At 70.8% G+C, this 55,862-nt stretch carries 54 protein-coding genes (1 of these 54 running past the window's edge); 30 read left to right on the plus strand and 24 right to left on the minus strand.

Annotated features, from left to right (window positions below):
- Positions 1-97: 97 nt before the first annotated feature.
- Positions 98-1,618, plus strand: a complete 1,521-nt coding sequence (locus tag ACYVIH_RS11290) for an HNH endonuclease signature motif containing protein (protein WP_460869340.1) — start codon at positions 98-100, stop codon at positions 1,616-1,618.
- A gap of 114 nt (positions 1,619-1,732) precedes the next feature.
- A complete protein-coding gene (locus ACYVIH_RS11295) occupies positions 1,733-2,605 on the plus strand; it encodes an AraC family transcriptional regulator (protein ID WP_460869342.1) in 873 nt (290 codons plus the stop codon).
- On the opposite strand, the gene ACYVIH_RS11300 is transcribed toward ACYVIH_RS11295, so the two are convergent.
- Entirely contained in the window at positions 2,556-3,005 is a 450-nt protein-coding gene (locus ACYVIH_RS11300) for a hypothetical protein (protein WP_460869344.1), read from the minus strand. The two genes, ACYVIH_RS11295 and ACYVIH_RS11300, sit on opposite strands and share 50 nt — an antisense overlap.
- Positions 3,006-3,089: 84 nt before the next feature.
- Here ACYVIH_RS11300 and ACYVIH_RS11305 point away from each other — a divergent pair, with 84 nt between their 5' ends.
- Both ACYVIH_RS11305 and ACYVIH_RS11310 read left to right on the plus strand, forming a co-directional pair.
- A complete protein-coding gene (locus ACYVIH_RS11305; RefSeq protein ID WP_460869345.1) occupies positions 3,090-3,365 on the plus strand; it encodes a hypothetical protein in 276 nt (91 codons plus the stop codon).
- A 224-nt stretch (positions 3,366-3,589) separates the two neighbouring features.
- A complete protein-coding gene (locus ACYVIH_RS11310; protein ID WP_460869347.1) occupies positions 3,590-4,765 on the plus strand; it encodes a hypothetical protein in 1,176 nt (391 codons plus the stop codon).
- Between the two features lie 71 nt (positions 4,766-4,836).
- On the opposite strand, the gene ACYVIH_RS11315 is transcribed toward ACYVIH_RS11310, so the two are convergent.
- A complete protein-coding gene (locus ACYVIH_RS11315) occupies positions 4,837-5,595 on the minus strand; it encodes an SDR family NAD(P)-dependent oxidoreductase (protein ID WP_460869349.1) in 759 nt (252 codons plus the stop codon).
- Positions 5,596-5,615: 20 nt separating this feature from the next.
- Positions 5,616-6,791, minus strand: a complete 1,176-nt coding sequence (locus ACYVIH_RS11320) for an acyl-CoA dehydrogenase family protein (RefSeq protein ID WP_460869351.1) — start codon at positions 6,789-6,791, stop codon at positions 5,616-5,618.
- A 172-nt stretch (positions 6,792-6,963) separates the two neighbouring features.
- Here ACYVIH_RS11320 and ACYVIH_RS11325 point away from each other — a divergent pair, with 172 nt between their 5' ends.
- Positions 6,964-8,550 carry an AMP-binding protein gene (locus tag ACYVIH_RS11325; RefSeq protein WP_460869353.1) on the plus strand — a complete coding sequence of 529 codons (1,587 nt, stop codon included), beginning with the start codon at positions 6,964-6,966 and terminating at the stop codon, positions 8,548-8,550.
- A complete protein-coding gene (locus ACYVIH_RS11330) occupies positions 8,547-9,119 on the plus strand; it encodes a TetR family transcriptional regulator (protein WP_460869354.1) in 573 nt (190 codons plus the stop codon). The genes ACYVIH_RS11325 and ACYVIH_RS11330 overlap by 4 nt, the downstream gene beginning before the upstream one ends.
- Here the strand turns inward: ACYVIH_RS11330 and ACYVIH_RS11335 are convergent.
- The 8 genes from ACYVIH_RS11335 to ACYVIH_RS11370 form a co-directional block, all read right to left on the minus strand.
- Positions 9,116-10,033, minus strand: coding sequence for a polysaccharide deacetylase family protein (locus ACYVIH_RS11335; protein ID WP_460869710.1), 918 nt, complete (start codon positions 10,031-10,033; stop codon positions 9,116-9,118). The genes ACYVIH_RS11330 and ACYVIH_RS11335 overlap by 4 nt on opposite strands.
- A complete protein-coding gene (locus ACYVIH_RS11340) occupies positions 10,023-11,330 on the minus strand; it encodes a glycosyltransferase family 2 protein (RefSeq protein ID WP_460869356.1) in 1,308 nt (435 codons plus the stop codon). The genes ACYVIH_RS11335 and ACYVIH_RS11340 overlap by 11 nt, the downstream gene beginning before the upstream one ends.
- Before the next feature lie 13 nt (positions 11,331-11,343).
- Positions 11,344-12,300 (minus strand): NAD-dependent epimerase/dehydratase family protein, encoded by a 957-nt coding sequence (locus ACYVIH_RS11345; protein WP_460869358.1) that lies wholly within the window; start codon positions 12,298-12,300, stop codon positions 11,344-11,346.
- 36 nt (positions 12,301-12,336) lie between these two features.
- Positions 12,337-13,644, minus strand: a complete 1,308-nt coding sequence (locus ACYVIH_RS11350; protein WP_460869360.1) for a nucleotide sugar dehydrogenase — start codon at positions 13,642-13,644, stop codon at positions 12,337-12,339.
- A 409-nt stretch (positions 13,645-14,053) separates the two neighbouring features.
- Positions 14,054-14,791, minus strand: a complete 738-nt coding sequence (locus ACYVIH_RS11355) for a tyrosine-protein phosphatase (protein ID WP_460869362.1) — start codon at positions 14,789-14,791, stop codon at positions 14,054-14,056.
- Positions 14,788-16,377 carry an acyl-CoA synthetase gene (locus ACYVIH_RS11360; protein ID WP_460869363.1) on the minus strand — a complete coding sequence of 530 codons (1,590 nt, stop codon included), beginning with the start codon at positions 16,375-16,377 and terminating at the stop codon, positions 14,788-14,790. Before ACYVIH_RS11360 ends, ACYVIH_RS11355 begins: the two co-directional genes overlap by 4 nt.
- Positions 16,374-17,768, minus strand: coding sequence for a Na+/H+ antiporter NhaA (gene nhaA, locus ACYVIH_RS11365; RefSeq protein WP_460869366.1), 1,395 nt, complete (start codon positions 17,766-17,768; stop codon positions 16,374-16,376). The genes ACYVIH_RS11360 and nhaA overlap by 4 nt, the downstream gene beginning before the upstream one ends.
- A gap of 65 nt (positions 17,769-17,833) precedes the next feature.
- Positions 17,834-18,421, minus strand: a complete 588-nt coding sequence (locus ACYVIH_RS11370; RefSeq protein WP_460869367.1) for a TetR/AcrR family transcriptional regulator — start codon at positions 18,419-18,421, stop codon at positions 17,834-17,836.
- 71 nt (positions 18,422-18,492) lie between these two features.
- On the opposite strand from ACYVIH_RS11370, the gene ACYVIH_RS11375 reads away from it, so the two are divergent.
- Genes ACYVIH_RS11375 through ACYVIH_RS11400 form a run of 6 tightly spaced genes read left to right on the plus strand, consistent with a single transcriptional unit; the run spans position 18,493 to position 24,568 of the window.
- On the plus strand, positions 18,493-19,245 hold the full coding sequence (locus ACYVIH_RS11375; protein ID WP_460869369.1) for an SDR family oxidoreductase: 753 nt from the start codon (positions 18,493-18,495) through the stop codon (positions 19,243-19,245).
- A gap of 2 nt (positions 19,246-19,247) precedes the next feature.
- Positions 19,248-20,039, plus strand: coding sequence for an SDR family oxidoreductase (locus tag ACYVIH_RS11380; RefSeq protein WP_460869371.1), 792 nt, complete (start codon positions 19,248-19,250; stop codon positions 20,037-20,039).
- Positions 20,036-21,064 carry a phosphotransferase family protein gene (locus ACYVIH_RS11385; protein WP_460869374.1) on the plus strand — a complete coding sequence of 343 codons (1,029 nt, stop codon included), beginning with the start codon at positions 20,036-20,038 and terminating at the stop codon, positions 21,062-21,064. Before ACYVIH_RS11380 ends, ACYVIH_RS11385 begins: the two co-directional genes overlap by 4 nt.
- On the plus strand, positions 21,064-22,284 hold the full coding sequence (locus ACYVIH_RS11390; RefSeq protein WP_460869376.1) for an acyl-CoA dehydrogenase family protein: 1,221 nt from the start codon (positions 21,064-21,066) through the stop codon (positions 22,282-22,284). Before ACYVIH_RS11385 ends, ACYVIH_RS11390 begins: the two co-directional genes overlap by 1 nt.
- A complete protein-coding gene (locus ACYVIH_RS11395) occupies positions 22,281-23,471 on the plus strand; it encodes an acyl-CoA dehydrogenase family protein (RefSeq protein WP_460869378.1) in 1,191 nt (396 codons plus the stop codon). The genes ACYVIH_RS11390 and ACYVIH_RS11395 overlap by 4 nt, the downstream gene beginning before the upstream one ends.
- Positions 23,468-24,568 (plus strand): acyl-CoA dehydrogenase family protein, encoded by a 1,101-nt coding sequence (locus ACYVIH_RS11400; protein WP_460869380.1) that lies wholly within the window; start codon positions 23,468-23,470, stop codon positions 24,566-24,568. The genes ACYVIH_RS11395 and ACYVIH_RS11400 overlap by 4 nt, the downstream gene beginning before the upstream one ends.
- On the opposite strand, the gene ACYVIH_RS11405 is transcribed toward ACYVIH_RS11400, so the two are convergent.
- Positions 24,561-26,096: an alpha/beta fold hydrolase gene (locus ACYVIH_RS11405; RefSeq protein WP_460869382.1), complete on the minus strand. Its 1,536-nt coding sequence runs from the start codon at positions 26,094-26,096 to the stop codon at positions 24,561-24,563. The genes ACYVIH_RS11400 and ACYVIH_RS11405 overlap by 8 nt on opposite strands.
- A 137-nt stretch (positions 26,097-26,233) precedes the next feature.
- The gene (locus ACYVIH_RS11410; protein WP_460869384.1) at positions 26,234-26,629 is read right to left on the minus strand and encodes a pyridoxamine 5'-phosphate oxidase family protein; all 396 of its coding nucleotides are present in this window, start codon (positions 26,627-26,629) and stop codon (positions 26,234-26,236) included.
- A gap of 122 nt (positions 26,630-26,751) precedes the next feature.
- Between ACYVIH_RS11410 and ACYVIH_RS11415 the strand changes: the two genes are divergently transcribed.
- Both ACYVIH_RS11415 and ACYVIH_RS11420 read left to right on the plus strand, forming a co-directional pair.
- Positions 26,752-27,684 carry an alpha/beta hydrolase gene (locus ACYVIH_RS11415; RefSeq protein WP_460869386.1) on the plus strand — a complete coding sequence of 311 codons (933 nt, stop codon included), beginning with the start codon at positions 26,752-26,754 and terminating at the stop codon, positions 27,682-27,684.
- A 151-nt stretch (positions 27,685-27,835) separates the two neighbouring features.
- A complete protein-coding gene (locus tag ACYVIH_RS11420; RefSeq protein ID WP_460869388.1) occupies positions 27,836-28,732 on the plus strand; it encodes a DUF559 domain-containing protein in 897 nt (298 codons plus the stop codon).
- A gap of 56 nt (positions 28,733-28,788) precedes the next feature.
- On the opposite strand, the gene ACYVIH_RS11425 is transcribed toward ACYVIH_RS11420, so the two are convergent.
- A complete protein-coding gene (locus tag ACYVIH_RS11425) occupies positions 28,789-30,030 on the minus strand; it encodes a PucR family transcriptional regulator (RefSeq protein WP_460869390.1) in 1,242 nt (413 codons plus the stop codon).
- Between the two features lie 153 nt (positions 30,031-30,183).
- Here ACYVIH_RS11425 and ACYVIH_RS11430 point away from each other — a divergent pair, with 153 nt between their 5' ends.
- From ACYVIH_RS11430 to ACYVIH_RS11455, 6 genes are read left to right on the plus strand one after another with little or no spacing between them, the layout of a single operon-like run.
- Positions 30,184-30,954, plus strand: a complete 771-nt coding sequence (locus tag ACYVIH_RS11430; RefSeq protein WP_460869392.1) for an ABC transporter ATP-binding protein — start codon at positions 30,184-30,186, stop codon at positions 30,952-30,954.
- Positions 30,954-31,658, plus strand: a complete 705-nt coding sequence (locus ACYVIH_RS11435; RefSeq protein ID WP_460869394.1) for an ABC transporter ATP-binding protein — start codon at positions 30,954-30,956, stop codon at positions 31,656-31,658. Before ACYVIH_RS11430 ends, ACYVIH_RS11435 begins: the two co-directional genes overlap by 1 nt.
- A 24-nt stretch (positions 31,659-31,682) precedes the next feature.
- The gene (locus tag ACYVIH_RS11440; RefSeq protein ID WP_460869397.1) at positions 31,683-32,561 is read left to right on the plus strand and encodes a branched-chain amino acid ABC transporter permease; all 879 of its coding nucleotides are present in this window, start codon (positions 31,683-31,685) and stop codon (positions 32,559-32,561) included.
- 1 nt (position 32,562) lies between these two features.
- Positions 32,563-33,615, plus strand: a complete 1,053-nt coding sequence (locus ACYVIH_RS11445; protein ID WP_460869399.1) for a branched-chain amino acid ABC transporter permease — start codon at positions 32,563-32,565, stop codon at positions 33,613-33,615.
- Positions 33,616-33,651: 36 nt separating this feature from the next.
- Complete coding sequence (locus tag ACYVIH_RS11450; protein WP_460869401.1) at positions 33,652-34,998, plus strand: ABC transporter substrate-binding protein; 1,347 nt, start codon at positions 33,652-33,654, stop codon at positions 34,996-34,998.
- A 54-nt stretch (positions 34,999-35,052) separates the two neighbouring features.
- Positions 35,053-36,222: an acyl-CoA dehydrogenase family protein gene (locus ACYVIH_RS11455; protein ID WP_460869403.1), complete on the plus strand. Its 1,170-nt coding sequence runs from the start codon at positions 35,053-35,055 to the stop codon at positions 36,220-36,222.
- Between the two features lie 112 nt (positions 36,223-36,334).
- Here the strand turns inward: ACYVIH_RS11455 and typA are convergent, their stop codons facing one another.
- Positions 36,335-38,233: a translational GTPase TypA gene (typA, locus tag ACYVIH_RS11460; RefSeq protein ID WP_460869405.1), complete on the minus strand. Its 1,899-nt coding sequence runs from the start codon at positions 38,231-38,233 to the stop codon at positions 36,335-36,337.
- Between the two features lie 322 nt (positions 38,234-38,555).
- Entirely contained in the window at positions 38,556-39,089 is a 534-nt protein-coding gene (locus tag ACYVIH_RS11465) for a flavodoxin domain-containing protein (RefSeq protein ID WP_460869407.1), read from the minus strand.
- 101 nt (positions 39,090-39,190) lie between these two features.
- Here ACYVIH_RS11465 and ACYVIH_RS11470 point away from each other — a divergent pair, with 101 nt between their 5' ends.
- Both ACYVIH_RS11470 and ACYVIH_RS11475 read left to right on the plus strand, forming a co-directional pair.
- Complete coding sequence (locus ACYVIH_RS11470) at positions 39,191-40,030, plus strand: enoyl-CoA hydratase-related protein (protein WP_460869409.1); 840 nt, start codon at positions 39,191-39,193, stop codon at positions 40,028-40,030.
- A complete protein-coding gene (locus ACYVIH_RS11475; protein WP_460869411.1) occupies positions 40,027-40,812 on the plus strand; it encodes an SIR2 family NAD-dependent protein deacylase in 786 nt (261 codons plus the stop codon). Before ACYVIH_RS11470 ends, ACYVIH_RS11475 begins: the two co-directional genes overlap by 4 nt.
- On the opposite strand, the gene ACYVIH_RS11480 is transcribed toward ACYVIH_RS11475, so the two are convergent.
- Positions 40,809-41,573, minus strand: a complete 765-nt coding sequence (locus ACYVIH_RS11480) for an SDR family NAD(P)-dependent oxidoreductase (RefSeq protein ID WP_460869413.1) — start codon at positions 41,571-41,573, stop codon at positions 40,809-40,811. The two genes, ACYVIH_RS11475 and ACYVIH_RS11480, sit on opposite strands and share 4 nt — an antisense overlap.
- Before the next feature lie 47 nt (positions 41,574-41,620).
- Here ACYVIH_RS11480 and ACYVIH_RS11485 point away from each other — a divergent pair, with 47 nt between their 5' ends.
- The 4 genes from ACYVIH_RS11485 (at position 41,621) to ACYVIH_RS11500 (ending at position 46,684) form a co-directional block, all read left to right on the plus strand.
- A complete protein-coding gene (locus ACYVIH_RS11485) occupies positions 41,621-42,058 on the plus strand; it encodes a hypothetical protein (RefSeq protein ID WP_460869415.1) in 438 nt (145 codons plus the stop codon).
- Between the two features lie 58 nt (positions 42,059-42,116).
- Positions 42,117-44,783: an AMP-binding protein gene (locus tag ACYVIH_RS11490; RefSeq protein ID WP_460869417.1), complete on the plus strand. Its 2,667-nt coding sequence runs from the start codon at positions 42,117-42,119 to the stop codon at positions 44,781-44,783.
- 90 nt (positions 44,784-44,873) lie between these two features.
- Entirely contained in the window at positions 44,874-46,145 is a 1,272-nt protein-coding gene (mshA, locus tag ACYVIH_RS11495; protein WP_460869419.1) for a D-inositol-3-phosphate glycosyltransferase, read from the plus strand.
- Positions 46,142-46,684, plus strand: coding sequence for a type III secretion system chaperone family protein (locus tag ACYVIH_RS11500; RefSeq protein WP_460869420.1), 543 nt, complete (start codon positions 46,142-46,144; stop codon positions 46,682-46,684). Before mshA ends, ACYVIH_RS11500 begins: the two co-directional genes overlap by 4 nt.
- Here ACYVIH_RS11500 and ACYVIH_RS11505 read toward each other — a convergent pair.
- Both ACYVIH_RS11505 and ACYVIH_RS11510 read right to left on the minus strand, forming a co-directional pair.
- The gene (locus ACYVIH_RS11505; protein WP_460869422.1) at positions 46,666-47,343 is read right to left on the minus strand and encodes a response regulator; all 678 of its coding nucleotides are present in this window, start codon (positions 47,341-47,343) and stop codon (positions 46,666-46,668) included. The genes ACYVIH_RS11500 and ACYVIH_RS11505 overlap by 19 nt on opposite strands.
- Positions 47,340-48,515, minus strand: a complete 1,176-nt coding sequence (locus ACYVIH_RS11510) for a sensor histidine kinase (protein WP_460869424.1) — start codon at positions 48,513-48,515, stop codon at positions 47,340-47,342. Before ACYVIH_RS11510 ends, ACYVIH_RS11505 begins: the two co-directional genes overlap by 4 nt.
- 133 nt (positions 48,516-48,648) lie before the next feature.
- Between ACYVIH_RS11510 and phoU the strand changes: the two genes are divergently transcribed.
- Together phoU and ACYVIH_RS11520 are read left to right on the plus strand one after the other, a co-directional pair.
- Entirely contained in the window at positions 48,649-49,305 is a 657-nt protein-coding gene (phoU, locus tag ACYVIH_RS11515) for a phosphate signaling complex protein PhoU (RefSeq protein WP_460869426.1), read from the plus strand.
- Positions 49,306-49,361: 56 nt separating this feature from the next.
- Entirely contained in the window at positions 49,362-50,159 is a 798-nt protein-coding gene (locus tag ACYVIH_RS11520) for a maleylpyruvate isomerase family mycothiol-dependent enzyme (protein ID WP_460869428.1), read from the plus strand.
- Between the two features lie 143 nt (positions 50,160-50,302).
- Here ACYVIH_RS11520 and ACYVIH_RS11525 read toward each other — a convergent pair whose 3' ends face one another.
- From ACYVIH_RS11525 to ACYVIH_RS11535, 3 genes are read right to left on the minus strand one after another with little or no spacing between them, the layout of a single operon-like run.
- The gene (locus ACYVIH_RS11525; protein ID WP_460869431.1) at positions 50,303-51,061 is read right to left on the minus strand and encodes a phosphoglyceromutase; all 759 of its coding nucleotides are present in this window, start codon (positions 51,059-51,061) and stop codon (positions 50,303-50,305) included.
- 51 nt (positions 51,062-51,112) lie between these two features.
- The gene (locus tag ACYVIH_RS11530) at positions 51,113-51,592 is read right to left on the minus strand and encodes a hypothetical protein (RefSeq protein ID WP_460869433.1); all 480 of its coding nucleotides are present in this window, start codon (positions 51,590-51,592) and stop codon (positions 51,113-51,115) included.
- Between the two features lie 53 nt (positions 51,593-51,645).
- Positions 51,646-52,362, minus strand: coding sequence for a UbiA family prenyltransferase (locus ACYVIH_RS11535; RefSeq protein WP_460869435.1), 717 nt, complete (start codon positions 52,360-52,362; stop codon positions 51,646-51,648).
- 269 nt (positions 52,363-52,631) lie between these two features.
- On the opposite strand from ACYVIH_RS11535, the gene ACYVIH_RS11540 reads away from it, so the two are divergent.
- Both ACYVIH_RS11540 and ACYVIH_RS11545 read left to right on the plus strand, forming a co-directional pair.
- A complete protein-coding gene (locus ACYVIH_RS11540; RefSeq protein ID WP_460869437.1) occupies positions 52,632-53,117 on the plus strand; it encodes a CarD family transcriptional regulator in 486 nt (161 codons plus the stop codon).
- A gap of 70 nt (positions 53,118-53,187) precedes the next feature.
- Positions 53,188-53,808 carry a 2-C-methyl-D-erythritol 4-phosphate cytidylyltransferase gene (locus ACYVIH_RS11545; protein ID WP_460869439.1) on the plus strand — a complete coding sequence of 207 codons (621 nt, stop codon included), beginning with the start codon at positions 53,188-53,190 and terminating at the stop codon, positions 53,806-53,808.
- Here the strand turns inward: ACYVIH_RS11545 and ACYVIH_RS11550 are convergent.
- Both ACYVIH_RS11550 and ACYVIH_RS11555 read right to left on the minus strand, forming a co-directional pair.
- A complete protein-coding gene (locus tag ACYVIH_RS11550; RefSeq protein WP_460869442.1) occupies positions 53,805-55,295 on the minus strand; it encodes a hypothetical protein in 1,491 nt (496 codons plus the stop codon). The two genes, ACYVIH_RS11545 and ACYVIH_RS11550, sit on opposite strands and share 4 nt — an antisense overlap.
- A gap of 30 nt (positions 55,296-55,325) precedes the next feature.
- Positions 55,326-55,862 carry the 3' portion of an IspD/TarI family cytidylyltransferase gene (locus tag ACYVIH_RS11555; protein ID WP_460869443.1) on the minus strand. Its footprint extends 165 nt past the window's final position, so only the last 537 of its 702 coding nucleotides appear in the window; its start codon lies beyond the right edge, outside the window; its stop codon occupies positions 55,326-55,328.

Below are 55,862 nucleotides of genomic sequence, written 5' to 3' on the forward strand. Positions count from 1 at the left end.
CCCTCACCCGCTCAAGGAACTGATCGGCGGCTGAGCGCCAACTGCACTCAAGCAGAGATGCAGGACAGATGTTCGAACCGACTCGTGAGGGGGATGGATGGGTCCGACAGAGACAGCGAGCCCCAAGGCTCCACCCGATACCAGTGACGATCGCGCCATCGACCACGACCGCGCGTTGATCGAGGCCGCGGTGGCCGCCACTGTGATGCGGAACCGGTCCCAGGCGCAGATGCTCGACGCGATGGCCTGCTTCCACACCAGGCGCGTGGCGGAGGTGGAGGCACGAGCGTCGGCTGGCGGCTCCTCGTCGGAACTGCCGGGCTACTTCCGGCTGACACCGTTGCAGGCCACCAAGGCCGAGTTCGGGCCGCTCCTCGCGCTGTCCGACATGTGGATCGAGGTCGACATCGACCTGACCAACGACCTGAAGCACTGGCTGCCCCAGCTGTGGGGGCGATGCCTGAGCGGCCGGTTGGACATCAGCCGCGCGCAGGTGGTGCACGCCCAGCTCGGCAACCTCACCAGCGACGAGGACAAGGCCGCCTACTGCGAGCTGGTCCAGGACTGGCTGGACCGCAACGACGACCCGGACGCGCCGGTGTTCCCGATGAAGCGATACCAGGTGCAGCGCGCGGTGCGCCGGATCTGCCTGAAGTTCCCGCAGAAGAGCGAGGACGAGTCATACGCCGAGGCGTTCAAGAAGCGGCGGGTCAGCATCCGCGACGGCGAGCACGGCATGTCCACGCTCGTGGCCACGATGGCAGCGCACGAGGCAATGCTGGTGGACTACCGGCTCACGCTCATCGCGAAGAGGCGTCGTGAGGAGCCTGGTGAGACTCGCACCCTCGAGCAGCTCAGGGACGACACGCTCGTCGACCTGGCACTCGGCCGGATCGCCGTGTCGGCGTCGGACGCTCAGCTCGAGGATCCCGACGACGCGGGTCCCGCTGTCGGCGAAATGGTCAAGCAGCGCGACCTGGTCGGGCAGTGGGCTCGGCCCGTGATCTCCGTGATCGTGCCGCTGACCTCGCTCATCGAGGTCAGCGACGAGCCGGCCTTGCTCGGGGGCAGCCCGATCCCCGCCGACCTGGCCCGCCAGATCGCGGCCGACCCCAACGCGATGGTCTACCGCATGCTGGTGGATCCGGAGCGAGGGTTCCGGGAGCTGTCGGTCGACAGCTACACACCGACCGCCGCTATACGGCGGGAGGTGGCGGCCAGAGATCCCGAGTGTGTCTTCCCCGGCTGCACGCGGCCGGCGACGATCTGCGAGTGCGACCACCGGGAGCCGCATCCGGTCGGGCCCACGTGCACGAGCAACCTGCAGCCGCTGTGCGAGCACCACCACACCGTCAAGCACTCCGAAGGGTTCACCGTCGTGCGCAACGACGACGGGTCCTACACCTGGACCAGCAGGTTCGGTTCCGTCTTCCGCAAGCCGGCGCCGGACTACCCGGCGGTCGCGTGGCCCGTGCCGGACGAGCCGCCCGCCTGGTGGTTCGAGGAGGCCGACGAACCGTGCGTCGACGACGAGTGGCCCGACACCGTCCGGGAGCTCGTCGAGCAGCTGTCGCGCGAGACCCACGACCGGGAGCTCGCGGTAGCGGGTGCGCGGTAGGGCACTCGAGAAGACCCCCGTCGACCTCCTTGTGGTTGCCTGATCGGATCGGACCGCGATGATCGGGTGCGCGCCATGCGTCGTCGGTCAGGGTAGGCCGTGAAAGGGGGCCGCATGATCGGAGTGCTCAACCGGCTGGTCGAGCTCGTCGAGGAACGACTCACCGACGAGCTGGACGTCGGCGCGCTCGCGGGGAGCCTCGGCTCGACGGAGTACCACGTCCGCCGGATGTTCTCCTCGCTGGCCGGGATGCCACTGTCGGAGTACGTCCGGCGTCGGCGGATGACCGTCGCTGCGGCCGACGTGGTCGCCGGCGGCGGCGACCTTCTGAGCATCGCGGTGCGCTACGGCTACGGCTCCACCGAGGCGTTCGGCCGCGCCTTCCGGGCGGTCCACGGCATCGGACTCGGCGACGCGCGCCGGGACGGCGGCCCCCTTCGGACACAACCGCAGCTCAGGTTCCGCCTGACCGTCGAAGGGAGCACCCCGATGGACGCCCGCATCGTCGAACGGCCCGCATTCCGCCTCGTCGGCCACGCCACCCGCGTGCCGCTGATCCACGAAGGCATCAACCCGCACATCCAGGCGCACGTCACCTCGATCCCTGCCGAGGAGCATTTTCGGCTCAAGGAGCTCAGCAACACCGAGCCCGCCGGACTGCTTCAGGTGAGCGACGGCGTGGACCCGGACGCGACGGAGGGCAGCGAGCTCACCTACCTGCACGGCGTTGCGGTCAGCGACCACACTCCGGTGCCCGACGACCTCGACGCGATCGACGTCGCGGCCGGCACCTGGGCGGCGTTCCGGTCCTCGGGTGCCTACCCGGCCGCGCTGCAGGAGACCTGGGCCGCCACCGCGACCGATTGGTTCCCGTCCAACCCGTGGCAGCTGCGCCCCGGCCCCTCGGTCGTGGCGGTGATCGACCGGGCGGAGGACTTCAGTACGGCGACCTGCGAGCTCTGGCTGCCCGTCGAACGAGCGGTCTAGGGCGGGGCGTGTCGTCTGGCATGTGGTCCGCCGACGTGATGCCAACTGGGTCTGCCCGACGAGCCAGCATTCGCGACTGGACGTCCCGCTCCTGCTCGCTTGTCGCGGAGTCGTTGCCATCCATGCCCACTAGCCAGACGAGTCCTCGACCGTGCGCCAGGGCGACGGAGTCGCCGCCGCGGTCGCGGACCAGCGCGACGGCATACGTGAGCCGATCGCCCGCCTGCCTCTGGGCCCAGTCGATCACCTGGAGGACGTCGGCGCCGGTGACGTCGTACGTCGCTGTCGACCCGCGCGTCGAGTCGGCACCGCTGCCGTGCAGGTACACCCGGAACCTGGGGTCGGAGTCCTCCCAGGCGCTGTCCCGCTCGTCGACCTCGACGATCCGCACCGTGCTCATGCACCCATGCTCGCTGGGCTGCGGCTATGAGCCAACTCATTTCCGATCCCGTCTGCAGGTCGCCCCGAGGCGTAGGAAGGAGGTATGGGTGAGACCGCGACGCGGAAGATCAGAAGGGCGACGGCGCTCAGCGAGATGTCGATCCTGGAGGAGGAGGGCCAGCACGGATACCACCTCGTGGACTTCGGCGTCCTCCGGCTCGAACTCGAACCGTCCGACCACCCCTGGCAACACCTGCGGCTGGTGCTGCCCTCGCCGGACGCCCTGGCCGCACTGCAGGAGGCCGGCTGGCGAGTCGTCGGCAGCTGGACCGTCTTCACCTACCTGAAGCGGCCGACGTCGAAGACTCACCCCGGCTGACGGGTCGACCGTTTGCCACCTTGCCCCGGTTGGTCACCTTCCGCCCGTTTCGACACTTCGACGTTTCGTAAATTCTCGGACGACTCACCGCGCGCGGGGTTGTGGGGGCATTCGACCCATTCCTAGTGTCGGGACCTTGTTGGGGGCTGGCGACGCGGGGGCGCCGCCGAAATCAGAAGCCGGCTGGGGAGCCGGAGGTGGGGGTTGATCACATGGTGCGAACCATGTTGCGAAGCATGCCGGTGTGGCGGCTCGCGTTCGTCGTACTGATAGCCGTGTTCCTGGTCGGGATGTCGCTCCCGGCGCAGGCGAAGCCCGGCAACGGCCAGGGCAACGACCAGGGCATCGGCCAGGGCAACAGCCAGGGTGCGTCGGGCAAGTCCGACCAGGCGCCGGGCCAGGCCAAGAAGGCCGAGCCGGAGGGCGCTGTCGCGCCGCAGGAGTCCGCGGACGCTGCGCCCGGGAAGTCCGACCAGGCACCAGGCCAGCAGAAGAAGGCCGAGTCGCAGAGCCAGGGGTCGTCTCCGGGCAAGGGCAAGTCCGACCACTCCGAGGGCAACGCCTCGACGCAGGGCCCGCACGACGAACCGCAGCCGGCGAGCACCGCGGACAAGAATGACGGTGGGGCGAACGCCGGTGACTGTGCCGAGGGTCCGAAGCACGCGTACTGCTCGACCCGGGACGGGTCGGCCTCGAAGAACGGCAACGGCAACGGCAAGGCGAAGGGCAAGCCGTGCGCCGGCTGTGTCGGCAAGGCCGACAACAAGAACCCCAAGGGTCAGTACCCGAACGGCAGCGACCACAACGCCGGCTACGAGTGCGACCGCAACAATGGCATCGGCAAGTCCAACCCGGCACACACCGGCTGTACGACGGGCAACCCGTCGACGCCGCCGGTCGAGCCGCCCGCCCCGAATCCTGAGGAACCCGAGAAGCCGGAGAAGCCCGGCAAGCCGGAGAAGCCGACGCCCCCGGTGACGCCACCCGTGACGCCCCCAGGACAGCCGAGCACGCCCCCGGGTCCTCCGCCGGGCCCGCCGGGCACCCCCGGGAACCCGTGCCCGGAGGACATGCAGCGTGAGGACGGCCGCTGCGTCCCGCCGGTCGACGTGATCGAGGTCGAGCCGCCGGCGAACGAGGACGCCGACGAGGACGTGGTCGTCGCCGCACCGACCGGCTCCGGCAAGCCCCCGACGACGGAACCCGAGGTGCTCGGCGTCGAGGCAGAGCGGCAGTCGCCCGCCGTCGTCGCGGCGCCCGCCGAGGCGCAGGGACTGCCCTCGCGCGGCATCCTGCCCTGGACCGGTGCCGCCGGCGGCGTCGTCACCTCGGCGCTGGGCGGGATCACGCTGCTCGCCGCGGGGGTCCTGCTCCTCGCGGCGCGACGCCGCACCGTTTGACAGGCGAGGACCCCGGCTCCTCCGGACGTCATCGTCACAGGGGAGCCGGGGTTGCGCTCAGTGCGAGCGCGTCAGCGCGGAGCCATCCGCAGAGCGCCGTCCATCCGAATGACCTCGCCGTTGAGGTAGTCGTGGTCGATGATCGCCAGTGCCAGCTGGGCGTACTCGTCGGGGCGTGCCAGCCGCTGCGGGAACGGCACGCCCGCGGCGAGACCGGCCCGGAACTCCTCCGACACGGTGGCCAGCATCGGCGTCTCAACGAGGCCCGGGGCGATGGTGCAGACCCGGATGCCGTACTGCGCGAGGTCGCGCGCGGCGGGCAGGGTGAGGCCGACGACACCGCCCTTGGACGAGGCGTACGCCGCCTGGCCGACCTGACCGTCGTACGCCGCGATGCTGGCGGTGTTGACGATGACGCCGCGCTGGCCGTGCTCGAACGCGTCGGCCTTGGCGATCTCCTCCGAGGCCAGAGCAAGCACGTTGAACGTGCCGATCAGGTTGACCTGGACGATCTTGGCGTACAACGCGAGGTCGTGGACGCCCTTCTTCCCGAGGATCCGCATCGACGGACCGATGCCCGCGCAGTTGACGACCGTGCGCAGGGGTACGCCGGAGCCGGCCGCCTGCGCGACGCCCGCGCGGACCTGCTCCTCGTCGGTGACGTCGACCGCGACGTACTCGACGCCGTCCACCGCGGGAGCGTTCCCGACCGAGGTGGGCAGGTCGAACGCGAACACCTTCGCGCCCTGCTTGGCCAGGGCTTCGGCCGTCGCGGCGCCGAGGCCGGAGGCACCTCCGGTGACGATCGCGGCGGTGTTGTCGAGCTTCATCTGGTTGTGCTCCTGTGTCGTCAGTTGGTGCGGGCGACGGTGATCGCGCCCTTGTTCTCGCGGTCGAGGTGACGTCCGATCACCATCCGCTGGATCTGGTTGGTGCCCTCGAAGATCTGCATGACCTTGGCCTCGCGCATGTAGCGCTCGACCGGGAAGTCGCGGGTGTAGCCGTAGCCGCCGAGCACCTGCACGGCGTCGGTGGTGACCTTCATGGCGCTGTCGGTCGCGACCATCTTCGCGATGCTCGCCTCCTTGCTGAACGGCAGCCCCTGGTCCTTGCGCCGGGCGGCGGCCAGCACGGTGGCCCGGGCGGACTCGACGGCGGCGGCCATGTCGGCAAGTACGAACGCCAGGCCCTGGTGGTCGATGATTCGCTTGCCGAACGTCTCGCGCTCCTTGGCGTAGGCGATCGCGTGGTCCAGCGCCCCCTGCGCCAGCCCCGTCGCCACCGCGGCGATGCCGAGCCGGCCCGAGTCGAGTCCCTCGAGCGCGATCCGCAGCCCCTCGCCCTCCTCGCCGAGACGTCGCTCGACGGGGATCCGCACGTCGTCGAAGCGCATCGTGGCGGTGGCGGACCCGGTGAGGCCCATCTTCCGCTCCGGCGGGTCGGCGACCAGGCCCGGCGTGCCCGCCGGGACCAGGAACGTCGAGATCCCGCGGCTGCCCTCGCCGGTGCGGGCCATCACCTTGTAGAAGTCCGCCTGACCGCCGTGCGTGGTCCAGGCCTTCGCGCCGTTGATGACGTACTCGTCGCCCTCGCGGCGGGCGGTGGTCCGCATCGCCGCCGGGTCGGAGCCGGCGTGCGCCTCGGACAGGCAGTACGCGCCGAGCTGCTCGCCGCTCAGCATCTCCGGGAGCCAGCGCTGCTTCTGCTCCTCGGTGCCCTTGGAGAACAGCCCGAAGCAGGAGAGCGCGTGCACCGAGACGCCGACACCGACGCTGGACCATACCGCCCCGATCTCCTCGAGCACCTGGAGGTACACCTCGTAGGGCTGGCCACCGCCGCCGTACTCCTCCGGGTAGGGCAGCGAGAGCAGCCCCGCGCGGCCGAGGATCCGGAACACCTCCCGCGGGAAGGTCTCGGTCGCCTCCGCCTGGGCGACCGCCGGCGCGAGCTCCTTCTCCACGAGCTCGCGGGTGAGCGCGATCAGGTCCGCGGCCTCGGCCGTCGGCATGACGCGGGTGGCTGGCATGGGCTCTCCTCGGGCTGGGTTCTGGGGGTCTCGGGGTCTCGGGGTCTCGGGGTCTCGACAAGCTCGACCACCGGGTCCGACCACCGGGGGCCGAAATGATACTGATGCTGACACGAGAGTACTGTTGTGAGTACGATCACGCCACCAGCACCCCACACCCCGGGAGGGACCCATGACCCCGGACGAGCGCGTCTCCGAGCTCCTCGCGACCTTCGACCGCCCCGACCTCAGCCTCGCCGAGCTGCTGTGCGACCGGCACCCGGCCGACGCGACCGCGTTCACGATCATCCAGAGCGACCTCTCCTCGGTCGACCTGACCTACGGCGAGCTCGCGGAGCGGTCCCAGCGGTTCGCCGCCGGGCTCGCCGAGCTGGGGGTGCGTCCCGGCGACCGGGTCGCCACCCTGATGGGCAAGTCCCTCGACTACGTGGTGACCGTGCTCGGGCTGTGGCGCGCCGGTGCGGTGCACGTGCCCCTGTTCACGGCGTTCGCGCCGCCCGCCATCGCGCTCCGGCTCGAGGGGGCCGACGCGAAGGTCGTCGTCTGCGACCCGGCTCAGCGGGCCAAGCTCGATCCGGGCGAGGACATCCCCGCGGACGCCGGCTGGCAGGTGGTCACCCCGGACCAGGTCCCGGCCGCCGAGGCGAGCGCCGCGCCCGTCGTACGCGCGTCCGGGTCGACCGAGTTCGTGCGCCTGTTCACCTCCGGCACGACGGGCACCCCGAAGGGTGTCCCGATCCCGGTGCGGGCGATCGCCTCGTTCGTGACCTACCTCGACTACGGCCTGTACGTCACCGAGGACGACGTGTTCTGGAACGCCGCCGACCCCGGCTGGGCCTACGGCCTGTACTACGCGATCATCGCGCCGATGGCCGCCGGGCGCCGTTCGCTGCTCCTGCAGGCGGGCTTCTCCACCGAGCTGACCTGGCAGGTGCTCGAGAGGTTCGGCGTCACCAACCTCGCTGCGGCGCCGACGGTGTTCCGCTCGCTGCGCAGTGCCGGCGGTCCGGTCCCCGAGGGCCTGAAGGTACGCCGGATTACCTCGGCCGGCGAGCCGCTGAACCCGGAGATGGTGTCCTGGGCGACCCAGACGCTCGGTGTCGCGATCCACGACACCTACGGCCAGACCGAGCTCGGCATGTGTGTCGTGAACGGCTGGCACCCGGACGTGAAGGCGCCGGTCAAGGAGGGCTCGATGGGCCGCCCGCAGCCGGGCTGGTCGATGGCGATCCTGAAGAACCTCTCCGACGAGGTCGCCGAGCCCGGTGAGCTGGGCCGGGTCGCGGTCGACCTCGCGCACAGCCCCGGCATGTGGTTCACCGGTTACGTCGACGCCCCGGAGAAGACCGCGGAGCGGTTCAGCCCGGACGGCCGCTGGTACGTCACCGGTGACGCGGGATCCATGGACGAGGACGGCTACATCTTCTTCTCCGCCCGCGACGACGACGTGATCATCATGGCCGGCTACCGGATCGGCCCGTTCGAGGTCGAGTCGGTCCTCGTCGCCGATCCCTCGGTCGCGGAGGCGGCTGTCGTCGGGATGCCCGACGAGCTCCGTGGCGAGGTGATCGAGGCGTTCGTCGTACTCGCTCCCGGGGTGGAGGCCTCCGACGACCTCGCCGAGTCGCTCAAGCAGCGCGTCAAGAAGAAGCTCGCCGCGCACGCCTACCCGCGCACCGTCCACTTCGTCGAGGAGCTGCCGAAGACGCCGAGCGGCAAGATCCAGCGGTTCGTGCTGCGCGAGCGCGCGAACGCGTGACCGCGCGCCGTCGCACCGCCCGGCAGGTCGACCTGCTCGACCGGCTCGTCCGCCTGATGGCGAGCGAGGGCTTCTCGCAGTTCACCCTCGACGACCTCGCCGAGCGGCTGCGGTGCTCCAAGACAACGCTCTACGCGCTTGCCCCGACCAAGCAGGAGCTGGTGGTCGAGGTGGTCAAGCAGTACTTCCGGGCAGCGGTGCCGGCCGTGGAGGCGCAGGTCTCCGCGGTTGAGGGTCCGGCGGAGCGCGTCGAGGCCTACCTCGCCGCGGTGGCCGACTACCTCCAGCCGCTGTCGCGCGCGTTCATGGACGACCTGTCCTCGTTCGAGCCCGCGGCGGCGGTGTACCGGCAGAACACCGCCGCGGCCGCCGCCCGGATCAGGGAGCTGATCGCCGAGGGCGTCGAGGCCGGTGCGTTCCGCAAGGTGCACGCGGCGTTCGTCGGCGAGATCGTCGCCGTGGCGATGTTCGAGATCCAGCGCGGTGAGATGTTCGCGCGGCTGGAGATGAGCGACGCGGAGGCGTACGCCGAGCTCGCCTCGCTGGTGGTGCACGCGTTATCGACCTAGTCATCCCTCCAGCAGCGTGGCCCGAAGTCTCTCGGACAGCTTGCAGCGAAGGCATGGTTTCCCTCCGTCAGACTTCGCGGAATCCTGGTCGAGGAGCACAGCCTCAGAGCGTTCATCCTGTCTGCGACAGCCTGCAGGGCGTTCAGGCTGTTGATCGTCCCCAATCGCGCGCCATCGTGCATGGTGATGACCTTCCCGGCGCTCATCTCTTCGGTCACAACCTTGACGATCTCTCCGGTCGTCACGCCGGACTCTGTGTCCCGACTGTCGATGACGCGCCCGTCTGCGACGTCGCTGAACGGCATCACCAACTGAAGTCCCAGCTGCCGAGCTGCGCGTTTCGACGTGTCGGCGATCAGTCCATACGGCGGGCGGTAGTAGATAGGACGAGGGGCGCCAGCGGCAACTATCGCTTCGTTTGCCTCGGCCAGTTCCTCGTACGCTCTGTCGTGGGTGTCGGCCGACGATCCCGCTGCTGCACGGACGGTGAGCGCGGTGTGAGCGTAGGTGTGGTTCTGGACGCTGTGCCCCTCGCGGACTTCTCGCACGACCACCTCGGGCCGTTCCTGGACGCGCCGGCCGACCACGAAGAAGGTAGCCCGTAGATTCAACAACTTGAGACGATCAAGCAACAACGGCGTATTCACGAACGGGCCGTCATCGAAGGTGAGGTACACGTAGCCGCCCGAACAGTCACTGCTGACCGGACGCGGGTGTGGCAGCGGAGATACAGCGCCCGAGTCGGGCATAAGTCGGCTGTCGGCGGAGGCAGTCAAGAGTGCGGGTACACCCAGGTAGACGATGATCGCCGAAGGCATGCACACCAGCACGACCGCCAAGCCCGACCGGATCCGGTCGCGCCGGGTCGGGCCACGCGCGCGAGGCCGGGCACCTCTCACCTCGTCATGCGGCATCACGACACACCTCGGAACTTGTTGCTCCGGACATGCCCTCCTCCCGGCGTGCTGGGCTCTTCCAGGCACCCGTCGAACGCGTCGTCCACGCCAAGGGCAGGGTCGCCAGCACAAGTGCAGCGTCGATGACGCGAAGGGCAGGGAACCCCAGCGCGTAGGCGGCATACTGCGGGCGCTGGAGTGCGACAGCCACGATCGTCCCGATCACCAGCTCAGGAAGCACGACGATCAGAAGCAGCATGGCAACGGTGTAGCGCTCCAGCAGCCATCCGAGCGGTCCGCCCACCGCCGCTGCCAGGTCCGTTCCCGAGAGCACACCTGTTGCCGCGGCCAACGGCAGTAAGACAGAGGCCAGGACCACGAGGCAGTACAGGATGAGCTCAAGGATGCACACGCCTAGCGTGATCCAGAAGAAGCCGAGGCGTAGCACGCCATGCCGGCGGACCGTCTGCCACAGGACCAAGGCCCATCTCTTCACCTGGTGGAAGTAGTCGGAGAAGGTCACTGGATCCTGTGTGTAGGCGACTGCGGCGGATGGGTGAAATGCGATGCGGCCGAGCCTCAGACGGTGCACCTCGAAGGTCATGTTGAGGTCCTCGACCACGAGACCAGGGGCGGCTACGTCGATGTGCCGAAGGGCGGATGTGCGGTACATGCTGGCGAAACCGGGTACGACGAGCACAGCGTTGGCGCGGCGCCAGGCCTGCCCGAACTTCAAGAACGTCTGCCCCCAGAAGTACACACGCTCGCGATACGCAAGCAGCAGTCTCCCGAATGCGCCCACTTTCTGCCCGGGCCAGATGGTCCGGGCAGCGCCGCAGACTACTGCGACCTCCGGGTCATCGAACATCTCGAGACCGCTCCGCGCGTAGTCATCACTCAGCACAGTGTCGGCGTCCAGCAACAGCACGGCCTGATAGTTGTCGCACAGTTCGAAGTCCCGGACCGCCGCCGCGATCGCACCGCCCTTACCGCGGTTCGGCTGAAGTTCGAGCACGTTGGCTCCCATGGCTCCGGCGACGGAGCTGGTGGCATCGTGGGACCCGTCCGAGACTACGTAGATGTTAGCCAGCGGGAACTGTCGGGCGGCTGATGCGATGGTCCGCTCGATCACCAGCTCCTCGTTATGTGCAGCGACGAGCACAGCGACCTGCTCAACTGCGATCCGCCCACGGCTCCTCGCATCGGAGACCCGGCTGCGCCTGCGGTCGTCGACCAAGCGTGCTGCTCCTAGACAGAGACACAGCGACGGGTAGATGCCGACCGTCGTGATCGCGATAAGCGCCAGCCATAGCATGGGCCGGGCCCCGCTACGCCGAGAGATCTGCCGCGACGGCATCGATGATGTCATCGAGGCGACGGGCAGGTTCGAAACCGACGAGCTTCCGGGCCCGTTCGCAGTTCGGAATTCGGCGTTCCATATCCTCGAACCCGTCGCCATAGACCTCGTAGTACGGCAGGTGCACCACTGAGCTGTGAGAGCCCGTGCGTCCGATCACTCGCTCAGCAAGTTCCTGGATGCTCACCTGCTCGGTGCTGCCCAGGTTGAACACCGAGCCCACGGCGTCGGGGGAATCCATGAGTGCCACCAGCGCCGGGACAACGTCCTCGACGTGGCAGAAGCACCGAACCTGGTCACCCGAGCCGTAGACAGTGACCGGCTCCTCGCGGATCGCCTGCCTCACGAAGCGCGGCATCACCATCCCGTAACGGCCTGTCTGCCTGGGACCCACCGTGTTGAACAGCCGTACCGTGACCGCGCGCAAGCCATGGTGCATGACGTGCTGATGGACCAGAGCCTCGTCGAGCGCCTTGGCTTCGGCGTACGACCAACGACTGAGTTGCGGCGAGCCGATGATGCGGTCGTCGTCCTCGCGCAGGCCCGGTGCCGTGTTCTTGCCGTACACCTCGCTTGTGGACGCCAGAAGCAGTGCGGCGCTATGACGCGTCGCCGCCTCCACTATCACTTCCGTACCTCGCACGTTCACCCGCATGCTGTCCAGCGTGTCGTTCTGAATGCGGAAGACTCCGACTGCGGCGGCGAGGTGGAAAACGCGGTCGACCTCGGCGACAAGACGGTCCACGAGCTCCGTGTCCACGATGCTTCCGCGGACGAGATGGACGGAATCGTCTCCATGCCGGTCGAGGTTGGAGAGCCGTCCCGTGCTCAGGTCGTCCAATACGATGACCCGCTCCCCACAGTCGACGAGATGGTCGACCAGGTGGGAGCCGATGAACCCGGCGCCGCCGGTGATAAGTGTCGTCATGCTAGTTCCAGGGTGTGAGTGTTGGCGGTCGGAAGGTCACGGCACGAACGTGCGGCGCGTCTGCGGAAGTCGATAGGTCGCGTCGAGGATCGGAGTTTGGGTAGGCAGGGCCACACCCGTGGCCGAGTGGAGACAGCACACGACGACGAGGTCAGCGTCGCAGCCTGCCACCGACGCCGGGTCCACCGAGGGGTAGGTCTTGTCTGCCACCTTCACGGTCCCGACCACAGGATCGTGAATGAGAACGCTGACGCCGCGACGTTCCAAGCCGGCGATGACCTGCAACGCTGGTGACTCCCGGGTGTCTGCTACGTCTGGCTTGTACGCGACGCCAACGACCAGCACGCGCGATCCTGCGGGCGTTTTCCCAGCCTCTGCAAGGATCTCAACGGCCCGGGCGACGATCCTGGCCGGCCGTTCGGAGATGCTCTGCATCGCAGAGGCAATCAGTGGTGGATGAACGTGCTCGCGTCTGAGCTGCCAAAGCAGGTAGTGAGGATCGCACGGAATGCAGTGCCCGCCCACCCCCGGGCCGGGGTAGAAGGGCATGAACCCGTATGGCTTCGTGGCCGCTGCCTCGATCACCTCGACCGCGTCCAGCTGTAGGTGACGAGCGACATCGGAAAACTCGTTGGCCAGCGAGATGTTGACCGCCCGGAACGTGTTCTCCAGCAGCTTTACCAACTCTGCGGCTTCCATCGACGAGACCACGTGTACGTCTCGAACGGTCCTCGAGAGGAAGCGCGCCGCGCTCAGCACGCAGGCCGGAGTCGCGCCGCCGACAACGCGCGGAACGTCGTAGTGGTCGAGACCATCGCTGCCGGGATTGATGCGTTCTGGCGAGAAGGCCACATGCACGTTGGCGCCGGCTTCGAGACCGCGATGCCGCAGCGGCTCTACCAGCAACTCTCGGGTGCACCCGACGTAGCTGGTTGAGGTCAGCACGAGAGTCTGGCCAGGTCGAGCATGCTTCACGACACTGGCGCACGCCGTTTGCAGCATCGTCAGGTCGGGTGTCAGCGAGGCGTCGACGGGTGTGGGAACGCACACGATCACGGCATCGGCTTCGCCGATGGCGGCTTCATCAGAGGTCACTGCAAAGCGATCCCGTGCGTGCCGCGCTTGCCGCAGCAACGCCATGTCGCCAGGGAGCAGGTCAGGGATGCCGCTGCGGACAGCGGCCAGCCGGTCCCCGGAAACGTCGATGCCGACGACGGCGGTGCCGGCCTGGAAGAGGGCAAGCGCCGTCGGCAAACCGACATAGCCGAGCCCGACCACGGCCACACGACCTGTCGGTGCGACCTCGACGACTGTCTGAGTAGAGCGCTGGTCAATGGTGGTCACAGGACTCCCCCGTCCGTGTGGATGGTGGTATCGGCCGACTGTTCGAACGATTCACTGACCGGTGCACGCATGGTCCGGAAGAGACCGACACCGGTTAACCGCGACGGTAAATCGACATCGCGGAAGACGGAGCCGGCTTCTGTGAGAGCACGACCCCCGTTCCAGTCCGCAAGGTGCGGTTTTCGCAAACTGTGCAGTTCGGAGTCGCCTGCCCTGCTCATCCCCAGTCGCCCGGGAACAAATTTGGACATGTACGCCCCGCGCTGGTAGCCGAGCGGTCCGGCCAGAGGCGCAAACCGGGCAAGCCGCCGAGGTTGGTCAGAGGATGTCGTCGTCCCGCGTTTGCGGGACGTGACATGAGGCGGCCGTCACCCGGTCACCGCGCTGTCGACACGTGCTCTCGAACTGGTCAGGACTCCAGCAGCGCGCGCCGCAGCCCGTCGAGGAGCTCGCCGCCGACGCCGTGCGCGGTGAGGTAGCCGGCCGCGCCGCCGTACTCCGCCTCCAGGTGGGCCAGGAACAGCTCCATCGTCCGCGGCTCGGCGGTCAGCGACTCCTCCGGCAGCGCGGCGAGGCGCTCCTTGTACGCCGGCAGCGTGCGCAGCTGGTCGAGCATCGCGTCGAGGTCCTCGCGGGTGCGGGCGTAGTCGGCGACGATCTCGTCGTGCACCACACCCGCCGCGGACAGCAGCACCGCGACCGCGACGCCGGTGCGGTCCTTGCCGGCCGAGCAGTGCACGAGCATCGCCGCGCTGTCCGGGTCCGCGGCGAGCGACGCGATCCGCGTGATCGAGTCGGCGGAGTGGCGCAGGTAGCGCGCGTAGTGCGCCGCCACCGCCTCGTGCCGGTCGACCGGGTCGGTGTGGTGCGCCCACTCGCCTCCGGCGCGCAACGGCAGGTGCACCGCCTGGTGGGGCAGCGAGGAGACGTGCTCGTTGGGCAGCTCCTCGATCTCCACCTCCGAGCGCAGATCCACGCGCGTGCGGACCCCCAGCTCCTCGACGAGCGCATGCGCCTGGGGAGCGTCGAGGAAGAACGGCGTCGCGCTCCGCAGCAGGACCCCGTTGCGCACCCGGCGACCGTCACCGGTCCGCAGGCCTCCGACGTCGCGCAGGTTGCGCAGGTCCGGCAGCCGCGGATGGTTCACGCGTCGCCGGCCGCGATGTCGGCGTGCTGCTCGCGCAGCTGGCGCTTGAGGATCTTCCCGCTCGGGTTCTTCGGCAGGGCGTCGGCGATCACCACGTGCTTGGGCGTCTTGTAGCCGGCCAGGTGTTGCCGCGTGTGCTCGATGACGTCGGCCTCGGTGAGCGACGCCCCGGGCTTGGGTACGACGACCGCGGCGACCGCCTCGACCCAACGCGGGTGGCTCACGCCGAACACCGCGACCTCCGCGACCCCGTCGAGGGTGTAGATCGCCTCCTCGACCTCCCGGCTGGCGACGTTCTCGCCGCCGGTCTTGATCATGTCCTTCTTGCGGTCCACCACGGTCAGCCGGCCCTCGTCGTCGAGGTAGCCGAGGTCCCCGGAGTGGAACCAGCCGTTGCGGAACGCCTCCGCGGTCTTCTCCTCGTCGCGGTAGTAGCCGAGCATCGCGTGCGGGCTGCGGTGCACGATCTCGCCGACCTCGCCGGCGGGCAGCGGGTTGTCCTCGTCGTCGACCACGCGGGTCTCGACGTTCAGCGCCGCCCGGCCGGCGGACCCGGCGTGGCTGATCTGCTCGTCGGGACCGAGGATCGTCGCGAGCGGGGCCATCTCGGTCTGGCCGTAGAAGTTCCACAGCCGCACGTCGGGCAGCCGCTGCTGCATCTCGTTGAGGATCTCCACCGGCATCGGCGAGGCGCCGTAGTAGCCCTTGCGCAGCGACGACAGGTCGGTGCTGTCGAACTCCGGGCAGCGCAGCAGCGAGATCCACACCGTCGGCGGGGCGAACAGCTTGGTCACCCGCTCGGTCTCGATCGTGCGCAGCAGCGCCACCGGGTCCGGCGCGGGCAGGATGATGCTGGTCGCGCCGAGGAAGACGTCGACGTTGAGGAAGCAGTCGAGCTGGGCGGTGTGGTACAGCGGCAGCGCGTGCACCTCGACGTCGCCGGACTCCATCCCGCCGTCGACCACGCACGAGACGTACTGCCACATCAGCGAGCGGCTGGAGTGGAGCGCGCCCTTCGGACGGGACTCGGTGCCGGAGGTGTACATCATCCGCACCGGGTCGTCGTCCTCGAGCACCACCACCGGCGCCTCGCCGTCGTGCTCGAGCCAGACCTTCAGGTCCACCCACCCCTCGCGCTCGGCCGACGGCCGGATCACCGCGCGCGTGGTCACCGCGGTCGAGCCCGACGCGGCGATCGCGGCCTCGGCCACGTCGACCAGCCCGTCCTCGACCACGAACGCCGACGACCCGGAGTGGTCGAGGATGAACGCGATCTCGTCCGGGCCGAGCATGAAGTTGATCGGCACGAGGATGACGCCGAGCCGGGCGGTCGCGTAGTTGAGCACCGCGAACTCCCAGCAGTTGTGGGAGAGCAGGGCAAGCCGGTCGCCCTTGGTCATCCCCGCGGCAGCCAGCGCGGCCGTCGTACGCGCGATCACCGCCTCGAGCTCGGCGAAGGTGAGCCGCGTGCCCTCACGCCCCGTCGAGGGATCGACGAGCGCGAGCTTGTCGGGGAACCGGTTCGCCGTACGTCGGGGCACGTCCCCGAGCGACTGGGCGCGGGCCTGCGTGACGGGTGAGGTCATGTCGTCTCCTCGGGGGTCTCCTTGCTGGTGAACCGCAGCACGAGGTAGCCGGCGACCGCGGCGACCAGGCTGCCGACCAGGATGCCGAGCTTGGCGATCTCGACGACCTCGCCGTCGGTGAACGCCAGGTTGGCGATGAAGATCGCCACGGTGAACCCGATGCCGGCGGTCATCGCGACACCGAACAGGTGGCTCTTGGTCATCCCGGTCGGGAACCGGCCGAGGCCGACCTTCTCGGTCAGCCAGGCGGCCCCGAAGATGCCCAGCGTCTTGCCGAGGACCAGGCCGAGCGCGATGCCGAGCACCACCGGGTCGGTCAGCCACTCGGTCAACGGCACGTCGGGGTAGGGCACGCCCGCGTTGGCGAACGCGAACAGCGGCACGATCAGGAACGCCGACCACGGCGCGAGCCGGTTCTCCACCCGGTGCAGCGGCGACTGGGTCTCCAGGGTCAGCCGCCGGATCTCGCGCAGGGTGTGGTCGTTCTCCTCGTGCTCGTCCGCGGTCACGATGTCGTCGGCGTTGCGGACCACCACCTCGTTGACCAGCGGGATCGCGACCTCGGGATACCGGTTCGGCGGCAGCAGCGCGAACGCCGGGGTGATCAGGCCGAACGCCACGCCGATGATCGTGGCGTGCACGCCCGACTCGTGGAGGGCGTACCAGCCGACCACGCCGAGGACGATGTACGGCGCCATCGCCCGGATCCGCACCTTCTGGAAGAACAGCGCGACGGCGACGGTGGCCGCGGCACCCAGCAGCCACCACAGCTCGATGCCGGCGGTGTAGAAGATCGCGATCACCAGGATCGCGCCCAGGTCGTCGACGATCGCCAGCGTCAGCAGGAACAGCCGCGCCCCCAGCGGCACCCGGCTGCCGAGGGAGGCGAGCAGCGCCACCGCGAACGCGATGTCGGTGGCCATCGGGATGCCCCAGCCGTGCAGGTTGTCGGTGCCCGCGTTGAACGCGACGTAGATCAGGGCCGGCACCACCATGCCGCCCAGCGCCGCGACGATCGGCAGCGCCGCGGCCTTCGGGTCGCGCAGCTCGCCGAACACCATCTCCCGCTTGATCTCCAGGGAGACCAGCAGGAAGAACAGTGTCATCAGGCCGTCGTTGACGATTCCGTGCAGCGAGAGCGAGATGATGTGCAGGTCGCCGATGTCGAGGGCGACCTCGCTCTCCCAGAAGTGCTGGTAGGTGTCGAACCAGCCGGTGTTGGCGATGACCAGGGCCAGGATCGTGGCGAACAGGATCGCCATGGCGCTGCTGGTCTCGACCTGCATGAGGTTCTGGAGCGGTCGCACCACCCGCCTCGGCACGAACCGGTCGGTCGCCTGCCAGCTGTGCGCGACGACCTGGGGGCTCTTCTCCGTCGGGGTCTGCGGCACGTCTCTCCTCAGGGCGTGGCGGCGGGCGGTGCGGTCAGACTATCGGGCACCCGGAGCGCCCGGGGTCAGTCCGCCCCGACGATCCGCAGCGCGAGCTCGCAGTAGTGGTCGGCGATCTGCTGAGGCGTCCACTCACCCTCGTCGCGGTACCACCGCGCCACATCGATCCCCAGCGAGAGCAGGGCGAGCGCGGTCATGTGCGAGTTGCCGGTGTGGAACACCCCGGCCGCCACACCGCGGTCGACCACGCCACGCATCTCCTGCTCGATCTCGCGGCGGGTCGCCGCGATCTCCTCGAGGTGCTCGGGCGACAGCGCGGCGAGCTCGTAGTTCACGATCCGCGCGCCGGTGTGGTCCTCGGCGTGGTGCACCACGAAGGCGTGTACGACGGCCAGCAGCTGCGCTCGCGGATCCGCGGACGTGGCGACGGCCGCTCGCACCAGCGCGAGCGTCTTGTCGTGCCCGGCCCGGGTGATCAGGTGGAGCATCTCCTCCTTGGACCGATGGTGCACGTACAGCGCGGCCGGGCTCATCCCGGCGGCAGAGGCGATGTCGCGGGTCGTCGTACCGTGAAAGCCCTTCTCCGCAAAGGAAGCGACGGCCGCCGCCATCAGGCGGGCCCGGGCGTCGGACTCTTGACGGATCTGCTCCACGTGAGGAACGCTAAGCGAACGCTTAGTCACTAAGCAAGCGCTTAGCGTCGTCGACATCGAAGGGCAGGCACGTGAAGAGGTTCGAGGGCAAGGTCGCGATCGTCACCGGAGCCAGCCGAGGGATCGGCCTCGGCATCGCCGAGCGGCTCGTCGCCGAGGGCGCCAAGGTCACGATCACCGCGCGCAAGCAGGACGCCCTCGACGAGGCGGTGGAGCGGCTCGGCGGCCCCGACGTGGCGATGGCGGTCGCCGGCAAGGGCGACGACGTCGAGCACCAGAGCGAGACCGTGGCCAGGACGATCGAGCGGTTCGGCCGCCTCGACGCACTCGCCAACAACACCGGCATCAACCCCGTCTACGGGCCGATGATCGAGATCGACCTCGCCGCAGCCCGCAAGATCTTCGAGGTCAACAGCCTCGCCGCGCTGTCGTGGACCCAGCAGGCGCACCGCGCGTGGATGGGCAAGCACGGCGGCGCGGTCGTCAACGTGTCCTCGGTGGCCGGCCTCAAGCCCGCCCCCGGCATCGGCTTCTACGGCGCCAGCAAGGCGATGCTCATGCACATCACCTCCGAGCTCGCCGTCGAGCTGGGCCCGAAGATCCGCGTCAACGGCGTCGCGCCGGCCGTGGTGAAGACCAAGTTCGCCACCGCGCTCTACGAGGGCAAGGAGGAGGAGGTCTCCTCGCAGTACCCGCTCAAGCGGCTCGGGGTCCCGGAGGACATCGGCAGCGTGGTGGCGTTCCTGCTCTCCGACGACGCCGCCTGGCTCACCGGCCAGACCGTCGTCGTCGACGGCGGGCTGACCCTCACCGGCGGGGTGTGAGCATGCCCGACGTCCCCCAGCCCGACGTCCACGGACTCGGCGTCGTCGTCACCGGCGCCGGGCACGGCATCGGCCGCGCGATCGCCCGGCGGATGGCCGCCGAGGGTGCCCGGGTGGTGGTCAACGACCTCGACGCGGACGCGGTCGAGCAGGTCGCGACCGAGATCGGCGGGATCGCCGCACCCGGCGACGCCGCCACCGAGGACGGGGTCGCCGAGCTCGTCGCCACCGCTCGCGACCACCTCGGCAAGATCGACATCTACTTCGCCAACGCCGGCATCGACGTCGGCGCCGGCCTCGACGCGCCGGAGTCGGACTGGGCCCGCGCGCTCGAGGTGAACGTGATGGCGCACGTCCGCGCGGCTCGCCAGCTGGTTCCTGCCTGGCTGGAGACCGGAGGCGGCAGGTTCGTCGTCACGGCATCGGCGGCCGGCCTGCTCACGATGCTGGGCAGCGCGCCGTACTCGGTCACCAAGCACGCGGCGGTCGGCTTCGCGGAGTGGCTCTCGGCGACCTACGGCCACCGCGGGATCACCGTGCAGGCGATCTGCCCCCAGGGCGTGCGCACCCGGATGCTCGAGGAGGCCGGGCCGCTGCAGGAGCTGCTGACCCACGACTCCGCGCTGGAGCCGGAGGACGTCGCCGAGGCGGTCTGGCAGGCGCTGGCCGACGACCGGTTCCTGGTGCTGCCGCACCCCGAGGTCGCGGAGTACTACAAGCACCGCGCGCTCGACACCGACCGCTGGCTGGCCGGGATGCGCCGGCTGCAGCAGAAGCTGGACGGCGCCTCGTGACCACTCAACCGACCCCGGGCCTCCCCGGCCTCGACCTCGACGCGTTCGCTGCCTGGTTCGGCGCCGCCTGCCCCGGCGAGGTCACCGGACCGCTGACCGGCAGGCTGGTCGCCGGCGGCAAGTCCAACCTGACCTACATCGTCGGCGACGGCCACCGCGAGTGGGTGGTACGGCGTCCACCGCTCGGCCACGTCCTCGCGACCGCACACGACATGGGCCGGGAGCACCGCGTGATGACCGCGCTGCGCGACACCGACGTGCCGGTTCCCCGCACCTACGCCTACTGCGAGGACGAGGACGTGATCGGCGCGAAGTTCTACGTGATGGAGCGCGTGCACGGGACGCCGTACCGCACCGCCGCCGAGCTCGCGCCGCTCGGTCCCGAGCGCACCGAGGCGATCTCGCGGCGCTCGGTGGAGACGCTGGCCGCGCTGCACAGCGTGGACCCGGCCGCCGTGGGCCTGGCCGACTTCGGCCGGCCCGAGGGGTTCCTCGAGCGGCAGGTCCGCCGCTGGGGCAAGCAGCTCGACGCCTCGCGCAGCCGCGACCTCGCCGGTGCCGACGAGCTTCGCACCCTGCTCGCCGCGAACGTCCCCGCCGAGCAGAAGCCGGCGATCGTGCACGGCGACTACCGCCTCGACAACCTGCTCATCGACGACGAGGACCGGGTCGCCGCCGTCCTGGACTGGGAGATGGCCACCCTCGGCGACCCCGTCACCGACGTTGCGCTGATGGTGGTCTACGGCCGGCTGGCCTCGATGGACACCGCCGTCTCCGACGCCTCGACCGCCCCCGGGTTCCTCGACGAGGACGAGACGCTCGCGCTCTACCGCGAGCGCAGCGGCCGCGACCTGTCGGCGATGGGCTTCTACCTCGGCCTGGCCTGCTTCAAGCTCGCGGTCATCCTCGAGGGCATCCACTACCGCTTCACCCAGGGTCAGACCGTCGGCGAGGGCTTCGACTCCGTCGGCGCCGCCGTCGAGCCCCTCATCGCATCCGGCCTCACCTCGCTCAAGGAGAACTGATGGACTTCGCCTTCGACGCCCGCACCGAGGAGCTGCGCGAGCAGCTGCTCAGCTTCATGGACCACCACGTCCACCCCAACGAGAAGCGCTTCCACGAGCAGCTCGACCAGCTCGAGGACCGCTGGGACTGGACCGCCACCCCGGTGATGCAGAAGCTGCGCGAGCGCGGCAAGCAGACCGAGCTGTGGAACGCCTTCCTGCCCGGCGAGCACGGCGCCGGCCTGACCAACCTGCAGTACGCCCCGCTCGCCGAGATCACCGGCCGCAGCGGACACCTCGCGCCGGCGGCCTTCAACTGCGCGGCGCCTGACACCGGCAACATGGAGGTGCTCACGCAGTTCGGCACGCCCGAGCAGCAGGAGCAGTGGCTCACCCCGCTGCTCGCCGGTGACATCCGCTCGGCGTTCGCGATGACCGAGCCCGACGTCGCCTCCTCCGACGCCACCAACATCAGCACCACGATCCGCCGCGAGGGCGACGAATACGTCATCAACGGCCGCAAGTGGTGGATCACCGGCGCGATGAGCCCGGCGGCGAAGATCTTCATCGTCATGGGCAAGACCGACCCCGAGGCCGACCGGCACCGGCAACAGTCGATGATCCTGGTCCCCCGGGACACCCCGGGCGTCGAGGTGGTCCGGGGCATGGAGGTCTTCGGCTACGACGACCGCGAGCACGGCGGCCACGCCGAGCTGGTGTTCCGCGACGTCCGGGTGCCCGCGTCGAACCTGATCGGCGAGGAGGGCGACGGGTTCGCGATCGCGCAGGCGCGACTCGGCCCGGGCCGGATCCACCACTGCATGCGCGCCATCGGCGTCGCCGAGCGCGCGATCGAGCTGATGTGCCAGCGTTCGGTGGAGCGGGTCGCCTTCGGCAAGCACCTGGCCCGTCAAGGCGTGGTCCGCGAGTGGATCGCGGAGTCCCGGGTGCGGGTCGAGCAGCTCCGGCTGCTGGTGCTCAAGACCGCCTGGCTGATGGACACCGTCGGCAACAAGGGCGCGCACACCGAGATCCAGGCGATCAAGATCGCCACCCCCGAGACCGTGCAGTGGATCCTCGACAAGGCGATCCAGGTGCACGGCGGCGCCGGGCTCTCCCAGGACTTCCCGCTGGCGCAGTCGTTCGCCGGCATCCGGACCCTGCGCTTCGCCGACGGCCCTGACGAGGTGCACAAGATGTCGCTCGCGCGGCGCGAGATCAAGAAGCACGCGGGCCTGTGAGCGTCGACGTGCGAGCCGACCTCGCCTCCCGGGTCGAGCAGCTGCTGGCGTCGTACCCTCCCGCCTCGACCGACCGGTTGGAGCTCCTCCGCGCCCGGTTCGACGCCGGGCTGGCGTGGGTGCACTTCCCCGAGGGCCTCGGCGGGCTCGGCCTGCCCCGCGGCCTGCAGGGGTACGTCGACCAGCTCCTCGCCGAGGCCGGCGCACCCGACAACGACCCGCGCCGGATCGGGATCGGGCTCGGCATGGCCGCACCGACGATCCTGGCCTTCGGCACGCAGGAGCAGAAGGAGCGGTTCCTGCGGCCGCTGTGGACCGGCGAGGAGGTGTGGTGCCAGCTGTTCAGCGAGCCGGGCGCCGGCTCCGACCTCGCGGCGCTGGCCACGCGCGCGGTGCGGGACCCCTCCGGCGACTGGGTGGTCAACGGGCAGAAGGTGTGGACCTCCTCGGCCCACGAGGCGCAGCGCGCGATCCTCGTCGCCCGCACCGACCCGGACCTGCCCAAGCACCAGGGGCTGACCTACTTCCTGCTCGACATGACCGACCCCGGCGTCGAGGTCCGCCCGCTGCGCCAGATCACCGGTGAGGCGGAGTTCAACGAGGTCTTCCTGACCGACGTGCGCGTCCCCGACGCCGACCGGCTCGGCGAGGTCGGCGAAGGCTGGAAGGTCGCCAACGCCACCTTGATGAACGAGCGGGTCGCGATCGGCGGCCAGGCTGCACCGCGTGAGAGCGGGATGATCGGCAAGGTCGCCGAGACCTGGCGCTCCCAGCCGTCGGTGCGGCGGCCCGAGCTGCACGACCGGCTGATGGCCGGCTGGGTCGAGTCGGAGGTGTTCCGGCTGACCGGGATGCGGCTGCGGCAGAAGCTCGCCGCCGGCGCCCCCGGCCCGGAGGGGTCGGCGATGAAGCTGACCTTCGCCCGGCTCGCCCAGGAGCTCAGCGGGCTGGAGGTCGAGCTGCTCGGCTCCGAGGGCCTGCGCTACTCCGACTGGACGATGACCCGGCCGCAGAAGGTCGACATGACCGGCCGCGACGCCGGCTACCGCTACCTGCGCGCCAAGGGCAACTCCATCGAGGGCGGCACCTCGGAGATCCTGCGCAACATCGTCGCCGAACGGGTCCTCGGCCTGCCGAGCGAGCCGCGCGTCGACAAGGACATCGCCTGGAAGGAGATCCCCCGATGAGCGACCTCGACCTGCTCTACACCGACGTGGAGGACTCGCTGCGCTCCTCGGTGCGCGACCTGCTCGCCGCCCGCTGCTCCTCCGACGCCGTCACCGCGCTCTACGACGGGGACCGCTCCGTGGTGGCGCCGCTGTGGCGATCGCTCGGCGTCGAGCTCGGGCTGGCCGGCCTGCTGGTGCCCGAGTCCGCCGGCGGCGCCGGCGCCTCGGCGCGCGAGGTCGCGGTCGTGCTCGAGGAGCTCGGCCGGTCGGTGGCGCCGGTGCCGTTCCTGACCAGCTCGGTCATCGCCACGCTCGTCGCCTCCGCCGGCTCCGACGACGCACTGCTCTCGGCGCTCGCCGCGGGGGAGCGTACGGCGGCCCTGGTGCTGCCGTGGTCGACGAGCTCGGCCGCCTTCGTGCCGGTGCTCGCCGCGGAGGGGGACCGGCTCACCGGGGAGGTCCGCTCGGTCGCCGGCGCGCTCGAGGCCGACGTGCTGCTCGTGCCGGTCACCACGCCCGACGGGGTGGAGGTGCGTGCCGTGCCGGCGACCGCCGCCGTCGTCACGCCGGTCGTGTCCCTCGACATGAGCCGCCAGGTCGCCGACGTGTCCTTCGAGAGCGCAGCGTCCACGCCCGTCGTACCCGCCGACGCGGGGGAGGCGGCCGTGCACCGGGCGCTGACCGCCGGAGCGGCGCTGCTGGCGTCGGAGCAGCTCGGGATCGCGCAATGGTGCCTGGACGCCACCGTGGCGTACCTCAAGGAGCGCCGGCAGTTCGGCCGGGTGGTCGGCGGGTTCCAGGCGCTCAAGCACCGGCTGGCCGACCTCTACACGGAGGTCGAGCAGGCCCGCGCCGCCGCGCGCTACGCCGCCGCGACCCTCGCCGAGGACGACCCGGACGCCGAGGTGGCCGCCTCGGTCGCGCAGGCCTACTGCGCCGACGTCGCGGTGCGTGCCGCCGAGGAGTGCGTCCAGCTGCACGGCGGCATCGGGATGACCTGGGAGCACCCCGCGCACCTGTACCTCAAGCGCGCCAAGGCCGACCAGATCGCCCTCGGCAACGCGGCCACGCACCGCGCCCGGCTCGGCGAGCTGGTCGACCTGCCGGTCAGCTGACCTTCGGCTTCGGCGGCGCGGGGCACACGACGTCCGCGCGCCGGCCGGGCTTGCGCATCGGCAGCGTGCCCGATGTCAGGTAGGCGGCCAGGTGCCTGCGGGCGCAGGGTCCGCTGAGGTCGGGCGTCGAGCCGTGCGTCGTACCTCCGCGGATCGCCACGAGCCTCGAGCCGGGGAACAGGCCGCGCACGGCGAGGCTGTCGGCGAACGGCGTCGCGCCGTCCAGGGTCCCTCCGAACAGCAGTGCCGGCACGGCGTTGCCGGTGACCTCGACGGGTTCGCCGGGCTCCGCGGGCCAGAAGAAGCATGACGCGGAGAACCACATGCTGCCCCACGCCGGGATGGGTGCCTGGCGGTGCAACCGGCGGGTGCGGGCGAGCTCGTCCTCGAGGCTGCCGACCTCCTCGTCGGTGCACAGCGTGGCCAGGAACGCGGCGTACTGGTTGTCGTCGCCGGGTGTGTCCACCAGCCGCCACCAGCGGATCAGCGGTCGGGCGTTGTCCCGGTTCACCAAGGCGGACAGGGCGGCCGCCAGGTCGGGCCAGGTCGGTTCGGTGTAGCCGGCCACCACCAGCGCGTCGTCGAACTCGCTGGCACCGAGCACGCCGGCGGCGGGCCGATCCCGGAGCAGCCGACGCTGCCGGAGGTAGTGGCGCTGCACCGCCTCCGCGGTCCGGCCGAGGTGGTAGGTGGCACGGTGCCGGGCCACCCAGCGGAAGAACTCGTCGTAGACCCGTTGGAAGGCCAGCGTCTGGGCGGAGGTGCTCTCGGCCCAGGTCTTCGTCGGGTCGATGTTGCTGTCGAGGACCATCCGCCGCACCCGGTCGGGGAACAAGGTCGCGTAGACCTGCCCGAGGTAGGTGCCGTGGGAGTAGCCGTAGTAGCTGATCCGCCTCGCACGAAGCGCCCGCCGGATCATCTCCATGTCCAGGACCGTGTCGACGGACTTCATGTGCTCGAGCAGCGACCCGTACTTGGCGCCGCACGCGTCGGCGTACGACCTCGCCCGACGCGTCCAGGCCGCGATGTCGGCCCCGTTGCGGGGCACGTACGGCGGGCGGTCGGCGTGGAAGTAGTTCGGCTTGCACGACAGCGCGGGCCTGCTGGCGCCGACGCCGCGCGGGTCGAAGCCGATCCAGTCGTAGGCAGCGCCGCTGCGACGCGGCATGAGCGAGCCGTAGGTGGACATCGCCAGACCGGAGCCGCCCGGTCCGCCCGGGTTGATCAGCATCACGCCGCGGTAGGCCCGGGTGGTGTGCCGCACCCGCGACACGGCGATCTTGATCTTCCGTCCCGTGGGGTTGTCGTAGTCCAGCGGCACGGTGACGAACCCGCAGCGGACGCCGGCTTTCCTCAGCTCGCGTTGGCGGCAGCGGCCCCAGTCGACCGGCGCCACGGAGGGGAGCGTCGGTGCGATCTGCTCCGGCTGCGTCGGTTCCGGCGGGCCCGCCTGGGCCGGCGGCGAACCGACTGTCGTCAGGGCCAGCGTGGCCACGGCTGCAAGCGTCCCGAGCTTGCTCCTGTTCATGAGAACCACCCCCGTCGGTCGTCCGGTCCGGCCATGCTCGGTCGGCAGCCGACCGGGGCACATAGCCCGAACGGGGGGTGAGCGCTGCGTGAGCGTGGGAACGCGTCCCCCCCGCCACCGCCGGGGGGACCGGAGGGTCACCCGATGCGGCGACCGGTGATCTCGCGCCAGCGCAGGCGGACGTAGAGCGGGCGGGCGCCGTCGGCCCACGGCTTGGGGTCGTGGGCCCAGCGGATCTCCTCGATCTCCTCCACGTCCTCGACCATCTCGGCGCGGCCGCGGGCGACCACGCTCCAGCCCTCGTGCCGCTCCCGGTCGACCTCGTCGATCTCGAAGGCGACGTCGCCGGCCCAGCCGTAGGTGCCGAGCACGCTGTAGGGGGTCGTCCGGAAGACGATCGTGTCCGCGTGCACCGAGTAGTTGACCGGTACGACGTACGGGCCGTCCGGCGTACAGATCGCCGCTCGCCCGACCAGGCCGGCCGCGAGCAGCTCGACGCACTCCTCCTGCGACATCTCCTGAAGCGTTCCCATGGTGACCCCCTCCGAGTTTCCCCACAGCATGCGCTGTCCGAACCACGACCGGATGGGGCGAAAGTCCCTAACGCTTCGGCGTCGTAGTCTCAGGCCGCAGACCCCAGCCCCGAAGGAGACCCATGCCTGTCGACCCGCACATCGCCCCGCTGCTCGAGCTCCTCACCGCCGTCCCGCCCATGCACGCCGGATCGCCGGAGCAGGCGCGCGAGGCGTTCCGCAAGCTCACCGTCGACGCCCGGTCCCCGGAGAACGTCGTGCCGGTCGGCGCGGTCGAGGACATCACGATCCCGGGCCCGGCCGGCGACCTGGCAGCACGGGTCTACCGGCCGGCCGTCGAGGCGACCGGGCTGCCGACCGTGATGCTCTTCCACGGCGGTGGCTGGGTGATCGGCGACCTCGACACCCACGACAACATGGCGCGCAGCATCTGCCGCGACTGCTCCGCGGTGGTCGTGTCGGTCGACTACCGGCTCGCGCCCGAGGCGCCGTTCCCCGCCGCCGTCGACGACGCGCTGGCCGCGACCCGGTGGGTCGGTGACCGTCTCGCGGACTTCGGCGGCTCCTCGACGCTGGCAGTGGCCGGAGACAGCGCCGGCGGCAACCTCGCGGCGGTGGTCGCCCAGCAGCTGCGCGACGCCGGCGGTCCGGCGATCGCCGCACAGCTGCTCGTCTACCCGGCCGTCGACGTGACGGGGGAGTACGCCTCCCGCCTGGAGAACGCCGAGGGCTACTTCCTCGACCTCGCCACGATGGCGTGGTTCATGAACCACTACGCCGCCGACGCCGGCGCGCACGAGGACCCCCGGCTCTCCCCGCTGCGTCACCACGACCTCTCCGGCCTGCCGCCGGCGGTCGTCGTGACCGCGGAGTACGACCCGCTCCGCGACGAGGGCGAGGCCTACGCCCGCGAGCTCTCCGCGGCCGGGGTGAAGGTGGAGGTACGCCGGTTCGACGGGATGATCCACGGCTTCTTCGACATGGGCACGTTCTCGCCCGCGGCACAGGCGGCCATCGACGAGTCCTGCCGGATGTTCGCGTCGCTCCTCGCCTGAGGGCCGGTGGGGCCGAACCGACGTGCACTCGGCCGGCCTTCGTGGCCGGCCGCCGCCTGACGGGAGCTTGGACCGGGCGTGAGTGCACGTCGAGTCGGCCCCTGTGGATGGCCGGATGCGAGCTCGGCCCGCCTGCGACAGATTGGGGCGGGTGAAGGTGGAGCGGGCACTCGAGCGCCTCGGCGGCGTGGCCACGGCGGCGGAGCTGGGGCGCTTCTGTTCGCGCAAGCGGCTGAGACTGGCACTGGCGCGCGGCCGTGTGGTCCGCGACGGTCATGGCCGATACGCGCTCCCGGAGGCCGATGAGGCACTGCGTGCGGCGAACCGACTCAGCGGGGTGCTGTGCCTCGACAGTGCCGCGCTCTACCATGGCTGGAAGACCAAGACCCGGTGGTCCTCCCCGGCGGTGGCGGTGCCGCGCAACCGCAAGCTCCCGGCCGCGCGACGGGAGGGAGTCCGCGTCCTGTACGTCGATCTGCCGACGGCTGACGTCCGGGGCAGGGCGACCGGCCCCGTCCGCACGGTGATGGACTGCGCGAGCCGTCTGCCGTTCGACGAGGCGCTCGCGATTGCCGACTCCGCCCTGCGTGAGGGTGACGTGAGCAAGCCGGAGCTGGTGCAGGCCGCCGACCTCATGCCTGACCGTTATCGGAGCAGGTGCCAGCGCGTCGTCCGCGAGGCGGATGGCCGGGCGGACAACCCGTTCGAATCGGTGCTCAGGGCGATCGCCCTGGATGTCCCGGGACTGTCGGTGACGCCTCAGGTGCAGATCGGTCGCCGTCGGACCGACCTGGCGGACGAGCGGCTGCGGATCGCCGTGGAGGCCGAGTCGTTCGAGTTCCACGGCGTCCGCAAGCTGCTGAAGCGCGACTGCGAGCGGTACAACATCTTCGTGCTCCGGGGATGGTTCGTCCTCCGATTCGCCTGGGAGCACGTCATGCACGAGCCCGACTATGTGCGCGACGTGCTGCTGGCCGCCGTACGCCTGCTCGGAGGAGGGCCACATGGACGTGCACTCCAGAGCCGGTCGGAGCGGCCCGCCGCCTGAGCAGTCAGGCTGTCGCGCTCGAGTGCACGTCGGTTCGGCCCTGGGGGCCGGACGCGTCAGACGTGGATCGGGGCGGCGCCACGGCTGGTGCGCCCGGTCGCCATCAGGCCGAGCACCAGCAGCAGCCGGTCACGCGGGACCTGGAGGCTGCGGCCGGTGAGCTGCTCGATCTGCTTGAGCCGGTAGATCACGGTGTTGCGGTGGCAGTACAACGCCTCGGCGGCGTGGGTGGGCGAGACATTGTTCTCGATCAGCGCCATCAGCGTCTCCAGCAGCACCTCGGCCTGCGGGCCCGGCTGGGCGAGCAGCGGTCCGATCGACTCCTCCACCAGCAGCGACGCCACCTCCGGCTGGCCGTTCAGCAGCACCTCGGGCAGCCGGTCGGTGACGGTGACCACCTGCGTCCGGCCACGAGGAACCGTCTGGGCGGCCCGGGCGGCCAGCGTGTAGGCGGAGGCGAACCCGGCGATCCCGTCCGCCGCGACGGCGACACCGACCCGCCCCGCCGCGAGCGGTGAGAGCAGCTCGACCAGCTCGGCCACGCCGTCGGCGGCGAGCTGCACCAGGCCGAAGTACGTCCCGCCGCGCACGTGCCAGTGCGACACCAGCCCCGCTCGCTCCAGCCGGTCCTCAGGTCCCCGCAGCGGCTCGTCGAGCGCCTCGTCGAACGGCGCGACCACGCACGCGATCGGCACCTCCGTCGAGACGCCGAGGATCTCCGCCGCCTCGCCGGCGAACTCCGGGTCCGAGCCGCGCCCGCCGACGAGCCCGTCGAGGAAGCTCTGCTGACGTTGCAGGTCGCGGCGCTGGAGCCGCGCGCTCTCGCGGCGGTAGGCCTCGACGAGCACGGCGTTCTGGACGTCCAGCGCGTGCCAGATCCGCTGGCCGGCCGTGAGCAGCACATGGTCGTCGACGCCGAGGTCGTGCCGCGGGCCCTGCTCCAGCAGCGCCTCCCAGAGCACCCGGGTGCCCAGGCTGTAGGCGTTGAGCACCAGCTCCATCGGCATCCCCTGCCGGGCGCGGCGCCGGCCGGTCTCGCGCCACACGTCGGCGGCGCGCTTGCCCGGCTCGACCTGGCCGGACATGGTGAGGATGCCGCGCCGGATGTGCTCACGGGTGCTGGCCCGGACGTCGGCGCGCATGTCGGGGCCGGCCTTCTGGTACCACTCCTGGTCCTTCTCGAACAGCCGCAGCGCGATGTCGTCGGCGATCGCGTCGGAGCGGTCGATCAACGACCCCCAGGCGCGCCGGATCCGCTCCTCGAGCCCGTCCGCGGGTGCCACCTGCGCCGGTGTCATTGCGTCACTGTCGCACTGAGCGCACAGAACCGCTAGGTCACAAAGTGATATCGCGGCATTCTGCACGACCAGTTCTGTGCGGACCGCCCATATCCCGTGCTGTGCGCAGCGTCCAAGGTGGTGTGCGTCACACCTGCCGTCCGAGGGAGCCACATGAGCGAGGCCGTCTTCACGATGTCGGGCGTCGGGGTCACCTTCGGCGGCATCGTCGCGCTCGACGGAGTCGGACTCGAGGTGCAGCCCCGCCAGGTGCTCGGCGTGATCGGCCCCAACGGTGCCGGGAAGACCACCCTGTTCAACGTCGCCTGCGGCTTCGTCCAGCCTGACACCGGCCGGCTGACCTGGAAGGGCCAGGAGCTCGCTCGGCTCCGCCCGCACCAGCTGGCCGGCCTCGGTATCGGACGCACCCTGCAGGGCCTGGGCCTCTTCGACCACATGCCGGTGATCGAGAACGTCATGGTCGGCGCCGACCGGCACGCCCGGGCCGGGTTCTTCTCCGGCCTGCTGGCCCTGCCGCGGAGTGCCAAGGACGAGCGTGCGCTGCGGGAGCGGGCGCTCGCGGTCCTGTCCGAGCTCGGCATCGTGGAGTACGCCGGGCGGCTCCCGTCCAGCCTTCCCTACCCGATCCGCAAGCGGGTCGCCCTCGCGCGGGCGCTGGTCGGCGAGCCGGAGCTGCTGCTGCTCGACGAGCCCGCCAGCGGCCTGTCCAACGCCGAGATGGCCGAGCTCGGCGAGCTGATCCGCGGGCTCACCGACCGGATGTCGCTGATGCTCGTCGAGCACCACATGGACCTGGTGATGAGCGTGTGCGACCACATCGTCGTGCTCGACTTCGGCAAGGTGATCGCGCGCGGGGGTCCGGACGAGATCCGCAACGACCCGGCTGTGCTGGCCGCCTATCTCGGCGAGGAGGTGGCGCACTGATGCTCGACGTGCACGAGCTCACTACCAGCTACGGGCCCGTCAAGGCCCTGGACGGCGTCAGCTTCTCCTCCCCGCAGGGCAAGGTGACCGCCGTACTGGGGGCCAACGGGGCGGGCAAGACCACGTTGCTGCGCACCCTGTCCGGGCTGATCCGTCCCGTCAGCGGCGAGGCGAGGCTGGACGGGGTGGACCTGGCCAGGACACCGACCGAGGCGATGTCGGCCCTCGGGCTGGCCCACGTCCCCGAAGGGCGCGGCGTGATCACCGAGCTGACCGTCGCCGAGAACCTCCGGCTGGGCGGACTCGGCCGGGCCGACAAGGCCAAGCCGATCGACCTGGAGCGGGTCTACGTGCTGTTCCCGGTGCTCGGCGACCGCCGCAACGCAACCGCGGACACGCTCTCCGGCGGTGAGCGGCAGATGCTCGTGATCGGCCGCGCTCTGATGGCCGACCCGAAGATCCTGCTGCTCGACGAGCCGTCCCTCGGGCTCGCGCCGCGGATCGTCGCGCAGATCTTCGACCTGCTCAAGGGCCTCGTCGAGCGCGACGGGCTGACCGTGCTGCTCGTCGAGCAGAACGCCCGCAGCGCCCTGTCCATCGCCGACTTCGGAGTCGTGCTGAACCTCGGTCGCCTCGTGGTCCACGACGAGGCGCACGTCCTCGCCGCGGACGAGGGCCTCCGCCACGCCTACCTCGGCTTCTGAGCCGCGAACGAGACGGGAGACCTCGTGCAGCAGTTCCTCACCACCACGTTGACCGGGCTCACGCTCGGCTTCGTCTACGCCGCGTTCGCGCTCGCGCTCGTGCTGATCTGGCGCTCGACCCGGATCGTGAACTTCGCCCAGGCGCCGATGGCGATGATCACCACCTACGTCGCGCTGGTGGTGATCGACGCCGGGCTGTCGTACTGGATCGCGTTCGCCGCCGCCCTGCTGTCCGGCTTCGTGCTCGGCGCGGTCGTCGAGCGGGTCTTCGTGCGGCCGGTCGAGGGCAAGTCGGAGATCAACGCGGTCATCCTCACCCTCGGCCTGTTCATCGTGATCCACGCCCTGGCTGCGGTGATCTTCGGCAACCGCTACCGGTCGTTCCCGGCCCCGTTCGGGGTTCGCGGCTTCCAGGCCGGCGACCTCACGATCGCGTTGACCGGGTTCGGCATCTTCACAATCGTGGCCGTGCTCGTGGTGATGGGGCTGCTCGTCGCGCTGTTCCGCTTCACCGACCTCGGCCTGCGGATGCGCGCGTCGGCGTTCAACGCCGAGGTCGCCCGGCTGCTCGGGGTGAAGGTCGGCCGGATGCTGACCCTCGGCTGGGCGCTGGCGGCGGTGGTCGGCTCGCTGTCGGGCCTGCTCATCGCCGGCGGCAGCCTGGTGCACCCCGGCTACATGGACTCCGTCGTGGTGTTCGGGTTCGTGGCCGCGGTCCTCGGCGGCCTCGACAGCCCGCTCGGCGCGGTGATCGGCGGGCTGCTGCTGGGGCTCTCGCTCAGCTATGTCAGTGGGTACGTCGGATCCGAGCTCGTCGCGCTCTCCTCGCTGGTGATCCTGATGCTGGTCCTGCTGCTCAAACCCGGCGGCCTGTTCTCGCACGCACGAGAGCGGAGGGTCTGACATGACCGCGATCGCCGCCGCCCGGGAACGGTTCCGCACCTCGACCCTGCTCCGCCACCTGCTGCTCGCACTCGCGGGCCTGGTGGTCGTGGTCGTGGTGCTGGAGAGCACCAGCGCGTTCCGCAACGCCCAGCTTGCCTCGATGGCCTACCTCGGCATCGCCGCCGGCGGGCTCACCGTGCTGACCGGCCTCAACGGCCAGCTGTCGCTGGGCCACGGGGCGTTCATGGCGATCGGCGCCTACACGACCGCGCTGTTCTACCAGGACACCGAGCCGGTGCTCCCGGTCGTGGGCGTGCTCGCCGCCGCAACGCTGGTCACCCTGGTGATCGGGGCAGTTGTCGGTGTCGCCGCGGCTCGGCTGCACGGCCCTTACATCGCCGGTGCCACGCTGGCCCTGGCGATCGCCGTACCCGGGATCGCGCTGTTCTTCGGCGACACCCTCGGCGGCGAGCAGGGGCTGAACGTCCGGGTGCCCGACATCCCGGACTGGTTCGCCGACGCCGTCTTCTTCCTCACCGCCAACGAGGTGACCCGCAGCCGCTACATCGCCTACATCGGCTGGCTGGCGCTGATCCTCACCTTCGTGCTGCTGGCGAACCTCTCCCGGAGCCGCGTCGGCCGGGTCTGGCGCGCGGTGCGCGACGACGAGGTCGCCGCCGAGATCGCGGGGATCAACCTCGGCCGCGCCCGGGTGCTGGCGTTCGTGGTGAGCGCCGCGGCCGCCGGGCTCGCCGGTGGGGTGATGGCGATGGCCGTGCGGATCACGGCACCGAGCGGGTTCACTCTCGCGCTTTCGCTGACGCTGCTCACCGCTGTCGTGCTCGGCGGTCTGGGCAGCCTCCTCGGCGCGCTGATCGGTGCCGCGCTGCTGACCTTCCTGCCGCAGGTCGTCACGAACCTCGGGCAGGACATGGGGCTGTCGGCCCTCCAGGCGGCCGAGCTCTCGCCGCTGGTCTACGGCCTGACGATGGTGCTGGTGATCCTGCTGGCCCCGGCCGGGATCGTCGGCAGCGTGCGGGGGTGGTGGCGCCGTCGGACTTCTGGCTCGTAGCAGGTGGATTCGTCGAACATCAGGAGGCAGGACACCATGAGGAGACTGACCAGGAAGCTGACGCTGGTCACCAGCGTCATCACGACAGGCGCGATGGTCGCGGCGTGCGGAGCCGGCGCCGAGCGTGAGTCGGAGGGCGACGGCGGGGGCGGTGAGGCCTCCGACGTCGGAATCACCGAGGACACGATCACGATCGGCGCGCACTTCCCGCTGACCGGCGTCGCGTCGCCCGGCTACAGCGAGATCCCGACCGGGGCTCAGGCCTACTTCGACTACGTCAACGCCGCCGGCGGCGTGAACGGCCGCACGATCGAGTACATCGTCCGCGACGACGGCTACAACCCGACGAACACCAGCCAGGTCACCAACGAGCTCGTGCTCCAGGACGAGATCTTCGCGATGGTCGGCGGCCTCGGCACCCCCACGCACAGCGCGGTCGTGGACTTCCTCAACAGCGAGGGCGTGCCGGACCTGTTCGTCTCCTCCGGCTCCCTGCAGTGGGGCGACAACCCCGAGGAGAAGCCCTACACCTTCGGCTGGCAGCCCGACTACGAGATCGAGGGCAAGATCATCGGCCAGTACGTCGCCGAGAACATGCCCGACGCCAAGGTCGGGCTGTTCCTCCAGGACGACGACCTCGGCGTCGACAGCGAGAAGGGCGTGCGGCAGTACCTCGACAAGCAGATCGTCGCGGTCGAGCGCTACACCTCGGGCAACACCGACGTCGCCCCGCAGATCGCCGGGCTGCAGGCCAAGGGCGCCGACCTGGTCCTCGGCTTCAACACCCCCTCCTACACCGCGCTCAGCCAGCTGGTCGCGATGAAGATCGGCTACAAGCCGAAGTGGTTCTACAGCTCGATCGGCTCCGACCCGGCGCTCGTCGGCGGTCTGCTCGCGAAGTTCTCCGAGGGCGCGGTCGAGGGCGGTGGCGCGCTGGACGGCGTGCTGACCTCGGAGTACATCCCCGGTGTCGACACCCCCGACAGCCCGTGGACGCAGCTGTGGCAGAAGGTGTGGGACGAGCACGGCAAGGACGGCGAGCTCACCAACTACCGGATCTACGGCATGTCGCACGCCTACGCGTTCGTGCAGGCGCTGATGGCAGCCGGCGAGAACCCCACCCGCGACGGGATCGTCGAGGCGCTCGAGGAGGTCGGCACCGAGCTCGAGGGCCCGCAGCTCGCGCCGTTCCGCTACAGCGCCGACAGCCACATGGGCATCTCCGGTGTGCAGCTCGTCGAGATCCAGGGCGAGGCCACCAAGGAGCTGACCCCGGTGCTCGTCACCGACATCGGCGACGCCCCGATCGAGGAGGACTCCTCAGGACAGGCGGACGACGCTCCGTCCGACAGCGGCCTGCCCGAGGTCGAGCCGGTCGGCTGACCGCCGTACCTCTGACCCCGTCGCACCCCGACACACCAGACAAGGCGGAACCGGATGGACCTGAACCTCTCCGACGAAGAACGCGAGATCCGCGAGTGGGTGCGCACCTTCGTGCGCAAGGAGATCATGCCGCTCGAGCCCGAGGTGCTCGCCCGCGAGCGCCGCAACGAGCGCGGCCTGAAGGACGAGGAGCTCAAAGCCCTTCAGGACAAGGCGAAAGCCTCCGGCTTCTTCGGCGTGCACACGCCGGAGGAGTACGGCGGGATGGGCCTCGGTGCGGTGATGAACGCACTCGTCGAGGTCGAGCTCGGCCGCTCGTTCGTGCAGTTCAGGTTCGCCGGCGACGCCGACAACATCCTCTACTACGCCAACGACGAGCAGAAGGAGCGCTACCTGGTCCCGACCATCAACGGGGATCGCCGCAGCTGCTTCGCGATCACCGAGCCGGGCGCCGGGTCCGACGCCCGCGCGATCCGCACGTCGGCCGTGCGCGACGGCGACGAGTGGGTGATCAAGGGCGAGAAGACGTTCATCACCGGCGGCAACGAGGCCGACTTCTGCATGGTCTTCGCGGTCACCGACAAGGAGCGCGGCGCCGACGGCGGGGTGACCTGCTTCCTCGTCGACCGGGACCAGGGCTGGCGCTCGGAGCACATCGACACGATGGGCGAGTGGGGTCCGGCCTCGCTGGTGTTCGAGGACGTCCGGGTCCCGCACTCGGCGATCCTCGGCGAGGAGGGCAAGGGCTTCGAGCTGGCGATGCGCTGGATCGGCAAGGGCCGCTACCTGCTGCCCGCCCGGGCCCTCGGCGCCTGCGAGCGGCTGGTCGAGATGGGCATGGAGCACGCCCGCAACCGGGTCACCTTCGGCAAGCCGATCGCCGAGCGCCAAGCCATCCAGTGGATGATCGCTGACTCCGCGGTCGAGATCGAGGCGCTGCGCTGGCTGGTGCTCGCGGCCGCGTGGCAGGTCGACGCCGGTCTCGACTCACGGCAGGCGCAGTCGATGGCCAAGCTGTACGGCGGCGTGCGGGCCAACGAGATCGTCGACCGGGTGCTGCAGATCCACGGCGGGATGGGCTACACCCGCGAGCTGCCCGTCGAGCGGTGGTACCGCGAGCTGCGCCTGCTGCGGACCTACGAGGGCACCGACGAGATCCAGCGCCGTACGATCGCCCGTAACCTGCTGAAGGGGCACGTCAGCGTCCGCGGCCACCTCGGCTGAGCCCCGGCTGGTCCGTCGAACATGCAGCTAGCTCCCTGTCGGGAGGTCTCCAGGCGTACGGCGGCCGGCCGGTTCGCCTAGCTGCATGTTCGACGGGCGCGGGCGACCCGCGTCAGGCGTTGCGGCGGGCGCGGGCGGCGGACCGGGACCGCTCGTTCTGGTCGAGGACGACCTTGCGGATCCGGACCGCCTCGGGGGTGACCTCGACGCACTCGTCCTCGCGGCAGAACTCCAGGCACTGCTCGAGGGAGAGCTTCTTCGGCGGGATCAGCTTCTCGAAGTTGTCGGCGGTGGAGGAGCGCACGTTGGTCTGCTTCTTCTCCTTGGTGATGTTGACGTCCATGTCGTCCTCGCGGGAGTTCTCCCCGACGATCATGCCCTCGTAGACCTCGGTGGTCGGCTCGACGAACATCGTGCCGCGCTCCTGCAGGTTGGTCATGGCGTACGACGTGGCAGCGCCCGCCCGGTCGGCGACCAGCGAACCGGTGGCACGGGACCGGATCTCGCCGGCCCACGGCTCGTAGCCCTCGAACACGTGGTGGGCGATGCCGGTGCCGCGGGTGTCGGTGAGGAACTCGGTGCGGAAGCCGATCAGGCCACGCGCGGGCACCAGGAACTCCATCCGGACCCAGCCGGTGCCGTGGTTGGTCATCTGCTCCATGCGGCCCTTGCGGACAGCGAGCAGCTGGGTGATCGTGCCGAGGTACTCCTCGGGCGCGTCGATGGTCAGCCGCTCGACGGGCTCGTGGACCTTGCCGTTGATCTCCTTGGTGACCACCTGCGGCTTGCCGACGGTGAGCTCGTAGCCCTCACGCCGCATCTGCTCGACGAGGATCGCCAGCGCCAGCTCGCCGCGGCCCTGCACCTCCCAGGCGTCGGGCCGCTCGGTCGGCAGCACGTTGATCGACACGTTGCCGACCAGCTCGGAGTCGAGCCGGTCCTTGACCAGTCGCGCGGTGACCTTCGAGCCCTTCACCCGTCCCGCGAGCGGGGAGGTGTTGGTGCCGATCGTCATCGAGATCGCCGGCTCGTCGACCGTGATCAGCGGCAGCGCCTTCGGGTCGTTCGGGTCGGCCAGGGTCTCGCCGATCATGATCTCGGGGATGCCCGCGATGGCAACGATGTCGCCGGGGCCGGCGGACTCGCCGGGCTTGCGCTCGAGGCCCTCGGTGACCAGCAGCTCGGTGATCTTGACGTTGCTCACCGACCCGTCACGCTTCATCCACGCGACCTGCTGGCCCTTCTTCAGCGTGCCCTCCTTGATGCGCACCAGCGCGAGGCGGCCGAGGAACGGCGAGGAGTCCAGGTTGGTCACGTGCGCCTGCAGCGGTGCGTCGGCGTGGTACGTCGGAGCGGGGATCGTGTCGATGATGGTCTGGAAGAGCGGCTCGAGGTTCTCCGAGTCCGGCAGCCCGCCGTTCTCCGGCATCTCCAGCGACGCACGGCCCGCCTTCGCGCTCGCGTAGACGACCGGGAAGTCCAGCGCGTCGGCGCTGTGGCTGTCGTCGAGCAGGTCCATGAACAGCTCGTAGGTCTCGTCGACGACCTCGCTGATCCGGGCGTCGGAGCGGTCCACCTTGTTGACCACGAGTACGACGGGCATGTCGGCGTTGAGCGCCTTGCGCAGCACGAACCGGGTCTGCGGCAGCGGCCCCTCGGAGGCGTCCACGAGCAGCACGATCCCGTCGACCATGGACAGCCCGCGCTCCACCTCGCCACCGAAGTCGGCGTGCCCCGGGGTGTCGATGATGTTGATCGTCATCGCCCCGCCCTCGACGCCCTGGGCGGCCGCGCCGGTGTAGCGGATCGCGGTGTTCTTCGCGAGGATCGTGATGCCCTTCTCGCGCTCGAGGTCACCGGAGTCCATCGCCCGCTCGTCGACGTGCTGGTGCTCACCGAAGGCGCCGCCCTGCCAGAGCATCGCGTCGACCAGCGTGGTCTTGCCGTGGTCGACGTGCGCGACGATCGCGACGTTGCGCAGGTCGGCGCGGGACAGGGTGTTCTCGGACATGCGAAAGCCTTCGGGATGTGGGGTGGGAGACGGTCCAGTCTACCGGGGGACCGGGCACATCCCGGAATCGAGCGTCAGCGGCGCCCCAGGGTGACGACCACGCCGACGAGCCAGGCGACGAACAACGGGTAGGGCAGGAGCTCTGGGCGACCTGGGCAGCGTCCTGGAAGGCGACCCAGGCGATCCCGCCGGCGAGCACGGCCTTGTCGGAGCGGCTCAGACCGACGAGTCGAGAGGTCGGCGCGCTCGAACGCCATGCCCAGCGCCCCGAGGCCGAGCGTGGCTGCCCCGGCGCGTGCGGCCAGCCGCTCCGGCCGCACGGTCACCGGCCCGGTTCGCTCGCGAGCCCGTGGGCGATGCCGTGCGCCCACCGGTCGATGTCGTCCCAGTCGCGGAAGTCGCCCTGCGGGATGTTCTCCCGGGCCGCCGGCATCTTCATCAGCATCCGGCCGCCGAAACCCAGCTCGTCCATGTCGAGCGCACCCCAGAACACGTGATGGTCGCGCGGGTTGAGGAACGCGAACTCCTGCGCCTCCTTCGGCAGGGACGCCTCGGCGACGTCGTTGCCCTCCTTGTCGACCTTGTCGGTGCCCAGCGGGCCGCTGCTGAAGAACCACAGCGGCCTGTGCGCGAGGGTCTCCTTGTTCTTCTTCACGAACGACGACGCCTCGCGCATCCAGTGCATCGCGTAGGCGGCGCTGCCCACGACGACCGCGTCGTACCCGTCGGCCCGGCCGGCCCGCTTGGCCTCCAGCACGTCGACCTCGTAACCGTCGCTGCGCAGGTCCTCGCCGATCCGTTCGGCGATGCCCTGGGTGCTGCCGTGCTTGCTCGCGTACGTGACCAGAACGCGCATCTCGATCACCTCCACCCTCCAGAGTCGGGCGGCCGCCGTACTCCGGGAAGAGGCCGACGTCCCGGATCGGGCAAACCGCGGGCGGGCTTACGCTGTCGGCCGTGGGCGCAGACGAGACCGAGTACGACGAGCAGGCGACCGAGCGACGGCTGGCGGACGGGGACCTGCTGGTCCGCCGGAGGCTGGGCGTGGTCGAGGTGGTGTTCAACCGCCCCGAGCGGCACAACGCCTTCACCAGCGGCACCTACGCCGGGCTCCTGGACGTGTGCGCGGAGCTGCACGAAGACCCGGCGACCCGCGTGGTGGTGTTCCGCGGCGCGGGCGGTCGCGCGTTCGCCGCTGGCAACGAGATCTCGGAGTTCACCTCGCTCGGCACCGGCGAGGACGGGGTCGCCTACGAGGCGAAGGTCGGCCGGGTGCTCCGGGCGATCGCCGAGCTGCCGCAGGTGACCGTTGCCGCCGTCGAGGGGGTCTGCGTCGGCGGCGGGCTGGCCGTGGCCACCCACTGCGACCTGCGCATCGCCGCCGACGGAGCGCGGTTCGGCTACCCGATCGCACGCACGCTGGGCAACGCGCTGTCGGCGTTCATCGTCTACCGCTGCGCGTCGGTGTTCGGCGAGTCGCTGACCCGGGAGATGCTGCTCGCCTCCCGGCTCGTCGAGGCGGATCGGGCCTACGCGGTGGGGGCGGTGATGACCGTCGTACCCCCCGAGCTGCTCGACGAGGAGATCGGCCGGCTGGTGCAAGGCGTGCGGGCGGCGTCGCGGATGACGATCACCGCCACCAAGGAGCAGCTGCTCCGCCGCTCCGACGCGCTCGAGGTCTCGCCCGCGGACGACGTCGAGCGGCTGGAGAAGGTCTACGGCGCCGCGGACTTCCGCGAGGGCGTCCGCGCGTTCCTGGCCAAGGAGAAGCCGCAGTTCGGCGGGGCCGGGAGATGACCCAGCCGCTGACGCGGCTGGCCGGCCTGCTCGCGGAGAGCCGCCGGGTCACCGCGTTCACCGGCGCCGGGGTCTCCACCGAGTCCGGCATCCCCGACTTCCGCTCGCCGGGCGGGGTGTGGACCCGCAACGACCCGCGCGACTTCACCTTCGACAGGTACGTCGACTCCGCCGACGTGCGAGCAGGCTCGTGGGCGATGCGCCGGGAGTTCTTCGCCAAGGACGTGCAGCCCAACGCCGCACACCGGGCGATCGCCGCGATCGAGCGCACCGGCCGCGGGCACGGCGTGATCACCCAGAACATCGACGGGCTGCACCAGCTCGCGGGGTCCACCGAGGTCGTCGAGGTGCACGGCACCGCCCGCGAGGTGGTCTGCATCGGGCACCGGCCCCGGCACGGGACCCCCGACGGGTGTGGCTTCACCGCGGCCTACACCTGGGCCTTCGAGCAGCTGGACGCCGGCGACCCCGACCCGCACTGTCCGGTCTGCGGCGGCCTGGTGAAGTCGGCGACGATCTCCTTCGGGCAGGTGCTCGACGAGCGGGCGGTCGACCGCGCCACCGCGCTGGCCACCACCGCGGACCTGATGCTGGCGGTCGGGTCGTCGCTGCAGGTCTTCCCGGCCGCCGACCTGCCGGTGTGGGCGGTGCGTTCCGGCGCCCGGCTGGTCGTCGTCAACGACGAGCCGACCCCGCTCGACGACCTGGCGACCCTGGTCGTCCGCGGCCGCGCCGGCGAGGTGCTGCCTGCCGCCGTGGCAGGGCTGGAACCGCTCGGCTAGTCGAAGACCCGGTGCACCTTGTGCTGGGCGGCCTGGGCGCGCGGCCGGATCACCAGCTCGTCGATGTTCACGTGCGAGGGCCGGGTGACCACCCAGCCGATCGCGTCCGCGACGTCCTCGGCGACCAGCGGCTCGGCGACCCCGGCATAGACCGCCTCCGCCTTCTCGCGGTCGCCCTCGAAGCGCACCAGCGCGAACTCGTCGGTCTTCACCATCCCCGGTGCGATCTCGGTGACACGCACCGGCTGTCCGCACAGCTCCAGCCGGAGCGTCTCGGTGACCACCTGGGTGCCGTGCTTGGCGGCGGTGTAGCCGGCGCCGCCCTCGTAGGCGATCCGCCCGGCCGTCGAGCCGACGTTCACGATCACCCCGTCGCCACTGGCGACCAACGCGGGCAGCAGCGCCTTGGTGACGTTGAGCAGGCCGATCACGTTCACCTCGTACATCGCCCGCCAGTCGTTGGGGTCGGCCTCGGCGACCGGGTCGGACCCGAAGGCGCCGCCGGCGTTGTTGACCAGCACGGCCAGGGTCGGTCCGACCCGCTCGGCGAGCGCGGCGACCTCGTCGGTGGAGGTCACGTCGCAGGCGACCGCCGTACCCCCGATCTCGCGGGCGAGCGCCTCGACCCGGTCCGCACGACGGGCGGCGCAGAACACGTGGTAGCCCTCCTCGGCCAGGCGCCGGGCGGTCGCCGCACCGATCCCGCTGCTCGCGCCGGTGACCACGGCTGTCCGGACGGCTGTCTCATCATGTGCGGCCATGGCGCAGATTCTGGCAGGCCCCACCTTCGAGGGGGCAGACTGTGCCCATGGACCCGAGGAGAATCGCGTCGATCGCTGCTGTCCTGGGCGGTGTGGTCTGGCTGGCGCGGGTCGGCCTGGTCGCGGCGGGCACCGCCGCCGGTGTCGCCGACGTCCTCCTCGTGGTCGGGCTCGGGCTGCTGGTCGTCGCGCTCGCCGCGGCCGGGTACACCCTGGTCGAGACCGCGCCGGTCTGGCTGCGCGCCGTCGTCGCCCTGGCCACACCGCTGCTGGTGATGATGGTCTGGCAGCTGCTCGACCAGGGGATCAAGGCGGCGTGGGACGCCGACGGCTGGCTGCGCGACGAGGCGACCCGGCTGCTGGCCGCCGTGCTCGCCCTGGTGCTCGGTGGCTGGGGGTTCCGGCGCCGGCCACCTGCGCGCGACGTGGGGGCCACCCAGGCGGAGCCGCCGGCTCCGGTGCGCGGCCGTCGTGCGGCGCGCTGAGCCACCGGACTGATCCGGCGGTTTGGCTGAGGTAAGGCAAACCTAATACCCTGGTCCGGTGTCCGTCGCGCCCCACCCCGGTCTGTGCGCGCCCCTGCCCGCGCTGGGCGAGGGCGTGCCGTTCGCGCGTCGGCTGGCGGACCACGGCGACGCGGTGGCGGTGCGCACCTCCGGGGAGGAGCTGAGCTACGCCGAGCTCGCCCGCCGGGTCGAGCGCCGGGCGGCCGCGCTCGGCCCCACCCGGCGTCTGGTCCTGCTGGCCGGCGCCAACGAGCTCGAGGCGCTGGTCACCTACCTCGCCGCGCTGGCCGCCGGACACCCGGTGATCCTGGTCCCCGGCGACCACCCCGGCCACCTGCAGCCGATCGTCGACGCCTACGACCCCGACGTGGTGGCCCACGCGGACGGGTCCCTCGACGAGCGCCGCGCCGGCACCGCGCACGACCTGCACCCCGACCTCGCGCTGCTGCTCTCGACCTCCGGGTCCACCGGCTCCCCGAAGCTGGTCCGGCTGTCGGCGGAGAACGTGCAGGCCAACGCCGCCTCGATCGCGGAGTACCTCGCGATCCGGCCCAGCGACGTCGCCGCGACCACGTTGCCGATCCACTACTGCTACGGCCTGTCGGTGGTCAACAGCCACCTGCTGGCCGGCGCCTCGGTGATGCTGACCTCGCTGTCGGTGGTCGACCGCTGCTTCTGGGACCAGTTCCGCGCCGCCGGTGCCACGACGTTCGCCGCGGTGCCCTACACCTTCGAGCTGCTCGAGCGGGTGGGCTTCGAGGCGATGGACCTGCCCACGCTGCGCTACGTCACCCAGGCCGGCGGCCGGCTCGCACCCGACCGGGTGCGCCGCTACGCCGGGCTCGGCCGGTCGCACGGCTGGGACCTGTTCGTGATGTACGGCCAGACCGAGGCCACCGCCCGGATGGCCTACCTGCCGCCCGACCTCGCGCTGACCTCACCCGGCTCGATCGGCGTGCCGATCCCCGGCGGCTCGTTCCGGCTGGAGCCGCTGCCCGAGCTCCCGCTGGCTCGGGACGGCGAGCCGGAGGTCGGTGAGCTGGTGTACGACGGCGCCAACGTGATGCTCGGGTACGCCGAGGCGCCGGCCGACCTCGCGCTGGGCCGGGTCACCTCCTCGTTGCACACCGGCGACGTCGCCCGTCGTACCCCTGAAGGGCTGTTCGAGATCGTCGGCCGCCGCAACCGGTTCGCGAAGATCTTCGGGCTGCGCATCGACCTCGACCAGGTCGAGCGGGCCTACGGCGCCGAGGGGATCCTGGGCGCCTGCGCGACCGCCGAGGGTCCCGCCGGCGAACGGCTCGTGGTCGCGGTCTCCGACGACGCCGCCCCGGTCGACACCGAGCGGGTCCTGACCGTTGCCCGGGAGATCGCCGGCCTGCCCGCGAGCGCGGTCACGGTCTGCCCTGTGCGCGAGATCCCGCGGCTGCCCAACGGGAAGATCGACTACCGCTCGGTGGCGGCGCTGGCCCCGCGGTTTCCCATGTCAACGTGGAAAACCGGCACTTTGCACGGGTTGCGGCCCGTGCCAAGTACCGGATTACCACGTCAACATGGGAATCAGGAGGCGCTCGAGCGGCTGCGCGAGGTGTACGCCGAGGTGCTCCGCCGGGACCAGGTGCACGACGACGACTCGTTCGTCTCGCTCCAGGGCGACTCGCTGTCCTACGTCGAGGCCTCGATCCGGGTGGAGGAGGTGCTCGGCCACCTCCCGCCCGACTGGCACGTCACGCCGATCGCCGAGCTCGCGCCACGACCCGGCCCGGTCGCGCGAGGCCGCTCGGTCGAGACGAACGTGCTGCTGCGCGCCCTGGCGATCGTCGCCATCGTCGGCTCGCACGCCAACCTGTTCGTGGTCCTCGGCGGCGCGCACGTGCTGCTCGGCGTCGCGGGGTTCAACTTCGCCCGCTTCCAGCTGACCGGGATCGACCGCGGGGCACGGGTGCGCCGGATGCTGTCGAGCATCGCCCGGATCGCCGTACCCTCGGCGCTGCTGGTCGGCCTGTTCGCGACCTGGACCGACGGGCTGGGCTGGCGCAACGCGCTGCTGCTCAACGGCGTGCTCGGCCCGGCGAGCTGGACCGAGCCGGCCTGGCACTACTGGTTCATCGAGGCGCTGGTCTACACGCTGCTCGTGCTCACCGTGGTCATGGCGCTGCCGGTCGTCGACCGCGCCGAGCGACGCTGGCCGTTCTGGCTGCCGATGATGCTCGCCGGGCTCGGGCTGCTCACCCGGTTCGAGGTCGTCGAGCTGGCCGGCGGCGACACGATCCACCGCGCCAACGTGCTCTTCTGGCTGTTCGCCCTCGGCTGGGCGACGGTGCGGGCCACGACCCGCTCGCAGCGGCTGCTGGTCTCGGCGGTGCTCGTCGCGACCGTGCCCGGGTTCTTCGGCGACGTCGCCCGTGAGGCCGTCGTGCTCGGCGGGATGCTCGCCCTGGTCTGGGTCGGCTCGGTCCGGCTCCCGGCCTGGGCTGCCCGGCTGACCGCCACCCTGGCCGGCGCGTCGCTGTACATCTACCTCGTGCACTGGCAGGTGTACCCCTACCTCGAGGACCGGCTGCCGTGGCTGGCGACCGTGCTCTCCCTGCTCGCGGGGATCGTCGTCTGGCAGGCGGCCGAGCGGCTGGCCCCGCTCGTCGTACGGCGGACCCGGGCGGCACTGCGCGACGCCGAGCCCACCCCGGTGACCGCCCGGGGATGACCGGGACGGAATGGGGAACAATCCTCGGTGGTTCTCCCACCGGAGGTATGCCCTTTCGTGACGTCCGCACCGTTCGACCAGCCTGACGACGTGACCGCCCTGAGGCGGGTCGCGATGATCAGCCTGCACACCTCGCCGCTCGACCAGCCAGGCACCGGCGACGCGGGCGGCATGAACGTCTACGTGATCGAGCTGGCCAAGCGGCTCGCCGCGCGTGACGTCGAGGTCGAGATCTTCACCCGGGCGACGACGTCGGCGCTGCCGCCGGTGGTCGAGGCGCTGCCCGGCGTCCACGTCCACCACGTGCACGCCGGCCCGTTCGAGGGGCTGCGCAAGGAGGACCTCCCGCCGCAGCTGTGCGCGTTCGCCCGTGAGGTGCTGCGCGCCGAGGCCGGCCACGAGCAGGGCTGGTACGACCTCGTGCACAGCCACTACTGGCTCTCCGGGCAGGTCGGCGCCCTGGTCCGCGACCGGTGGAGCGTCCCGCTCGCGCACTCGATGCACACCATGGCCAAGGTCAAGAACGAGATGCTCGCCGAGGGCGACACCCCCGAGCCGCGGGCGCGGGTGATCGGCGAGGAGCAGGTGGTGGACGCCGCCGACATGCTGATCGCCAACACCGACATCGAGGCCAAGCAGCTGATCAACCTGTACGACGCCGACGCCGGCCGGGTCGAGGTGGTCCACCCCGGCGTCGACCTCAGCGTCTTCCGGCCGGGCACGCAGAGCGCCGCACGGGCCCGGCTCGGGCTGCCCGAGGACGCCCACGTGCTGATGTTCGCGGGCCGGATCCAGCCGCTGAAGGCCCCCGACGTGCTCCTCCGAGCGGTCGCGGTGCTGCTCGAGCGGGACCCCTCCCTGCGCTCCCGGGTCGTCGTGCCGGTGGTCGGCGGGCCGTCGGGCAGCGGGCTGGAGCACCCCGAGTCGCTCGCCCAGCTGGCCACCTCGCTCGGCCTCGACGACGTGGTCCGCTTCGTGCCGCCGGTGTCACAGGCCGAGCTCGTCGACTGGTACTCCGCCGCGACGCTGGTCTGCGTCCCGTCGTACAACGAGTCCTTCGGTCTGGTCGCGGTCGAGGCACAGGCTGCCGGTACGCCGGTCGTGGCCGCCGCCGTGGGCGGCCTCACCACCGCGGTCCGCCACGGGGTCTCCGGCCTGCTCGTCGAGGGGCACGACCCGGCCGACTACGCCCGCGCGTTCGAGCGGGTCCTGCACCAACCGGCCTTCCGCGAGGAGCTCTCGCGTGGCGCGGTGCTCCAGGCAGCCGGGTTCGCCTGGGAGGTGACCGCCGACCGGACGATCGAGGTCTACCGCCGGGCCCGGGCCGTCATGCGCAGCGACATCGAAGGGATGTTCCCGTGACCGAAGCGACCATGTCCCCGCTGCAGGAGGCCGCTGCGTCGACCCTGCGCGAGGTCTTCGACGCCCACGAGCTGGAGTGGAAGGAGCTCTCGCCGGGGGTCTACTCGGTCACCCTGCCCGGGGAGAAGAAGCTGCAGACCCCGTGCCGGTTCGACGTCGGCGAGCACGCCCTGGGCATCCACGCGTTCGTCGCGCGGCGGCCCGACGAGAACCACGAGCGGGTCTACCGCTGGCTGCTCGAGCGGAACCTGAAGATGTACGCCGTCGCGTTCGCCGTGGACCACCTCGGCGACATCTACCTCGACGGCCGGCTGCCGCTGTCGTCGGTGACCCCCGACGAGGTGGACCGCCTGCTCGGCGCGGTGCTCAGCTATGCCGACGAGTCGTTCAACACCATCCTGGAGCTCGGCTTCGCCACGTCCATCCGCAAGGAGTGGGAGTGGCGCAAGTCGCGCGGCGAGTCCACCCGCAACCTCGAGGCGTTCCGCGGCTGGCTCGAGCGCGACGAGGATCCGCCGGCTCAGACCTCGAGCTTGTAGCCCAGCCCGCGCACGGTGATCAGGTGCACCGGGTTGGCCGGGTCGGGCTCGATCTTGGCGCGCAGCCGCTTCACGTGCACGTCCAGGGTCTTGGTGTCGCCGACGTAGTCCGACCCCCACACCCGGTCGATCAGCTGGCCGCGCGTCAGCACGCGGCCGGGGTTCCGCAGGAACATCTCCAGCAGCTCGAACTCCTTGAGCGGGAGCTTGGTCTCCTCACCCCCGACGGTCACGACGTGCCGCTCGACGTCCATCCGCACCGGGCCGGCCTCCAGGGTCGCCGGGGCCAGGTCGGGCTCGGTCCCGCGGCGCAGCACCGCGCGGATCCGGGCGACCAGCTCGCGCGGTGAGTACGGCTTGGTGACGTAGTCGTCGGCGCCGAGCTCGAGCCCGACCACCTTGTCCACCTCGCTGTCCTTGGCGCTGACCATGATCACCGGCACGTTCGAGGACTGCCGGATCACCCGGCACACCTCGGTCCCCGGCATCCCGGGCAGCATCAGGTCGAGCAGCACGATGTCGGCCCCGGCCCGGTCGAACTCCGCGATCGCGTCGGGCCCGGTGGCGGCGATGCCGACCTCGAACCCCTCCTTGCGGAGCATGTACGCCAAGGCGTCGCTGTAGCTCTCTTCATCCTCGACGACGAGTACCCGCGTCACGGGCGTGCCTCCTGGCTGCTGGTGTGCTGGATCGGGTCCCGCTGGGTGTACGTCGATGTACGGCGCGGGAGCGTGAGCGTGAACGAGGACCCGTGTCCTGGTGAGGACCACACCCGGACCTCACCGCCGTGGGACGCCGCCACGTGCTTGACGATCGAGAGCCCGAGGCCGGTGCCGCCGGTCGAGCGGCGCCGCGCGGGGTCGACCCGGTAGAACCGCTCGAAGATCCGGTCGAGCTCGTCGGCCGGGATGCCGATGCCCTGGTCGGTGACGGTGATCTCGACCATCAGGTCGTCGGTCCGTGCGGAGACCACGACCGTCGACCCGTCGGGAGAGTAGGCGACCGCGTTGGCGACCAGGTTGCCCACGGCGACCGCAACCTGGTCGGCGCTGCCGAGGGCGACGAGCCCGCGGTCGCCGTCCTGCACCACGGTGATCTGCTTGGCCTCGGCGTCGATCACGTTGGCGTCCAGGGCGCGAGCGATGATCTCGTCGACGTCGACCGGGGCCGGCTCCTCGAGCGGCTCGTCGCCCTGGAGCCGGGACAGCTCGATGATCTGCTGGACCAGCCGGCCGAGCCGCTCGCTCTCCTTCTGCATCCGGGCCGCGAAGCGCTCCACGGCCTCCGGGTCGTCGGAGGCCTCGCGGACCGCCTCGGCGAGCAGCGCGATCGCCCCGACCGGGGTCTTCAGCTCGTGGGAGACGTTGGCGACGAAGTCGCGCCGGATCGCCTCCACCCGGCGTTCGCGGGTGCGGTCCTCGAGCAGCGCGAGCACCAGCCGCGAGCTGAGCGGCGCCACCCGGGCGGTGACGTGGATCGGTGCCGTGGACCGGCCCCGGGTCAGGGTCAGCTCGGTCTCGCGGATCTGCCCGTCCCGGCGTACCTGCCTCACCAGGTCGGCGAGCTCGTCGACGGCCACCTCCCGGCCGCGCACCAGGCCGAGGGCGTGCGCCGGCGCCGAGGCCTTGAGCACCTGGTCGTTCTGGTCGACCACCAGCGCGCTGCTGCGCAGGACGCCGAGGACGGTCGCGACCCCGGTCGGGACGGCCGGCTCCTCGTGCGGCGCAACCCGTTGCTGCTGGTGCTCGCTGAACCGCCAGGCCAGGACGACACCGCCGCCGAGCACCGCGCCGAGCAGCGCGAACAGCAGGGCCTGTGTCGTCGGGTCCACGGCTCGATCGTACGCAGATGCTCACCGGCTGTTCGCCGCTCCGGGGTTCCCTCGACCGTGGTTTCAGCCGCTGTTCATCTCGCGTTCACGCCGCAACTTCTCCTGTTCTCCCGGTGTCATTACGGTGTACCCCATGCGTGATGCCTATATCGAGCAGCTGGACGCCGTCATCGACGAGCTGGTGACCATGACCCACGAGGTGGGGATCGCGGTGCACCAGGCCACCCGAGCCCTCCTCGAGGCGGACGCGGAGCTCGCCGAGCAGGTCATCTCGCACGACGCGCACATCGACTCCGAGCGGGAGCGCATCGAGGAGCTCAGCTTCGAGCTGCTCGCCCTTCAGCAGCCGGTGGCCGGCGACCTGCGGATGCTCGTCGCCGCCCTGCGGATGGTCTCCGACCTCGAGCGGATGGGCGACCTGTCGGTGCACGTCGCGAAGATCGCCCGGCTGCGGGTGCCCGACGTGGCCATCCCCGACCAGATGCTGCCGACCGTCAAGCGGATGGCCGAGGTCGCCGAGGAGATGGTCGGCAAGGTCGAGAACGTCATCGCCGACCGCGACGTGCAGGCCGCGATCGAGCTCGAGCGCTGCGACGAGGAGATGGACCAGCTGCGCCGCTCGTCGTTCCGGCAGATGCTCAGCGACGACTGGGCGTACGGCGTCGAGCCGGCCATCGACATGGCGCTGCTCGGCCGCTACTACGAGCGGATCGCCGACCACGCCGTCTCGCTGGCCCGTCGCGTCGTCTTCCTGGTCACCGGCGAGCACCCGGTCAGCCTGGAACCCTGAGCCGCGCCCACTCTGCATCACCCCATCGGGGCGGCGACGGTGCCATGATGGGCGCCATGCCGTCGCCTGGGCCCGCGGCCCCGCCCGTCGACTTCGTGGGCGCCTTCGCCGCTGTCTCCGCCGAGTTCGTCACGGCTGCCCGCACCACCGACATGGCTGTGCCCGTGAAGAGCTGTCCGGGGTGGACGTCATACGACCTGGTCTGCCACCTGGGCAACGTGCACGCGTGGGCGGCGACGATCGTGGAGACCGGTCGCGCGGCCCCCGAGCTGGAGGACCACCCTGGCTCCCGGCGTGCGAGGACCGTCGCGGAGTGGTACCTCGCGAAGGCCGAGGACCTGCTCGCCGTACTCCGTGCCGCCGACCCCGACAGCCCGTGCTGGACGTTCTCCGCGGGGCACCGCACCGCGGCGTTCTGGCCGCGCCGGCAGACCCACGAGACCCTGGTGCACCTGGTCGACCTGCACCGCTGCTCAGGGCGTACGACGCACCTGCCGCCTGCCGTGGCCGCCGACGGCATCGCCGAGGTGCTCGAGGTGTTCCTGCCGCGGATGCACGCCCGTGGCTTCCCGGCCCGCCTCGAAGGGCCCGTGCTGCTCGAGGCGACCGACACCGGTGACTCCTGGCTGGTCACGCCGGCCACCGACGGCGGGCCTCCGGTCGTGGGCGACCCGGCGGAGCTGCCGGGGCCGTTCCCCGTGCCCCGTCAGCGGAACGGCCGCGACACCGACGTCGTCGCGGGGCCTGCAGCCGCGCTGATGCTGCTGCTGTGGAAGCGGCTGCCTGGGGACAACCCGGCGATCACCGTCCACGGCGACCCCGGCGCGTTCCTGGCCTCCCCGCTCACCCCCTGAGCCGCCGGGGGGAGCGACAACAGCGCACGCGGTCGGCCGTCACCACCGTTCACCTGAACCGTTGTGACGTCGATCCATGCGCGGACGGCGTCACAACAGCTCAGATGAACGATCGTGACGCCGCCCGGGGGCTTCGGGGAGGGTCAGCGACCCTGCGCGGCGACCGCCTTGATCGCGTCGGCAGCTGCGTCGGGGTCGAGGTACTGCCCGCCGCGCTCGAGCGGCCGCATGTTCTGGTCGAGCCGGTACACCAGCGGGATGCCGGTCGGGATGTTGAGGCCGACGACGGCCTCCTCGCTCATGTCGTCGAGGTGCTTGACCAGCGCGCGCAGCGAGTTGCCGTGCGCCGCGACGCAGACGGTCCGGCCGGCACGCAGGTCGGGCACGATCGCGTCGTACCAGTAGGGGAGCATCCGCTCGACCACGTCGGCGAGGCACTCGGTGCGGGGGACGATCTCGTCGGGCAGGTCGGCGTAGCGGGCCTCGCCGATCTGCGACCACTCGTCGTCGTCCTCGATGCGGGGCGGCGGGGTGTCGTAGGAGCGGCGCCAGAGCATGAACTGCTCCTCGCCGTACTGCTCCAGGGTCTCCTTCTTGTTCTTGCCCTGCAGCGCGCCGTAGTGCCGCTCGTTGAGGCGCCAGGACCGCTTGACCGGGATCCAGTGCCGGTCGCAGGCGTCGAGCGCGAGCTGTGCGGTGGCGATCGCCCGGCGCAGCACCGAGGTGTGGAGCACGTCGGGGAGTACGCCGGCCTCGGTCATCAGCGAGCCGCCGCGGATCGCCTCGTCGCGGCCCTTCTCGGTGAGGGGCACGTCGACCCAGCCGGTGAAGAGGTTCTTGGCGTTCCAGTCGCTCTCGCCGTGGCGGAGAAGCACCAGCGTGTACGGGGCGTCAGCACTCATGGCGACAGCCTATCGGCGGCGCCGCGGCGCCGAGAGGGGCAGTGGCGTGACCTACGGCACCGGGACGTCGGCGTAGTCGCCGCGGCGGTCCACCACGGGCACGTCCAGGGTGACGTTGGCACCGCGCTCGAAGGAGAAGGTCAGCGTCACGAAGTTGCCCGGGGCGACGCTCTCGCCCTCGACCGAGACCTCGGTCTCGTCGACGAGCTGGACCGACCCGCGGGCCGGGATCTCCACGTCGCCGTCGAGGGTGACCGAGACCGCCCGGTCCTCGCCGGCGCCCTGGATCCCGGTGAGCGCGTCGGCCTCCTCGAGGTCGTTGTTGACCAGACCCGCGACGACGGTGCCGCTGCCGTCCTCGCCGGAGACCACCAGCGCGTGCAGGACGTCCACGGAGCCGGAGCGGTCGTTCACACCGACGCCGGGGTTGTAGACCCGGTCGGTCGGCCGGTCGAACCCGCAGGCGGAGAGCGCCGGCACCAGGAGCACGGCTGCTGCGGTGGCGATGCTGCGGCGAAGGGTGACGTTCACGTGCTCCACGGTTCCTCTCGGGGCGGCCCAGAAAACAGGCAGGAGTCTAGCGGTCAGCGAGCGACGCCGACCGTGAGCCCTGCCACCACGATCCCGGCGGCGACCAGCGCCGTCCAGGTCACCGAGACCCACAGCAGCTTGGGCGCGCCGATCCGGAGCGCGATGCGCAGCGGGAGGTGGCGGACGCCGTTCTCGTTGTCCTGCACGAGGTCCGGAAGCACGGTGAGGAAGTGGACGCCGATGCCGAGCAGCGCCGCCAGCACGGTCATCGCCCAGGTCGGTGGGCCGCCGTGCATGCCACCGCCGAGACCGCCGTACGACAGGAAGGCCGGCAGCAGGCCGAACGCGACGGCGTACGGCAGCCAGGACAGCACGGTCTTCTTGAACCACCCGACGTAGAGCCACAGGGAGACGATCGCGCCGAGGTAGGCCAGGCCGGCGTAGGTGCCGTTGGCGATCGAGAGCGGGATCAGGACGAGTACGACGACCGCGACCGCGAACGTGACCGTGCCGGGGTCGACCCACCCCGCCGCGACCGGCCGGTCCAGGCGGCCCACCCGGGCGTCCCGCTCGCGGTCGGCCACGTCGTCGAGCCAGCCGACGGTGACCTGCCCGAGCAGCACGGTGAGCAGCACCAGCCCCACCTCCAGGGTGGTGCGGCCGGTCAGCGCAGCGGCACCCGCCAGCCCGAGCGCCATGGTCAGCGCCTGGACGGGGTGGCTCGACAGGACGAGTGACACTGTCGCGCCCCGCTGCTTGGGGTAGCTCATGGCTCGCAGTATTGACCACCGTGCCCGCCGACCGCGGGACCACCTCGCGGGTTCGCCGAAGAAAACAAAGGGATTCGGGCGCCACCGAGGAGTCCGCACGCTCGCCGCGCGAGTGGCCCGCGACGGACCGGAGCGCGTCGGCGGTCCCGCCGAATGCACACGAATCGAGCCTCTGTCAAGCCCCGATTCGGCCTCTGACCTGGGCAAACGCAAAAGGGCCCGGCTCCGGGACGTGTTAGACTAGTCACCTAGGAAGGGGTACTTGGCACATGACATTTACCGTCGGCGAAACGGTTGTTTATCCAAATCACGGGGCCGCAGTAATCGAGGACATCGAGACCCGCCAGATCAAGGGTGAGGACAAGCAGTACCTCGTACTGCGCATCGTCGCCCAGCAAGACCTGGTCGTCCGTGTTCCCGCCTGCAACCTGGACCTCGTGGGCGTGCGTGACGTGGTCGACAAGGAGGGTCTGGACCGAGTCTTCGAGGTGCTGCGCGCGGCGCACACCGAGGAGCCGACCAACTGGTCGCGCCGCTACAAGGCGAACCTCGAGAAGCTGCACTCCGGCGACGTGATGAAGGTTGCCGAGGTCGTCCGGGACCTGTGGCGCCGTGAGCGCGACCGCGGTCTCTCGGCCGGCGAGAAGCGGATGCTCGCCAAGGCCCGTCAGATCCTGGTCTCCGAGCTCGCGCTCGCCGAGCACACCAACGAGGACAAGGCAGAGGCCCTCCTCGACGAGGTTCTCGCCTCGTAACCCAGTCCAGCACACGTGCAAGGCCCCCGGGACGGAAACGTCCCGGGGGCCTTCGTGGTCTGATGGGGTGGTGAGCACGAGCTGTCACGACCCGTACGCCGACCTCCCCGACGACGTCGACCCGTCGGCCCGGCCGCTGGGCCAGGTGCCGACGACGGGGCGCGGCTCGATGCCGTTCGCCACCCTCGACGGGGAGCCGCTCGTGGCCCTCGCGTCGTTCGCCCTCGAGGACGCCGGCGCCGAGCTGCTGGACTTCACCACCGGGTTCGCCGCCGTCCGCTCCTCCGAGCGGCCGTTGGTGCTGCACGACCCGCTGTGCCCACTGACGCCGATTCCCTTTCTGCGCAAGGCGATCGCGCTCGCCGTCGAGGACGACGTGGTCGTCGTCGGGGTGCAGCCGGTGACCGACACGATCAAGACGGCCCCCGGCGGCGTCGTGGGGGAGACGGTCGACCGGGACGCCCTCTGGACGGTCACGTCACCCGTCGTACTCCCGGCCGCGGTAGTGGCCGGGCTCGACGACTGGCCCGACACCGACGACCTCGCGGCGCTCGTGACGCGGCTGCGCGAGCGCGTCGAGGTGCGCTTCCTGGAGTCGCCGGCACTGGCCAGGAGGGTCGAGGACGAGTCGTCGCTGAAACTGCTCGAGGCGCTCGCAGTGGGCGAGAATCCCCAGCCGGCACAGGGCTAACGGTCCGCCGAGGTCGCGATCGCCAGGTAGGAGTACGACGGCCCGGCCCCGTCGCGCGAGGTCAACGCCGCGCAGCCACGTCGCAGGTCCTCGCAGCGCACCCGGCGGCCGCCGTCGTGGCCGAGGTCGAGCCGGGACCGGAAGTGGTAGCTGTACAGGTTCCCGTCGCCGGTCGGGTCCACGGACGCCTCGAGCCCGTCGCGGGTCCACCGGTCGGTGAGCAGTCGCCGCTGGGCGGAGCGGTCGCCCTTGACGTAGCGGTCGAACCAGGCGGTGGTGTACCACGCCGACATGTCGATGCCGCGCAGCGTCGCCCCGAACACCGGCAGCGGCAGGTAGGACCACTCGTAGTGCGTCCCACCTCGGACCACGATCTCTCCGGTGTCCACACCGGCCTTCGAGAACGCCTTGGAGGCAAGGGCTTTCTCGTCCGGGTCGGGTGTGGTGGTGTGCGGGGTCGGGGTCAGGAAGTAGTCCGCGGCGAGACCCAGCGAGGGCACCCGGAGCTTCGGCTTGCCGAGGCCGCCGGAGAGGCACGCCGCGCCGACCCCGCCGGCGTCCTCGAGCGGGTTGATCGACTCCGGCTCCAGCGTCGGGTCGCACAGGTTGTCCCAGGCGACGACGGCGTCGACGCGGCGGTCGGTCTGGCCGACCCAGCTCACCCCGGCGGCGCCGTACGAGTGTCCCGCCAGGCCGATCCGGGTGCGGTCGACGAGCCGCCAGAACGGGTTGAACGCGGTGGCCAGTCCATCCTCGACGCGGGTGCGCTGCTTGTCGCAGTGGCTGGCGCCGGAGCGGCTCTCGCGCGGGCAGTAGGGGCGGTCCGGCCGGGAGAGCGCGAAGTCGATCGCGTCCTGGGTGTGGTCGTAGAAGGTGATGCCGGTGGTCTGGGACGGGAACCCGTCGAACCTGTCGTCACCCGCGCCGAAGGTGTCCGAACGGCCCTGCATCTGCGGGTCGCGGGTGAGCACGACGTACCCGGCCTTGGCGAGGGTCTGCGCCGCCCACCAGTAGAGCTCCTCGCTGGCCTGCACCGACCCGTTGGTGATCACCACGAGCGGGCGCTTGCGCGGGCCGGCCTTGGTCGCCCACACGTGGCCGGCCATCGTGGAGCCGTTGCGGGCGGTGAAGTGCACCGGCTCGGAGATCCCGTAGCCGCGCTCGTCCCAGTGCGCCAGACGCGGGTCGCCGCCGCAGGCCAGCGACTTCGACCAGCACACGTCGGTGAGGAACAGCCGGCCCGGGTCGGTCAGCTGCTCGACGAGCCCGCCGGTGAACGACTCCGCGCCCTGGGTCAGCTGGTCGGTGACGCCCTTGGGGGTGAGGTACTCCGACGCGCGCTCGGACTGCTTGGTGAAGTTCGCCAGCTCCGCGGCCGGGTCCACCGGGTCACCGGGGGCACCGGCGGCAGGGGCGGACCCGAGCGCGGGGACGGCGAGCAGGGCGGTGGTGGCCAGGGCGGCGGCAGCCGCGGTGATGCGTCGCATGCCGTGACCAACGAGGCGCGCACGGGTGGGTTATCCCTGGCGGAGCAGGCGTTCGGCGAGTGAGACGTCCTCGGGGAAGGTGATCTTGATGTTCGTGGCCGGGCTGTCCACACACCGGATCACGGTGTCGGTGTAGGCCTCCACGCACGAGGCGGTGTCGGTGCCGGTGAACCCGTCCCGCTCGGCCCGCCGGTAGGCGTCGAGGAGCGGTCGGGCCCGGAACGCCTGCGGGGTCTGTACGGCGACCAGGTCGCTGTCGAGGCCGCGGGCACGATCACGGGCGAGCAGGGACCGCTGTCGTCGGACCGGGAGCGCACCACCGTGCTCGTGCGCCGCCGCGGCCACCGCCTCGAACAGCGCGGCGTCGGCCAGCGGACGGGCGGTGTCGTGGATCGCGACCACGTCGACCTCGCCGGCGTCGACGGCGGGCGCGATCACCTGCAGCGCGTTCCACTCCGAGCCGTGCCGGGTGCTTCCTCCCGCGGCGATCCACACCTGAGCGCCGGGATGGTGCTCGGCGACGAGGTCGAGCCCGCGCTCCACCTCCGCGCGGTCCTCGGGCCGGAT

The organism is Nocardioides pakistanensis (assembly GCF_054781215.1).

Coding starts and splice junctions, on each gene's coding strand:
- ACYVIH_RS11450 (WP_460869401.1), top strand. CDS start 33,652: ATGAGGAGACTGACCAGGAAGCTGACGCTGGTCACCAGCGTCATCACG.
- ACYVIH_RS11320 (WP_460869351.1), bottom strand. CDS start 6,791: ATGCCAGCCACCCGCGTCATGCCGACGGCCGAGGCCGCGGACCTGATC.
- ACYVIH_RS11485 (WP_460869415.1), top strand. CDS start 41,621: ATGGACCCGAGGAGAATCGCGTCGATCGCTGCTGTCCTGGGCGGTGTG.
- typA (WP_460869405.1), bottom strand. CDS start 38,233: ATGTCCGAGAACACCCTGTCCCGCGCCGACCTGCGCAACGTCGCGATC.
- ACYVIH_RS11550 (WP_460869442.1), bottom strand. CDS start 55,295: ATGCGACGCATCACCGCGGCTGCCGCCGCCCTGGCCACCACCGCCCTG.
- ACYVIH_RS11390 (WP_460869376.1), top strand. CDS start 21,064: ATGGACTTCGCCTTCGACGCCCGCACCGAGGAGCTGCGCGAGCAGCTG.
- ACYVIH_RS11290 (WP_460869340.1), top strand. CDS start 98: ATGGGTCCGACAGAGACAGCGAGCCCCAAGGCTCCACCCGATACCAGT.
- ACYVIH_RS11415 (WP_460869386.1), top strand. CDS start 26,752: ATGCCTGTCGACCCGCACATCGCCCCGCTGCTCGAGCTCCTCACCGCC.
- ACYVIH_RS11480 (WP_460869413.1), bottom strand. CDS start 41,573: ATGGCCGCACATGATGAGACAGCCGTCCGGACAGCCGTGGTCACCGGC.
- ACYVIH_RS11380 (WP_460869371.1), top strand. CDS start 19,248: ATGCCCGACGTCCCCCAGCCCGACGTCCACGGACTCGGCGTCGTCGTC.
- ACYVIH_RS11465 (WP_460869407.1), bottom strand. CDS start 39,089: ATGCGCGTTCTGGTCACGTACGCGAGCAAGCACGGCAGCACCCAGGGC.
- phoU (WP_460869426.1), top strand. CDS start 48,649: ATGCGTGATGCCTATATCGAGCAGCTGGACGCCGTCATCGACGAGCTG.
- ACYVIH_RS11540 (WP_460869437.1), top strand. CDS start 52,632: ATGACATTTACCGTCGGCGAAACGGTTGTTTATCCAAATCACGGGGCC.
- ACYVIH_RS11310 (WP_460869347.1), top strand. CDS start 3,590: ATGTTGCGAAGCATGCCGGTGTGGCGGCTCGCGTTCGTCGTACTGATA.
- ACYVIH_RS11360 (WP_460869363.1), bottom strand. CDS start 16,377: ATGACCTCACCCGTCACGCAGGCCCGCGCCCAGTCGCTCGGGGACGTG.
- ACYVIH_RS11475 (WP_460869411.1), top strand. CDS start 40,027: ATGACCCAGCCGCTGACGCGGCTGGCCGGCCTGCTCGCGGAGAGCCGC.
- ACYVIH_RS11300 (WP_460869344.1), bottom strand. CDS start 3,005: ATGAGCACGGTGCGGATCGTCGAGGTCGACGAGCGGGACAGCGCCTGG.
- ACYVIH_RS11400 (WP_460869380.1), top strand. CDS start 23,468: ATGAGCGACCTCGACCTGCTCTACACCGACGTGGAGGACTCGCTGCGC.
- ACYVIH_RS11455 (WP_460869403.1), top strand. CDS start 35,053: ATGGACCTGAACCTCTCCGACGAAGAACGCGAGATCCGCGAGTGGGTG.
- ACYVIH_RS11535 (WP_460869435.1), bottom strand. CDS start 52,362: ATGAGCTACCCCAAGCAGCGGGGCGCGACAGTGTCACTCGTCCTGTCG.
- ACYVIH_RS11430 (WP_460869392.1), top strand. CDS start 30,184: ATGAGCGAGGCCGTCTTCACGATGTCGGGCGTCGGGGTCACCTTCGGC.
- ACYVIH_RS11435 (WP_460869394.1), top strand. CDS start 30,954: ATGCTCGACGTGCACGAGCTCACTACCAGCTACGGGCCCGTCAAGGCC.
- ACYVIH_RS11525 (WP_460869431.1), bottom strand. CDS start 51,061: ATGAGTGCTGACGCCCCGTACACGCTGGTGCTTCTCCGCCACGGCGAG.
- ACYVIH_RS11520 (WP_460869428.1), top strand. CDS start 49,362: ATGCCGTCGCCTGGGCCCGCGGCCCCGCCCGTCGACTTCGTGGGCGCC.
- ACYVIH_RS11325 (WP_460869353.1), top strand. CDS start 6,964: ATGACCCCGGACGAGCGCGTCTCCGAGCTCCTCGCGACCTTCGACCGC.
- ACYVIH_RS11335 (WP_460869710.1), bottom strand. CDS start 10,033: ATGCCGCATGACGAGGTGAGAGGTGCCCGGCCTCGCGCGCGTGGCCCG.
- ACYVIH_RS11305 (WP_460869345.1), top strand. CDS start 3,090: ATGGGTGAGACCGCGACGCGGAAGATCAGAAGGGCGACGGCGCTCAGC.
- ACYVIH_RS11315 (WP_460869349.1), bottom strand. CDS start 5,595: ATGAAGCTCGACAACACCGCCGCGATCGTCACCGGAGGTGCCTCCGGC.
- ACYVIH_RS11445 (WP_460869399.1), top strand. CDS start 32,563: ATGACCGCGATCGCCGCCGCCCGGGAACGGTTCCGCACCTCGACCCTG.
- ACYVIH_RS11345 (WP_460869358.1), bottom strand. CDS start 12,300: ATGACGACACTTATCACCGGCGGCGCCGGGTTCATCGGCTCCCACCTG.
- ACYVIH_RS11405 (WP_460869382.1), bottom strand. CDS start 26,096: ATGAACAGGAGCAAGCTCGGGACGCTTGCAGCCGTGGCCACGCTGGCC.
- ACYVIH_RS11295 (WP_460869342.1), top strand. CDS start 1,733: ATGATCGGAGTGCTCAACCGGCTGGTCGAGCTCGTCGAGGAACGACTC.
- ACYVIH_RS11410 (WP_460869384.1), bottom strand. CDS start 26,629: ATGGGAACGCTTCAGGAGATGTCGCAGGAGGAGTGCGTCGAGCTGCTC.
- ACYVIH_RS11340 (WP_460869356.1), bottom strand. CDS start 11,330: ATGCTATGGCTGGCGCTTATCGCGATCACGACGGTCGGCATCTACCCG.
- ACYVIH_RS11425 (WP_460869390.1), bottom strand. CDS start 30,030: ATGACACCGGCGCAGGTGGCACCCGCGGACGGGCTCGAGGAGCGGATC.